This is a genomic window from Cupriavidus phytohabitans, assembly GCF_017815025.1.
Taxonomy (GTDB): Bacteria; Pseudomonadota; Gammaproteobacteria; order Burkholderiales; family Burkholderiaceae; genus Cupriavidus.
This window is the reverse complement of record NZ_JAGIQB010000004.1, coordinates 1-56323: the sequence shown is the minus strand read 5'-3', so window position 1 is coordinate 56323 and position 56323 is coordinate 1. Positions and strand designations below refer to the sequence as shown.

Below are 56323 nucleotides of genomic sequence, written 5' to 3'. Positions count from 1 at the left end.
GTTCGTCGGGCTCGCGGGCGGCTCTTTCTCGGTCGGCACACCCTACGTGGCGCGCTGGTTCCCGCGCTCGCGCCAGGGCCTGGCGATGGGCATCTTCGGCGCCGGCAACTCGGGCGCGGCGCTGACCAAGTTCGTCGCGCCGGCGATGATCCTGGCGGCCGGCACCTGGACCATCGTCCCGCGCGTGTATTCGGTGGCGATGCTCGTCACCGCGCTGCTGTTCTGGGTGTTCTCGCGCAGCAACCCGGCGCACGTGGTCAAGTCCGGCGTGGGCTGGCGCGAGCAGCTGGCGGTCATGCGCGACCCGCGCGTGTGGCGCTATTCGCAGTACTACTCGGTGGTGTTCGGCGGCTATGTCGGCCTGTCGCTCTGGATGACCAAGTACTACATCGGCGAGTACGGCTTCGACATCAGGACCGCCGCCTTCCTGGCCGCCTGCTTCTCCCTGCCCGGCGGCGTGCTGCGCGCCATCGGCGGCTGGATCTCCGACCGCTACGGCGCACACCGCACCACCTGGTGGGTGATGTGGCTGAGCTGGGTCGGCTTCTTCCTGCTGAGCTATCCGCAGACCGACTTCATCGTCCAGACCACCAGCGGCCCGCAAGGCTTCCGCATCGCGCTGACGCCCACGGTATTCACCATCCTGCTGTTCGTGGTCGGCATCGCCTTCGCCATCGGCAAGGCCTCGGTATTCAAGTTCATCTCCAACGATTTCACGCACAACATCGGCGCGGTTTCCGGCGTGGTCGGCCTGGCCGGCGGCCTGGGCGGCTTCATCCTGCCGATCCTGTTCGGCATGCTGGCCGACCTGACCGGCGTGCGCAGCAGCTGCTTCATGCTGATGTACGGCACGGTATGCGTGAGCCTGGTGTGGATGCACTACAGCCAGCGCGCTGAACGCCAGCGCAAGGCACAGGCCGTCGGCCTGACACAGGCAGCAGCCTGATTGCTCACCTCCAACCGCGCCTCCGCGCTTTCACCACCAAGGCACACCTATCATGACCTCATCCGTACTCACCCGCTGGGAGCCCGAGAACGTGGCGTTCTGGCAAAGCGAGGGCGAGCGCATCGCCTATCGCAACCTGTGGATCTCGATCCCCGCGCTGATGCTGGCGTTCGTGGTCTGGATGCTGTGGAGCGTGGTCGCCGTCAACCTCGACCGCGCCGGCTTCCAGTTCACCAAGAACCAGCTGTTCTGGCTGACCGCGCTGCCGGCGCTATCCGGCGCCACACTGCGCATCTTCTATTCCTTCCTGGTGCCGGTGTTCGGCGGGCGCCGCTTCACCGCGATCTCCACCGCGCTGCTGCTGATCCCCGCGCTGGGCATGGGCTTCGCGCTGCGCGACCCGTCCACGGGCTATCCCACGCTGCTGGTGCTGGCGCTGCTGTGCGGGCTGGGCGGCGCCAACTTCAGCTCGTCGATGGCCAATATCAGCTTCTTCTTCCCCAAGGCGAAGAAGGGACTGGCCACCGGGCTGAATGCCGGCATCGGCAACCTGGGCGTGTCGGTGGTGCAGTTCGTCACGCCGCTGGTGGTGTCGCTGGTGGTGTTCGGCGCGCTCGGCGGCGAGCCGCAGCAATACCAGGCCAACGGCACCACGCAGAACCTGTGGCTGCAGAACGCCGGCTTTATCTGGGTGCCGTTCATCGTGGTGTCGGCACTGGCCGCGTGGTTCGGCATGCATGACATCGCCGATGCAAAGGCGTCGTTCGCCGAGCAGGCCGTGATCTTCAAGCGCAAGCACAACTGGCTGATGTGCTGGCTGTACGTGGGCACCTTCGGCTCGTTCATCGGCTTCTCGGCCGGGCTGGCGCTGCTGACCAAGTCGCAGTTCCCAGGCGTGAACCCCACCGCCTATGCCTTCCTGGGGCCGCTGGTGGGTGCCCTGACGCGTCCGGTGGGCGGCTGGATCTCCGACAAGCTCGGCGGTGCGCGCGTCACGCTTTGGACCTTCGTCGGCATGATCGCGGCGGTGTTCGCCGTGCTGGCAGCGCTGCCGCATGACGGCGCCGGCGGCAACTTCACCTACTTCCTCGCGGCCTTCATCGCATTGTTCGCGCTGACCGGCATCGGCAACGGTTCGACCTTCCGCATGATCCCGGTGATCTTCCTGACCGAGCGCCAGCGCGCCGCCAGGGGCAAGGGCGACATCGCGCAACGCCAGGCGCTGCAGGATGCCGCCAAGGAATCCGCCGCGGTGCTGGGCTTCTCCGGGGCAATCGGCGCGTACGGCGGATTCTTCATCCCCAAGAGCTTCGGCACCTCGCTGGAGCTGACCGGCGCACCGGATACCGCGCTGTACTGCTTCATCGCCTTCTATGTCAGCTGCGTGCTGGTGACGTGGTGGTACTACGCGCGCCGCAACGCGCCGATGCCCTGCTGACCCCCTTGCCGGCCGGACTAGTTCTTCGGAACTAGTCCCGCGCCCGGCACCTCCCCCGATCGCCATGCGGCGGCAGTTCCACCAGCGAATTGGCTGCCGCCCCGCTCCCCCATAAGCTCAAGGTGTCCCTGCAAACGCTCCCGCATCCTCCGGAGCGCCGCAGAAAAGCCTCGCGGAGAACAAGCAAATGAGTCATTTCCTGGATCGACTGAAGTTCATGTCGCGCGTCAAGTCCACCTATGCGGACGGCCACGGCGCGGTGGTGAACGAAGACCGCAAGTGGGAAGACGGCTACCGCAGCCGCTGGCAGCACGACAAGATCGTGCGCTCCACCCACGGCGTGAACTGCACCGGCTCCTGCTCCTGGAAGGTCTACGTGAAGAACGGCCTGATCACCTGGGAAACGCAGCAGACCGACTACCCGCGCACGCGCCCGGACCTGCCCAACCACGAGCCCCGCGGCTGTCCGCGCGGCGCGTCGTACAGCTGGTACGTCTACTCCGCGCAGCGCGTCAAGTACCCGATGATCCGCGGCCGCCTGATGGAGATGTGGCGCGAGGCCCGCAAGACCATGGACCCGGTCGCCGCCTGGGAATCGATCAGCCAGGACCCGAAGAAGGCGGCGCGCTACAAGAGCGTGCGCGGCCAGGGCGGCTTCGTGCGCGCCGACTGGAACACCGCCACCGAGATGATCGCCGCGGCCAACGCCTTCACCGTGAAGAAGTTCGGCCCGGACCGCGTGGTCGGCTTCTCGCCGATCCCGGCCATGTCGATGGTCTCGTACGCCGCCGGCGCGCGCTACCTGAGCCTGCTCGGCGGCGCCTGCCTGTCGTTCTACGACTGGTACTGCGACCTGCCGCCGGCCAGCCCGCAGATCTGGGGCGAACAGACCGACGTGCCCGAATCGGCCGACTGGTACAACTCGACCTACCTGATGGTGTGGGGCTCCAACGTGCCGCAGACGCGCACGCCTGACGCGCACTTCTACACCGAAGTCCGCTACAAGGGCACCAAGACCGTCGCCGTCTCCTCCGACTTCGGCGAGATGGTCAAGTTCGGCGATATCTGGCTGGCGCCGAAGCAAGGCACCGATGCCGCGCTGGCGATGGCCATGGGCCATGTGGTGCTGAAGGAATTCCACGCCAGCGGCAAGTCCGCCTACTTCCGCGACTACATCAGACAGTACACCGACATGCCGATGCTGGTGCTGCTGCGCCAGAACCAGGACAACGGCGATACGCTGGTGCCCGACCACTTCCTGCGCGCCTCGAACCTGGCCGACAACCTCGGCGAAGCCAACCATCCCGAGTGGAAGACGCTGCAAATCGACGAGGCCACCGGCGAGATCGTCGCACCCAACGGCTCGATCGGCTTCCGCTGGGGCGAGGCCGCGCACAACGGCGGCGAGAAGGTGGGCCGCTGGAACCTGGAAATGAAGGACGGCGGCAGCGGCCGCGCGGTCGAGCCGCGCCTGTCGCTGCTCAGCCACCACGATGAGGTGGTGGAAGTCGGCTTCCCCTATTTCGGCGGCGAACACGACGAACTGCTGCGCCGCCGCGTGCCGGCGCGCCGCATCACGCTGGCCGACGGCAGCACCGCGCTGGTGGCGACCGTGTACGACCTGCAGATGGCCAACTACGGTGTCGACCAGGGCCTGGGCGGCCCCAATGTGGCGACCTCGTATGAAGACGACGTGCCCTACACTCCCGCCTGGCAGGAAAAGCACACCTCCGTGCCGGCCCGCCTGGTGATCCAGGTGGCGCGCGAGTTCGCCGACAACGCCGACCGCACGCAAGGCAAGAGCATGGTGATCGTCGGTGCCGCGCTGAACCATTGGTACCACAACGACATGATCTACCGCGGCATCGTCAACCTGCTGATGATGTGCGGCTGCATCGGCAAGAGCGGCGGCGGCTGGGCCCATTATGTCGGACAGGAAAAGCTGCGCCCGCAATTCGGCTGGGCCCCGCTGGCCTTCGGCCTGGACTGGTCGCGCCCGCCGCGCCAGATGAACGGCACCTCGTTCTTCTACAACCACACCAGCCAGTGGCGCCACGAGAAGCTGGCCGTCGACGAGATCCTGTCGCCGACCGCCGACCGCAAGCGTTATGACGGCCTGTCGCTGCTGGACCTGAACGCCAGGTCCGAGCGCATGGGCTGGCTGCCGTCGGCGCCGCAGCTCGGCACCAATCCGCTTGACGTGGTCGACGCCGCCGAACGAGCGGGCAAGGATCCGGTGGCCTATACCGTCGAACAACTGAAGTCGGGCGCACTGCAGTTTGCCTGCGATGATCCGGACAATCCTGCCAACTTCCCGCGCAACATGTTCGTGTGGCGCTCCAACATCCTGGGCAGCTCTGGCAAGGGACATGAGTATTTCCTGAAGTACCTGCTCGGCACCCAGAACGCCGTGTTCGGCGACGAAAACGATGCGATCACGCCGAGCGAAGTCACCGTGCGCCCGGCCGCCGAAGGCAAGCTCGACCTGCTGACCGTGCTGGACTTCCGCATGAGCACCACCTGCCTGTATGGCGACATCGTGCTGCCGACGGCGACCTGGTACGAGAAGGACGACCTCAACACGTCCGACATGCACCCCTTCATCCACCCGCTGTCCGAAGCCGTGCAGCCGCTGTGGGAAAGCAAGACCGACTGGGAGATCTACAAGGCCATCGCGAAGAAGTTCAGCGAGATCGCCGGCCCGTACCTGGGCACGCGCAAGGACCTCGTCTGCACGCCGCTGCTGCACGATACCCCGGGCGAACTGGGCCAGCCGTTCGAGCCGAAGGACTGGAAGGCCGGCGAGTGCGACCTGATCCCGGGCAAGACCGCGCCGTCGATGACGGTGGTCGAGCGCAACTACGCGGACATCTACAAGAAATTCACCTCGATCGGCCCGCTGCTCGACAAGCTCGGCAATGGCGGCAAGGGCATCAACTGGAATACCCAGCATGAGGTGAAGGAAATCGGCGATCTGAGCCACACGGTGACGGAGCCCGGCGTGAGCCACGGCCGGCCGAAGCTCGAAACGGCAATCGACGCCGCCGAGATGATCCTGACCTTCGCGCCCGAAACCAACGGCCACGTTGCCGTCAAGGCGTGGGAAGCGCTGTCGAAGATCACCGGCCGCGACCACACCCACCTGGCGGAGGGGCGCGAGCACGACAAGATCCGCTTCCGCGACGTGCAGGCGCAGCCGCGCAAGATCATCTCCGCGCCGACGTGGTCGGGGCTGGAGTCGGAAGAGGTTAGCTACAACGCCGGCTACACCAACGTGCACGAGCTGATCCCCTGGCGCACGCTGACCGGCCGCCAGCAGTTCTACCAGGACCACCGCTGGATGCTGGACTTCGGCGAAGGCGCCTGCGTGTACAAGCCGGCCATCGACACCAAGACCGTGGCGCCGATGCTGGGCAAGAAGCCCAACGGCAACCCGGAACTGGTGCTGAACTGGATCACGCCGCACCAGAAGTGGGGCATCCACTCCACCTACTCCGACAACCTGCGCATGCTGACGCTGTCGCGCGGCGGCCCGCACGTATGGATCTCGGAAGCCGAGGCCAAGGCCAACGGTATCCGCGACAACGACTGGGTCGAGGTATTCAACGTCAACGGCACGCTGACGGCTCGCGTGGTGGTGTCGCAGCGCGTACCGAAGGGCATGTGCCTGATGTACCACGCCCAGGAAAAGATCGTGAACGTGCCCGGGGCCGAAACCAGCGGCATGCGCGGTGGCATCCATAACTCGGTCACGCGCGCCGTGACCAAGCCCACGCACATGATCGGCGGCTACGCGCAGCTGGCCTATGGCTTCAACTACTACGGCACCGTGGGCAGCAACCGCGATGAATTCGTGATCCTGCGCAAGATGAAGAAGGTCGACTGGCTCGAAGGGCCGCTCGTGGAATCGAACAAGGAAGGAGCAACGCAATGAAGATCCGCGCCCAGGTGGCCATGGTGCTGAACCTCGACAAGTGCATCGGCTGCCATACCTGCTCCGTGACCTGCAAGAACGTCTGGACCAGCCGCGACGGCGTCGAGTACGCGTGGTTCAACAACGTCGAGACCAAGCCCGGCATCGGCTATCCCAAGGAATGGGAGAACCAGGACAAGTGGCAGGGCGGCTGGAAGCGCAATGCCGACGGCACGCTGGAGCCGCGCCAGGGCGGCAAGCTGAAGATCCTGGCGAACCTGTTCGCCAACCCCAACCTGCCGCAGATCGACGAGTACTACGAGCCCTTCACCTACGACTACGAGCACCTGCAGAAGGCGCCGCTGTCGCAGACCCCGCCGACCGCGCGCCCGGTCTCGGTGCTGACCGGCCGCAAGATGGAAAAGATCGAGTGGGGCCCGAACTGGGAAGACGACCTCGGCGGCGAGTTCAGCTCGCGCGGCCGCGACAAGCTCTTCGATGACGTGCAGAAGGAGATGTACTCGACCTTCGAGAACACCTTCATGATGTACCTGCCGCGCCTGTGCGAGCACTGCCTGAACCCGGCCTGCGTGGCCTCGTGCCCCTCCGGCTCGATCTACAAGCGCGAGGACGACGGCATCGTGCTGGTCGACCAGGACAAGTGCCGCGGCTGGCGCATGTGCATCTCGGGCTGCCCGTACAAGAAGATCTATTTCAACTGGCAGAGCGGCAAGGCCGAGAAATGCCTGTTCTGCTATCCGCGCATCGAGGCCGGCCAGCCTACGGTCTGCTCCGAGACCTGCGTCGGCCGCATCCGCTACCTCGGCGTGATGCTGTACGACGCCGACCGCATCGAGCAGGCCGCGTCGGTGGCCGACGAGCGCGACCTGTACCAGTCGCAGCTCGACGTGTTCCTCGACCCGCACGACCCGGCGGTGCAGGCCGAGGCGCTGCGCCAGGGCATCCCGCAAGGCTGGCTCGATGCCGCGCGCAAGTCGCCGGTCTACAAGATGGCGTGCGAGTGGAAGGTCGCCTTCCCGCTGCACCCGGAGTACCGCACGCTGCCGATGGTCTGGTACATCCCGCCGCTGTCGCCGATCCAGTCTGCGGCCGAAGCGGGCCACATGGGCATGAACGGCATCATCCCCGACGTCAAGAGCCTGCGCATCCCGGTCAAGTACCTGGCCAACCTGCTGACCGCGGGCGACGTGATGCCGGTGCTGTCGGCACTGGACCGCATGCTGGCGATGCGCGCCTACAAGCGCTCGCAGGTGGTGGACGGCGTGCAGGACCTGGACGTGCTCAGGCAAGTGGGCCTGACGCCCGCGCAGGTCGAGGACATGTACAAGACCATGGCCATCGCCAACTACGAGGACCGTTTCGTGATCCCGTCCTCGCACAAGGAAATGGTCGAGGACAGCTTCAATGACAAGGCCAGCTGCGGCTTCACCTTCGGCAACGGCTGCTCGGGCGGCACCTCGGATGGCGCGCTGTTCGGCAAGAAGCCGCAGGGCAGCGTGCATTTTGTCGACATGCCCAAATCGCGCAAGAAGGCCGTGATGAGCTGAGCGCTCGCGAACGAACCGGAGAAGAACATGTCCCTCTATCCCATCCTCAGCGCGCTGCTCGGCTATCCCGAGCAGGACCTGCTTGACGCGCTGCCCGAGATCGACGCCCTCCTGGCCGAATGGCCGCAGGCGCGCGACATGCTGGCGCCGGTGACCGGCATGCTGCGCGGCGAGACGCTGATCACGCTGCAGGAAAACTATGTCGCCACCTTCGACCGCAACCCATCGCACTCGCTGCACCTGTTCGAGCATGTACACGGCGAAAGCCGCGACCGCGGGCAGGCCATGGTCGACCTGATCGACGAATACCGGCGCGACGGCTTCGAGCCGGCGGCGTCGGAGCTGCCGGACTACGTGCCGCTGTTCCTGGAGTTCCTCGGCGCGCTGAGCGCCGATGGCAAGGACGAACGCGCCGAGTACCTGCTGGGCGAGGCAATCCACGTGCTGGCCGCGATCGGCGACCGGCTCGCGCGCAACCAGAGCCCGTACGCCGGCGTGTTCGCCGTGCTGCGCACGCTGACCGACGTGCAGCCGCAACCGCAGCAGGAGCCGCCGGTGCGGGACATGGACGAGGCGCTGGAGACCTTCGGTCCGGGCGCCGATGGCGTGGAGCCGCTGCTGGCGCCGCAGGCCGGGCCGCAGGCGGTGAAGTTCTATCCGCGCGGCACGGCGCCGGTTCCCGCGCATTGCTGAAACACCCGGCAAGGCAACCCGAACACCAGACATTGGGCTAACACCATGGCAACGCTTCATCAATTCCTCTACGGCATCTACCCCTACATCGCTGCCGCCATCTTCCTGTTCGGCAGCCTGGCCCGCTTCGAGCGCGAGCAGTACACCTGGAAGACCGACAGCTCGCAGGTGCTCTACCGCGGCAACCTGCGCATGGGCAACATCCTGTTCCACGTCGGCATCCTGGGCCTGTCCTTCGGCCACCTGGTCGGCCTGCTGACTCCGGTGGCGGTATGGGACGCGCTGGGTGTCTCGCACGGCTTCAAGCAAGGCGTGGCGATGGCCGCCGGCGGCGTGATGGGCACCATGTGCCTGGCCGGCCTGCTGATCCTGCTGCACCGCCGCCTGACCAATGCCCGCGTGTCCGCCGTGACCCGCACCGGCGACAAGGTGCTGCTGCTGTGGTTGCTGGTAACGCTGCTGCTGGGCCTGTCCACCATCTTCGAATCGGCCAGCCACATGGACGGCCACATGATGGTGCAGCTGATGACGTGGGCCCAGCACCTCGTCACGCTGCGCGGCGATGCCGCCAGCTATATCGCCGACGCGCCGCTGCTGTTCAAGGCGCACCTGTTCATGGGCATCACGCTGTTCGCGATCTTCCCGTTCACGCGGCTGGTGCATGTGTGGAGCGGCTTTGCGTCGGTCGGCTACGTCGGCCGCGCCTGGCAGCTGGTACGCGGCCGCTGACCCACGCCGACCCAAGGAGAACCGACATGCCTGTCACCGTCAACGGCGTGGAACTGCGCGACGCCGATATCGAACGCGAGCTGGACCATCATCACGACGCGGCCAATCCCGCGAAGATGGCGACGATCTCGGCCATCCTGCGCCTGCTGGTGCGCGAAGAGGCCGGCCGCATCGGCCTGAGCGTGCCCGGCCACGACGACGATGCGCTCGCCATGGCGTTGCTGGAACGCGAGGCCGGCATCCCGGAGCCGGACGAAGCCAGCTGCCGCCGCCATTACGACAGCCGTCCGGAGCGCTTCCGCGACGGCGAATGGGTCGAGGCCGACCACATCCTGTTCCAGGTGACGCCGCGCGTGCCGCTGGACGCGCTGCGCGAGATCGCGGCACAAACCCTGGCGCTGGTGCGCGGCGATCCGTCGAGCTTCGCGCAACATGCCCGCGCGTTGTCGAACTGCCCGAGCGGCAACAACGGCGGCCGCCTGGGCCGCGTGTTCCGCGGCGAGACCGCGCCGGAGTTCGAGCGCGCGCTCTTTGCCGCGCAGCATGACGGCGTGCTGCCGCAGCTGGTCGAGACCCGTTTCGGGCTGCATATCGTGCGCGTCCTGGAGCGCTGCACCGGCACCCGCCTGCCCTTCGATGCCGTGCGCGGCGACATCGCCTGCGCGCTGGCCACGGCGGCGCGCGACCGCGCCTGGAAGCAGTACGCCAGCCTGCTGATCGGCCGCGCCCGCATCGAAGGCATCGAACTGGAAGGCGCCGACAGCCCGCTGGTGCAGTAGCGCCGACATCTGACCAACGGAAACCGCCATGCATCAGATCGAACATCTACTGAAGGGCTTCGAGCGGTTCCAGCAACGCTATTTCGACGACGCGCCAAGCCTGTTCGACGCACTGCGTACCGGGCAGCAACCGCCCACGCTGCTGATCGGCTGCTGCGATTCGCGCGTGGACCCGGCCCTGCTGCTGGGTTGCGACCCGGGCGACCTCTTCACCGTACGCAATATCGGCAACCTGGTGCCGCCCTGCACCGGGCGTCATGAGGGCAGCCTGCACGGCGTGTCCGCCGCGATCCAGTTTGCCGTCGAGCAGCTGCGCGTCGACCGCATCATCGTGATGGGCCATGGCGGCTGCGGCGGCATCCGCGCGTTGCTCGCACAGCCTGCCGATGCCGGCGACCATCCGCCGGACGAAGGCGACGAAGCCGACTACCTCGGCGCCTGGGTGCGCATCGCCGCGCCAGCCCGCCGGCAGGTGGAACAAACGCTTGCCGACGCCAGCCCGGCGCAGCGCCAGCGCGCCTGCGAACAGGCGGCGATCCTGGTCTCGCTGCGCAACCTGCAGACCTTCCCGTTCGTGCGGCGCGCACTGGAGGCGGGAAGGCTGACGCTGCACGGCTGGTACTTCGACTTGCAGGCCGGTGCGCTGCTGGCCTACTCGCAACGCGCCGATGCCTTCCTGCCGCTGGTATGCCCTTTGCCCATTACCGCCGCACAAACCGAACCCGTCACAACATGAATCCCTATATCTTCGGCATCACCGGCACCTCCGGCAGCGGCAAGACCACGCTGATTACCGCACTGCTGCCGTGGCTTCGTGCGCAAGGCCTGACCGTCAACGTGATCAAGCACAGCCACCATCCACTGGAACTCGAGCCCCCCGGCAAGGACAGCGCGCGCTTTCGCGCGGCCGGCGCGACGGAGGTGATGGTGGCCTCGCCCTATCGCTACGCCATCGTGCGCGAGCTGGGCGGCGAAGCGGAGCCAACGCTTGCCGAACAGGTGGCGCGGCTGCGCCCGGCGGACCTCACGCTGGTCGAAGGCTTCCGCCGAGAAGATATTCCGCGCATCGAAGTGTATCGGCCGGCGCATGGGCGTGCGCCCTATTATCCCTGCGACCCGTCGATCGTCGCGGTGGCTACCGATGCGCGGCTCGACACCTTGCTGCCATGCCTGCCGCTGGACGATGCCGCGCAGGTGGGGCGGTTCATTCTCGCCATGCGCGGCCGCAACCATCTGGATCCGCTTGACCGTGGCGCATTCCCCGAAGTGGTGGAGATGGTCGCCGCCTGACGGCCCCAGTGGCATGTGCGCGATGCTGCGTCCGGGCATCACCGGAACCTCCACGCTTGTGCCCGCCCCGCCACCCGCCTCGACAATTTCCGCACGCCGCCTATCTTAAGGGTGTCAGTACCGTCGCCGTCGGTGGTGCCGCCTTGCCTTGCACGTACGGGGCAGGCGGCGGTCGCCGATTTGCCCGGACACAAGCAATAAGCGAATGAACGACGACTCGCCCCCGCGGCAGAACTACGAGGATGCCTTGCTCGGCATCGTGGGGGAGATGTCTACCGCTATGCGGCCGCAGACGGAATCCGGCGCGGCGGCCGCGCCCTCGCTGGACAGTGCGCTCGAGGCCGAACTGGGTTTTGATAGCCTGACGCGTGCCGAGCTACTCACCCGCATCGAGCAACGTTTCGGCGTCAGCCTGCCGGAGCAGGTACTGGCCCAGGCCGACACGCCGCGCGCGCTGCTGCGCGCCGTGCTCGCCGCCAGGGACCTGCCACCCGGCGCCGAGGATGCGCCCGCGCGGCTGGCACGCCCGGCACCGGCGGATGCCGCGGCGCAGGCGCCCGAGGGTGCCGCCACGGTCACGGACGTGCTGCGCTGGCACCTGCACCGCCACCCTGACCGTACCCATATCATCCTGCACGGCGACGGCGAAGATGCGTCGATCACCTTTGCACAACTGCACCGGCGCGCCTGCGCCGTGGCCGCCGGCCTGGCCGCGCGCGGCGTGCGCGCCGGTACCACCGTGGCGCTGATGCTGCCAACCAGCCCGGAGTATTTCTACTGCTTCACCGGCATCCTGCTGGCAGGCGGTATACCCGTGCCGCTCTACCCGCCGGCGCGGCTGGCGCAGATCGGTGACCACTTGCAGCGCCACGCCGGCATCCTGGCCAACGCACAGGCGCCGATCCTTATTGCGGTGGCCGAAGCCCGACCGCTTGCCACCCTGCTCAAGGCCAGCACCGGAACGCTGCAAAGCGTGCTGACGCCGCAAGAGGTCGAGGACACCGCCGCGGCGCCGGTCCATGCGATGCTGCGCGCGCACGACATTGCGCTGCTGCAATACACCTCAGGCAGCACTGGCTCGCCCAAGGGCGTGGTGCTGACGCATGCCAACCTGCTAGCCAATCTGCGCGCCATGGGCACGGCGTTGTCGGTCGACTCGCGCGACGTCTTTGTCAGCTGGCTGCCGCTGTATCACGACATGGGGCTGATCGGCGCCTGGCTGGGCAGCCTGTATTACGCCTTCCCGCTGGTGGTAATGTCGCCGCTCACGTTCCTGGCACGGCCCGAGCGTTGGCTTTGGGCGATCCACAAATACCGCGGCACGCTGTCGGGCGGTCCCAACTTCGCGTATGAACTGTGCCTGCACCGGCTGGCCCAGGCGGACCTGTCGGGGCTGGACCTGTCGAGCTGGCGTTTCGCCTTCAACGGTGCCGAGCCCGTCAGCCTGCAGACCATGCGCAAGTTCACGGCGCGCTTCGCCCGGCATGGACTGCGCGCACAAGCGGCAGCGCCGGTCTACGGGCTGGCGGAAGCATCGGTTGGCCTGACGTTCCCGACGCCCGGACAGAGCCTGACCGCCGACCGCATCGATCGCGCCGCCTTTGTACGCACATCGCGGGCCGTTCCCGCCGGTGCGGACGTGGACCGCGCAGCGGGCGAACGGGACGCCTTGGAGATCCCCTCCTGCGGCCGGCCGCTGCCCGGCCACGATATCCGCATCGTCGATGCCAGCGGCTGCGAGCTGCCCGAGCGGCAGGAGGGCCTGCTGCAGTTCCGCGGGCCGTCGGCCACCAGCGGCTATTTCCGCAACCCGGCACAGACGCGCCAGCTCTTCGACCGCGGCTGGCTCAACACCGGCGACTACGCCTATATCGCCGACGGCGAGCTCTTCATCACCGGGCGCGCCAAGGAAACCATCGTGCGCGGCGGCCGCAATCTCTATCCCTATGAAGTGGAGCAGGCCATCGGCGCAATTCCCGGCATCCGCAAGGGCTGCGTCGCGGTGTTCGGCAGCCCCGATCCGGACAGCGGCACCGAGCACATCGTGGTGATGGCGGAAACCGCTGCAACGGACGAACCGGCGCGGAGCGCGCTGCAACGGCAGGCGCTGAAGACCGCGCTCGATGTACTGGGCATGCCGCCGGACCATGTTGTGCTGGTACCGCCGCACACCATCCTGAAGACGTCGAGCGGCAAGATCCGGCGCGCCGCTTGCCGCGAGCGGTTCGAGCATGGCGGCACCGGCCTGGGCGAAGCCGCGCCATGGCTGCAGATAGCGCGCTTCGGCTGGCAGGCACTGCTGCCGCAGCTGCGGCGCGGCCGGCATGCCGCGGCCGGTCTGTCCTATGCGTTGTACACCTGGCTCTTGTTCGCCGCGATGGCGCCGGTGACGTGCCTGGCATCGGTGGCGATGCACAAGCCTGCCATGGGCTGGGCGCTCAGCCACCACGCCGCCCGGCTGCTGCTGCGGCTGGCCGCGGTGCCATGGCTCGTGCAGGGGCTGGAGCACCTGCCGCGCAATCGCGCCTGCGTGCTGGTATCGAACCATGCCAGCTACCTGGACGGCATCGTGCTGATCGCCGCACTGCCCGGGCCGGTATGCGTGGTGGCCAAGCGCGAGCTGCAAGGACAAGGCATCCCGGGCGCCTACCTGTCCAGCATCGGGGCCGACTTCATCGACCGCTTCGACAATGTGCGCGAATCCGAGGCCATCGAGAGACTGGTCACGGCATTGCGCGCCGGCCGGTCTGCCCTGCTGTTCCCGGAAGGCACCTTCGGCCGCGAGCCGGGGTTGCAACGTTTCCGCTCGGGCGCCTTCGTCGCCGCCGCCCGTTCCGGCACACCGGTGGTTCCCATCGCTCTGCGTGGCACCCGCTCGGTGCTGCGCGACGGCCAGTGGCTGCCGCGCCGGGGCCCGATCAGCGTCGTCATCGGCCGGCCCCTGCCGCCTGACGGGCAGGACTGGCCGGCGGCAATGCGGCTGCGCAACGCGGCCCGCGCCGAGATCCTGCACTACTGCGGCGAACCCGATGCACTGCGCGTGAAGGCCCAGCCTGCGCGGCCCCACCTCGCGCGCCAACTGCCATGATCCCTGCTCGCCGGACCGCGCGCCAGCCTCCGGCCGTCACACCTTGAGGCAATGGACACCTTTGCCACCGCCCCGATGTGGGCCGGATTTTTCGTCCTGGTGCTGGGCACGCTGCTCGTGGACATCTTTGTCCTTGGCGGGCGGCATGCGCACCGGGTCTCCTCGCGCGAGGCGCTGGGATGGACCCTGACCTGGATGACCCTGGCCGCGCTGTTCGGCCTCGCGCTCTGGTGGGTGGTGGCCGAAGATGCCGGCCACGACGCCGCCTATCGCAAGGTGCTGGAGTTCTACACCGGCTACCTGATCGAGCTGTCGCTGTCGGTCGACAACATGTTCGTGTTCGCGATGATCTTCAGCTATTTCGCCGTGCCGCCTGAGCTGCAGCGCCGGGTGCTGCTGCTCGGGGTGCTCGGCGCGATCCTGATGCGCGCCGCCATGATCCTGGTGGGCGTATGGCTGATCAGCCAGTTTGCCTGGATCCTCTACGTGTTCGGCGTGTTTCTCGTCATCACCGGCATCAAGATGCTGTTCATGTCCAGGCACGCGCCCGACCTCTCGCGCAATCCCATCGTGCGCTTCCTGTGCGCGCATATGCGGATCACCTCGGAGTATCACGGCGAACGCTTCTTCGTGCGCATCGACGGCCTGCGTCATGCCACCCCGATGTTCGTGGTGGTGCTGATGGTCGAGGCCACCGACCTGGTATTCGCGGTCGACAGCATCCCGGCGATCTTCGCCGTGACCACCGATCCGTTCATCGTCTTCACTTCGAACATCTTCGCGATCATGGGCCTGCGGGCCCTGTATTTCCTGCTCGCCAACCTGGCGGCGCATTTCCAGTACCTGAAGTACGGCCTCGCCATCGTGCTCGCCTTCATCGGCGCCAAGATGCTGGTCGAGCCGTGGTTCCACGTACCGGTGCACTGGTCCCTGGGCGCGGTCGCGATGACGCTGTTCGTCTCCGTCCTGCTCAGCCAGGCCAGGACCAGGCGAGCCGCCGCAGCAGGCGATCAGCCGGGCCGCAGCGGCGCACCGCGCGGACGCGGGGCCGGGAACCGGCGCACATGAGGAGCAAGCCATGAATAAAATCCTGCTGGCGACCGACGGGTCGTCCTATAGCGACGCGGCCGCGCGCTACCTGGCGCAAAGCCCGCTGCTTACCCGCGACTTCGTCGTGCACGTAGTGCATTGCGAGCCGGATGTGCCCGGCGACATCAAGTCCTTCATCGACCGCGCCACGCTCGACGACTGGCATCGCGAACAGAACGAGAAGGCGATGGGCTCGGTGGCCACCATCCTCGGCGAAGCAGGGATCGCGTTCGAGCGCCATGGCTTCACGGGCTTCGCGCCGGCCCGCATCGTCGAGTATGCGAGCCAGATCGGCGCCAGCCTGATCGTGATGGGCTCGCATGGCCGGGGCGGCTTCCTCGATGCCATCATCGGGTCGGTGGCAAGACGAGTCCTGGCCCATGCGCACTGCCCTGTGCTGTTGATCAAGGATTAGCAGCGCAATCGCACTACGCTAGGCTCCCTGCCATCAGGGCGGCGCGCGGCTCCGCGAGATCGCGCCGCCCCGGGAACGCGCGCGCCTGCCGCGCAGGCAAACCACGCCTTCTGCCAGGAAAAAAAACCGTTGCGTGACATCCAGCACGGTTTGATGCCAGTCAAGCCCCTTCTCGCAGAGTGTCCGCATCATCACTGCAAGCGCCTGGTGCCAGTTCGCGCCCCACAAGCACCGCGACAACAGCTTTCCACAACCCGCTGAACCACGGCACCATGAAAGCAAGAAAATGGCTTTACCCCGCATTCGCGGCACTGCCGCTCTCGCTCTGGCTGGGACTTCCCCAGGCAGCCACCAACACGGCCAAGGCCGCGCCGAAGCCTGAAGCAAAAGCCGAACAGAAGGCGGCGATCCCCACGCTCACCGCGGCCGAGTTCGACCACGCCAGGCAGATCTACTTCGAGCGCTGTGCCGGCTGCCACGGCGTGCTGCGCAAGGGCGCTACCGGCAAGCCGCTGACACCCGACATCACCCGCGCGCGCGGCTCCGAATACCTGAAGACCTTCATCAAGTACGGCAGCCCGGCCGGCATGCCGAACTGGGGCACTTCCGGCGATCTCTCCGACAAGGAAGTCGACCTGATGGCCCGTTACATCCAGCTCGATCCGCCGACGCCGCCGGAATTTTCGCTGGCCGACATCGAGAAGAGCCGCAAGGACATCCTGCCCGTCGCGCAACGGCCGACGAAGAAGATGAACCAGTACAACCTGGACAACCTCTTCTCGGTCACGCTGCGCGACGCCGGCGAGGTCGCGCTGGTCGACGGCGACAGCAAGCAGATCATCAACATCGTCAAGACCGGCTACGCGGTGCATATCTCGCGCATGTCGGCGTCGGGCCGCTACCTTTACGTGATCGGGCGCGATGCGCGGCTGGACCTGATCGACCTGTGGCTGCCCAAGCCCGACATCGTCGCCGAGGTCAAGATCGGCATGGAAGCGCGCTCGGTCGAGACCTCCAAGTACAAGGGATATGAAGACAAGTACGCGGTGGCGGGCTCGTACTGGCCGCCGCAGTACGTGATCATGGAAGGCGACACGCTCAAGCCGCTGAAGGTGGTGTCCACGCGCGGCATGACCGTCGACAACGAGTACCACCCCGAGCCGCGCGTCGCCTCGATCGTCGCCAGCCACTTCCACCCCGAGTTCGTGATCAACGCCAAGGAGACCGGCAAGATCCTGATGGTCAACTACTCGGACTTGTCCAACCTGAAGACCACCACCATCGATTCGGCCAAGTTCCTGCATGACGGCGGCTTCGATTCCACCGGGCGCTACTTCCTGGTCGCGGCGAATGCTTCCGACAAGATCGCCGTGGTCGATACCAAGGAAGACAAGCTCGCCGCGCTGATCGAGGTGGGCAAGACCCCGCACCCGGGGCGCGGCGCCAACTTCACGCATCCGAAGTTCGGCCCGGTCTGGGCCACCAGCCACCTTGGCGATGAGACCATCAGCCTGATCGGCACCGATCCCGCCGGCCATGCGGCGCAGGCGTGGAAGGTAGTGCAGACGCTCAAGGGCCAGGGCGGTGGCTCGCTGTTCATCAAGACGCATCCCAAGTCCTCGAACCTGTGGGTCGATACGCCGCTGAATCCCGATGCCAAGCTGAACCAGTCGGTGGCGGTGTTTGATACGCGCAACCTGGAAGACGGCTTCAAGGTGCTGCCGGTCGCCGATTGGGCCGGGCTGAAGGGAGCCGGCGCCAAGCGGGTGGTGCAGGCCGAGTACAACAAGGCCGGCGACGAGGTCTGGTTCTCGGTCTGGGGCACCAAGGACGGCGAGTCCGCACTGGTGGTGGTCGATGACAAGACCCGCACGCTCAAGACCGTGATCAGGGACAAGCGCCTGATCACGCCAACCGGCAAGTTCAACGCCTACAACACGCAGCACGACGTTTACTAAAAACCCGCGGCACCGCACCGCTCTCTCGGTGCGGTGTCCGCTTCCATTCCCCCAACGGAGAAATTACGATGAAGCTCCCTACCCACCTGCGTGCGCGCCTGCCCGCGCTCCTGGCAGCCGCCGGCTGTGTCCTTTCGTTCGGCGCTGCCGTCCCCGGCGTAGCCCATGCCAGCCAGCAGCTTGCTTCCAGCAAAGCTTGCCTGTCCTGCCACGGCGTCGACAAGAAGCTGATCGGACCGGCCTTCAAGGACGTGAAGGCGAAGTACACGGGCAAGAAGGACGGGCAGGCGCATATGGTCCAGTCGATCCTGAAGGGCAGCAACGGCCAGTGGGGCGCGATGCCGATGCCGGCCAACGCCGTCAGCGAAGCCGAGGCCAATACGCTGGCCAAATGGATCCTGTCACTCTGATGACCCGGGCGTGGCGTGGCGCCACGGTGAACATGCTGGCCGCGGCGCTGCTGTCCGCGCCGGCCATGGCGCCGGCGCAGCCCACGCCCACGCACGCCCGGCAGGCGCAACTGGCGCACTGGCTGCGCGATGATTGCGGCGCCTGCCACGGCATGACGCTGCGCGGCGGCCTGGGTCCGCCGCTGACGCGCGAGGCGCTGGCGGGCAAGCCGCCGGAGAGCCTTGTCGCCACCGTGCTGTACGGGCGGCCCGGCACCGCCATGCCGCCCTGGCACCCCTTCATGACGCAGGATGAAGCCCAATGGCTGATCGAACGACTCCGGGCCGGCGACCCGCCGGCCGTCATGCCAGTCAACGCGGCACCGGCACGCTGATGCGCCGCCTTGCCGCCGCGCTCGCCTGCGCCGCCGCGCTGTTGGCCGGCTGTGCCGGGGCGGTGCGCGGCACCGGCGATCTCGGCGTGGTGGTGGAACGTGCCGCCGGCCGGCTGCAGATCGTGGAAACCACCGGCATGACGCGGCTGGCCACGGTCGACGGGCTGGGCGACCTGTCGCACGCCAGCGTGGTGTTCTCGCGCGATGCGCGCTACGCCTACGTCTTCGGCCGCGATGGCGGGCTCACGCGCGTGGACCTGCTGGACGCGCGCATCACGCACCGCATCCTGCAGGCCGGCAACAGCATCGGCGGCGCGATCTCGCAGGATGGCCGCGTGGTGGCCGCGCAGAATTACGCGCCGGGCGGGATCCGGCTGTTCGATGCCCGGACGCTTGAGCCGCTGGCGGACCTGCCGGCCATCGGCCAGGACGGGCGCCGCGCCAAGGTGGTGGGCCTGGCCGACCTGCCGGGCCGGCGCTTTGCCGCAAGCCTGTTCGAGTCCGGCGAGATCTGGATCATCGATGCCGCCGATCCGCGCCATCCGCAAGTGACGCGCCTGCCGGCCGGGCGCGAGCCGTACGACGGCCTGGTCACGCCCGACGGACGCTGGTACCTGGCCGGCCTGTTCGGCGAGGACGGGCTGGCGCTGGTCGACCTGTGGCAGGCGCCGCCGCAGGCGCGCCGTATCCTCTCCGGCTACGGCCGCGGCGGCCAGCCGCTGCCGGTCTACAAGATGCCGCACCTGCGCGGCTGGGCGATGGCGCAGGGCCAGGCATGGCTGCCGGCCATCGGCCGGCACGAAGTACTGGTCGCCGACCCGGCGCGCGGCTGGCAGCAGACCGCGCGCGTGGCGCTGGCCGGCCAGCCGGTCTTTGTCATGGCACGCCCGGACGGCCGGCAGGTCTGGGTCAACTTCGCTTTCCCGCACAACGACACCGTGCAGGTCATCGACACCGCCACGCGCGAGGTGGTACGCACGCTGCGACCTTGCCGCGGCGTGCTGCATATGGAATTCACGCCCAAGGGGGAGGCGCTGTGGCTGTCCTGCCGAGACGACAACCGCGTCGAGGTCTTTGACACCGGCAGCCTCGCGCGCATCGCCACGCTGCCGGCCGATAACCCCAGCGGCATCTTCTTCACCGCGCGGGCGCAGCGCTTCGGCATGTAAGGGGACGCCATGCTCGACGAACGCACCCTGTACAACACGCTGCAGCATGACTTCCCGCTGCAGCCCCGCCCCTACCAGGCGCTCGCGCAAGGACTCGGCCTGTGCGAGCACACGCTGCTGTCGCTGCTGGCGCGCGACCTGGGCGCGGGCCGGATCAGCCGCGTCGGCGCCGTGTTCGCGCCCAACGTGATCGGCGTCAGCACGCTGGCCGCGCTGAGCGTGCCGACGGCGCAGCTGGACCGCATGGCCGCGCGCATCAGCACCTGCGCCTCGGTCAGCCACAACTACGCGCGCAGCGGCCACGCATACAACCTGTGGTTCGTCGCGGGCGCGCGCGAGCGCAGCACGCTGGACGGCACACTGGCCGCCATTGCCGACATGGCCGGGCAAGTGCCGCTGGACCTGCCGATGGCGCGCGAATACCACATCGACCTGGGTTTTGCGCTCGGTACCGGCGACCGCCGCCGGCGCCGGATCGCCGCACCCGTGCCGCCGGTCGCGCTGGACGCGGATGACTGGCGCCTGGTGGCGGCGCTGGAGGCGGGCCTGCCGCTGACGCCGCGCCCGTTCCAGGAACTGGCGTTGCGCACGCGGCTGCCGATGCCGCGCGTCCTGGAGCGGATTGCGCAGTGGTCGGCACAGGGCGTCATCCGCCGGCTGGGCGTGGTGCTGCGCCATGGCCGCTTCGGCTACGGGCACAACGCCATGTGCGTGTGGAACGTGCCGGACGCCCGGGTCGACGCGATCGGCCTGCGCCTGGCGCGCCAGCCGCGCGTGACGCTGTGCTACCGGCGCGAGCGGCGTCTGCCGGCCTGGCCCTTCAACCTGTTCGCGATGATCCATGCCCGCGACGCGCGCGACCTGCAGCCGGCGCTCGACCACATCCGCGCCACCGTCGGGCTGGACCAGACGCCCGGCGCGGTGCTGGTCGGCACACGTTGCTACAAGCAGCGCGGCACGCGCTACGCCACGCAGGAGGCGGCATGAACATGGCAGCCGATGCCTGCGGCGGCGCGCTTGCCGACACCGGCGGCACCATCGATGCCACCGACCGCCGCATCATCAACGCACTGCAACGCGGCCTGCCGCTGGTGCCGCGGCCGTATGCCGAGGCTGCCGCCTCGCTCGGCATCGCGGAGGGCGACCTGCTGGCGCGGCTGCGCCGGCTGCTCGACCACGGTGTGCTGACACGATTCGGCCCGCTCTATCAAATCGAACGTGCGGGCGGCCGCTTTGTGCTGTGCGCCTGCCACGCGCCGGAACAGCGTCTCGACGCGGTGGCCGGCGCGATCAACGCCTTCCCGGAAGTCGCGCACCACTACCAGCGCAACCACCACCTGAACCTGTGGTTCGTGCTGGCGGTCGCGCGGGCCGACGAGGTGGCCCCGGCGCTCGCCCGCATCGCCGCCGCGGCGGGCGTCGAGATCCTGCCGTTTCCCAAGGAGCGCGAGTTCTTCGTCAACCTATATCTTCCCGCATGATGTCCGCCGACGCCCACGATGTCATCGATCTTGCCCTGATCCGCGCCACGCAGGCGGGCCTGCCGCTGGAGCCAGCGCCGTTCGCGGCAGTGGCCGCCATGCTGGGACTCGACGAGGCCGAAGTCATCGCCCGGCTGGCGGCGATGCAGGCGCGCGGCATGCTGCGCCGCATCGGCGCGGTGCCCAACCACTACCGGCTGGGCTGGCGCGCCAACGGCATGACGGTGTGGGACGTGGATGATCGCTGCGTCGATGCGCTCGGCGAACGCATCGGTGCGCTGCCCTTCGTCAGCCACTGCTATCTGCGCCCGCGCCGGCTGCCGCACTGGCCCTACAACCTCTTCGCGATGGTCCACGCGCGTACGCGCGCCGACGCGGCGCCGCAGATCGGCCGCATCGCGGCGCTGCTGGGCGGCGCCTGCCGCTCGCATGACGTGCTGTGGTCCACCCGCATCCTGAAGAAAACCGGCCTGCGCCTGCCGCCGGCCGGACCTGCCCCACAGGAGCCACGCTGATGTTCCGCCTGTCCCGCTTCATGGAAGCCCTGCGCGACGCCGGGCCAGTGCCGCCTGCCCGCAAGGCCGCCGGTCCGGTCGTGATCTGGAACCTGATCCGCCGCTGCAACCTCAACTGCCGGCATTGCTATGCCACCTCGGCCGATACCGATTTCAAGGGCGAGCTGGATACCGCCGAGGCGCTGCGCGTGCTGGCGCAATTGCGCGATGCGCGCGTGCCCGCGCTGATCCTGTCCGGTGGCGAGCCGCTGCTGCGGCCTGACCTGTATGACATCGCCGCCCATGCGCGCGTGCTTGGCTTCCACCTGTCGCTGTCGTCGAACGGCACGCTGCTCGATGCCGGCCATGCCGCGCGGCTGGCCGCCGCGGGCTTCGACTATGTCGGCGTCAGCCTGGACGGGCTGCCCGCCACGCACGACCGCTTCCGCCGCAGCAACGGCGCCTTCGCGCAGGCGCTGGCGGGCCTGCGCGCCGCGCGCGCCGCCGGCCTGCGCGTCGGCGTGCGCATGACGCTGACCGAAGCCAACGCCGCGCAGCTGCCCGACGTGGTGGCGCTGGCCGAAGGCGAAGGCATCGACAAGTTTTACCTGTCCCACTTCAACTACGCCGGCCGCGCGCGCAGCCATCGCGCCGAGGATGCACGGCATGCGCGCACGCGCGCCGCGCTGGACTGGCTGTTCGACCATGTCTGGGAGCGCACGCGCGCGGGCCATGCCGGCGACTTCGTCACCGGCAACAACGATGCCGACGGGGTCTACCTGCTGTACTGGATCGCTCAGCGCTTCCCGGACCGCGTCGCCGATATGCGCCGGCGGCTGGAACAATGGGGCGGCAACGCGACTGGCGTGGGCGTGGCCAATATCGACAACCTCGGCAACGTGCATCCCGATACGATGTGGTGGCACGTCACGCTGGGCAACGTGCGCGAACGGCCCTTCGGCGAGATCTGGGCGAGCCGCGCCGATCCCCTGATGGCGGGACTGGCCAGCCGGCCGCGTCCGTTGCAGGGGCGCTGCGCGGACTGCGCGCAGCGTGCCATCTGCAACGGCAATACCCGAGTGCGCGCGCTCGCACTGACCGGCAACGCGTGGGCGGAAGATCCGGGCTGCTACCTCAGCGACACCGAAATCGCCAACGCGCCCGGCACGGAGGTGGCGGCATGACGCGCATCGCCCGATGGCTCCTGTCCCTGGCGCTGGCCTGCGGCATGCAATCCGTATCCGCGCTCGATCCTGCCGCACTCTATGGCCAGCACTGCGCCGCCTGCCACGGCGCCGACCGCCTCGGCGGCATGGGCCCCGCGCTGCTGCCGGAAAGCCTGGAGCGGCTGCGTGCCAGCGAACTCGACACCGTGCTGCGCGACGGCCGCGCCGCGACGCAGATGCCGCCCTTCGGCGCCACGCTGGCGGCGCCGGAACTACAGGCGCTGGCGCGCTGGCTGCGTACGGCACCTGCCGCCGCGCCGCAATGGAGCGCCGAGGCGATCCGTGCCAGCCACGTGGTCACGCATGCGCCTGGCACGCTGCCGGCGCGTCCCGTGTTCAGCGCCGATCCGCTGAACCTGTTCGTGGTGGTCGAGGCAGGCAGCCATCACATGACCGTGCTCGACGGCGACCGGCTGGCACCGATCCATCGCTTTGCCACGCGCTTTGCGCTGCACGGCGGCCCCAAGTTCAGCCGCGATGGCCGCTATGTCTACATGGCCAGCCGCGACGGCTGGGTCAGCAAGTACGACCTGTGGAACCTGGCCTATGTCGCCGAGATCCGCGTCGGCATCAACACACGCAACGTTGCCGTCAGCGACGACGGGCGCTGGGTGCTGGCCGGCAATACACTGCCGCGCACGCTGGTGCTGCTGCGCGCCGACGACCTGTCGCTGGCGCGGGTGCTCGACGTCAGGGGCCGCAGCGGCGACGCCTCGCGGGTATCGGCGGTCTACGACGCGGCGCCGCGCCACAGCTTTATCGCGGCGCTGAAGGACATTGCAGAGGTCTGGGAAATCCCGTATGCCGATGCCGCCGGCAAGCCACTCCCGTCGCCGGCACCGCGTACGATCGTGCTGGACGACGTGCTCGACGACTTCTTCTTCGACCAGTCTTACCGGCACATCCTCGGCGCGTCGCGCAGCGGCGGCGGCCAGGTGATCGACCTCGACCAGGGCCGCAAGGTGGCCGCGCTGGCGCTCGGCGGCATGCCTCACCTCGGCAGCGGCATCACGTGGCAACGGGACGGCCATGAAGTGATGGCGTCGCCCGACCTCGGGCAAGGCCGCATTTCGGTGATCGACATGCAGGACTGGCACACCGTCGCCACCATCCCGACCAACGGCGCGGGCTTCTTCCTGCGCAGCCACGAGAACAGCCGCTATGCCTGGGCCGACGCGATGATGAGCCCGCGGCGCGACACGCTGCAGGTGATCGACAAGCAGACCCTGCAGGTCGCCGGCAGCGTCACACCCAGTCCGGGCCGCACCGCCGCGCACGTGGAGTTCACGCGCGACGGGCGCCATGCGCTGGTCAGCCTGATGGAGCGCGACGGCGCGATCGTGGTCTATGACGCCGCCACGCTGCAGGAAGTGAAGCGCATCCCGATGGACAAGCCCATCGGCAAGTACAACGTCTACAACAAGACCACGCGTTCGGCCGGCACCAGTCATTGACGCCATGCCGCGCGCACGCAGGAGTCCCTCGCATGAACTCTCCCCTCAAGCCCGGCAAGGTCTGGCTGGTCGGCGTCGGCCCCGGCAGCCCCGACCTGGTCACCGTGCGTGCGGTACGCGCGCTCGCATCCGCCGACGTATGGCTGGTCGATGACCTGGTCGCGCCGGAGATGTCCTGCTATGCCCGGCCCGGCACGCATGTCGAGTGGGTCGGCAAGCGTGGCGGCCGCTGCTCGGTCACCCAGGCGCGCATCCAGCAGCTGACACTGCAGCACGCGCTGGCCGGGCGCACCGTCGCGCGCGTCAAGGGCGGCGATCCGCTGCTGTTCGGCCGCGGCGGCGAAGAGGCCGCCTTCCTGCGCGCGCACGGCGTGCCGGTGGAAGCGGTCAACGGCATCAGCAGCGGCATGGCGGCGGCGCAAGCCCTCGGCGTCGCGCTGACCCACCGCGCCCACTGCCACGGCGTGACCTTCGTCACCGGGCACACCAGCGAACACGGCTCGCCCGACTGGGAGGCACTAGTGCGCGGCGGCACCACGCTGGTCATCTACATGGGCATGAGCCGGCTCGCCGCGATCCGCGACGGGCTGCTGGCGGCCGGCATGCGCGCCGACATGCCGGCGGCGGTGGTGATGCATGCCGGCGGCGCGGAGGAGCGTTCGTGGACTGGCACGGTGCAGGCGCTGGCTGATGCGCTAGCTGCCGGGCTGGCCAGCCCGGCGGTGGTGCTGGTGGGAGGCGTGATGGCGGAGGCGATGCCGCAGGAGATGGCGCTCTCATCCGCCGCGCCGCTGGAGTAGCATGGTGCCGCGCGACCGGCCCGGGCCGCGCCATACCGACAGGCACGACCATGCTCACCAAGGCTCTCACCGCATTCCTCCTGATGGCGCTTTGCGTATCGATTCACGCGATCGGCATCCTGGCGGCCTTTCACTGGCTCAAGTGGCGGATCCCGCCGGGGCCGCGCTACTTCTGGCGCGCCACGCGCGCGCTGATCAGCCTGGCGGCTTGCACGATCCTGCTGCACCTGCTGCAGATCGTGGCCTGGGGCCTGTTCTACTACTGGCGCGCGGGGCTGCCCGACCTGCATACGGCGCTCTACTTCAGCGCAGTGACCTACACCACCACCGGCTATGGCGACGTGGTGCTGCCGCAGCCATGGCGCCTGGTCGGCGGCGTGGAAGCGCTGACCGGCATCCTGATGTGCGGCCTGTCGACCGGTTTGTACTTTGCTTTCTTCTCCAGGGTGGTGACCAACGCGCTGCACCATCGGGAAAGCGAAGGCCCCGCGCAAGGCGGGGCCGGGGCTTGATGCTCGAGGCCGGGGCGGGGCGAGCCGTCCCGCCCCGCGCGCCAGCCGCTTAGCGCGCCGCCGAAGCAGTCAGCCAGCCTTCTTCGGCGCTCGCGGCCGCGACCTGCCTGGCGATCGAATCACCCAGGCGCGTAGCATCCGCATTGACCGAGTCATGCGTGAGTTCCGTGGCGCCGCGCACACCGGCCCCGCCGGCAGCCGCCATCGCTACATGTCCGGCCGCGGCGCCGATGCCGGCGGTTTCCGCCACGCCCGGGATATGGCCGCTGTCGGCATCGGCGACGAAGCTCTGCAGCGGGACCGGGGCGCCGTTGGCGGGCTTGTACGAGATGCGCACGTCGGCGCCGACTTCGCTCTTGCCGGCGCCCAGGCCGATCAGCAGGCGGCGCCGGCCGCTGCCTTCGTCGATCTTGCGGAAATCGCCCTCGACGATCAGTGCGCTGGCACCAGCCGGCGCCGGCGCATCGGAACGCACGGCATTCAGGCCCATGCCGCGCAGCTGGCGCACGACCTCGTTGGCGACCTGCTCGCGCGCTTCAGCCGCGGTCTGGCCCTGGGCGTCGGCCGACGAGCCGCCGGTGGCCATCATCCTGACCTTCTGCACCAGGCCGCCGTCGAGCTTCACCTGCCCGGCATCGGCCTCGAACGCGTGGACGTAGATCACGTCGGCGTGCACGGCCTGCATCAGGCCCATCTGGTTGATGCCGGTAACACCTGCGTTGGCGCAGCCGGCGCCGAGCATGGCAGTGGCGGCGAATGCGGCGATGGTCAGGCGCTTGGTTTGCTTGGCGATGGTCTGGAGAGCGTTGCGCATATCAGTTCCTTTGGGTTGGCGATTCGTGCCGTCAGTGGTCTGGAAGAGCTGTCACCGACTTTGTTGCATCAGGGAATCGCAAACCATCGGGAGCGTCTTGCCGCGCTGCCTGGTTCGGTGTTGCCGTGTGGCATCGCGGTGACGGGAGTATGGGAAAAACCCGCGCGCGGCGCCATGTGGGAATTATTTCGCGCCATGTCACGGCGCGGCGGGCCGGGCAGCAAGGGGGGGCGCTACGCCGGTGACTGCAGCGGCAGCGCCACCACCGCTTCAAGCCCGCCGCCATCGCGCGGGCGGAACTGCAGCGAGCCGCCGTGCAGCCGCGCGATGCGCTCGACGATGGCCAACCCAAGCCCTGTGCCGCCCGCGTGGCCGCGCGCATTGGCGCCGCGGCTAAAGGGCGCCTTGAGCTGCTCCAGCTCATGCGCGGCGATGCCGGTGCCGCGATCGCCGACCGCCACGTAGGCGCACGCGGCATCGCGCCAGGTGCGCACGCTGAAGCCTGACTTGCCGTAGACGACAGCATTCTGCATCAGGTTCATCAGCAGCCGCATCAGGCTGACAGGGCGATAGGGAACCGGCGGCAATTCGGCCAGCGACAGCTCGAACTCATGCCCCAGTCCGGCGAAGTCGGCGGCGAGCTGCGACACCAGCGCGTTGACGTCGCCGGGCTGCGGCTGCTCTTTTTCGCCGCTGCCGGCGTAGTCCATGAACTGCTGCAGGATGGTCTCGATGTGGTCCAGGTAGCCCTCGGCCGAGGCCACGAACGCGTCGTCGGCGCCGCGCGGGATGGACATGGCCATGGCCAGGCGCAGCTTGGTCAGTGGCGTGCGGATGTCGTGCGAGACACCCGCCAGCATCAGTGCCCGCGTCTGCTCGGCCTGCTGCAACGCCTGCGTCATCTGGTTGAAGGCGCCGCTGACCTGGGCAATCTCGGTCGGGCCGTCGGTCGGCAGTGGTGGCGGTGTCGATCCGGCGCGAATGTCCTGCGCGGCACGCGCCAGGTCCTGCAGCGGCCGGTTCAGGTGGCGCTGGATCAGGTAGCCGGTCAGTGCCGCGAGCAGCGCCAGCGCGGTCGACAGCGCCAGCGCCGTGGCGATGCCGCCGGCGCGCACGTCCTCGCTGATCGGCAGGCCGATCCAGCGGGGTTGGCCGCCCACATGCATGCGAATCCAGAGTTGCTCGGCCTCGCCGGCCTGCCATCGCACCGGCATGTCGGCGGGCAGGTGGCGCCGCAGCGCCTCCATGAAGACATCGCGTTGCCAGGTGCGCAACAGGTGCTGCAGGTCGGCCGCGGGTTTCGCGGCGGCATGCTCGGGCTCTTGCGCCTGCGCACCCATGCGCGTGGCCGCGACACCGCTGGGGTCAAGCGGTATTGCCGCCACCACGCGGTCGAGCGTGCGCACGTAATCGGCAAAGACAATGGCGGCGCGCTCGATGCGCGGGCGCTGCACGTAATGCAGCAGCACCGTCAGCGAGCACGCCTGGGTGACGGCCACCAGCGCCACCAGCAGCAGGATATTGCGCGCCAGCAGCGAGCGCGGCAGCAGGCGCCTGAACATGGGCGACGAACGCGTCACGATTCCACACCGGCGACCAGCATGTAGCCAACGCCCCACACGGTCTTGATAAAGCGCGGCTTGGACGGATCGTCTTCGACGATCTGGCGCAGCCGCAGGATCTGCACGTCGATGCTGCGGTCGAGCGCGTCATGGTCGCGCCCGCGCGCCCGCGCCAGCAGGTTCTCGCGGCTGACCGCACGGTTCGGCGACGATCCCAGCGCGTGCAGCAGCAGCATCTGCGCCGAATGCACTTCGACCGGCTCGCCGCCGCGCAGCAGCGTCTGCTTGCCGACATCGAAGGTGAAGTCGCCGAAGCGCAGCCTCTGCGTGGTCACGGTGGGGTCGCCGGCCGACATCTTCTGCCGGCGCAGCAGCGCGCGGATGCGCGCCACCAGTTCGTCCGGCACGAAGGGCTTGGCGAGGTAGTCGTCGGCACCCGTTTCCAGGCCGGCGACACGGTCCATCGGGTCGCCCCTGGCCGTCAGCATCAGGATCGGCAGCGTGTGGCCCTCGGCCCGCAGGCGCTTGCAGATGGTGAGGCCGTCCTCGGGCTCCATCATCAGGTCGAGCACCAGCAGGTCGTGCGGCTCGCGCTGCAGGTACTTGTCGAGCTGCTTGCCGTCGGCCACCGCGCGCACGCGGAAGCCGTGCCCGGTCAGGAAGCGTTGCAGCATGTTGCGCAGCTCGGCTTCATCGTCGAGCACGACAATCCTGTTCACCTGTTCCATCACGGGTCTCCGGCGATGCCGGCGTGCCGGCGGCTTGCTGTCCCAACTTTCAGCGCCAGGCTTCAGCGCATGACATCAGCGCATGACATCAGCGCATGACATCAGCGCATGACATCAGCGCATGACATCAGCGCGACATCATCCTCTGCTTCATGAACGCCTCGATCTGCGGCAGCGTCACGTAGCCCAGCCGCTGCGTATCGATCTGGTCGAAGTGGCTCGCGACCATCGGCATGCCGGCCTGCGCCTGCTCGCGGGTCAACTTGCCGTCCCGCGTGGTGTTCGCGCCGGCGAAACGCTCCTGCAGCTGCTGCAACGCACGCTCGGCCCGTACTCCACCGGCGCCTGCCGCTGCGGGCAGCTCGGCACTTTGTGCCCAGGCGCCTGCAGAAACAATACACAACATAAGCACTGCAATCATCTTCTTCATGGTGGACTCCGTGGGACGGCCGGCGCCGCCGGCGATAGTCAGGGCAGTTGGCAAGGGGAAATCGATGGGGGAAGCACGTCGATGCGCTCAGACCACGTGGGCGGGCACCCACACACCGCCGGCCCAGTGGCCGGGGATCATGACGGCCGGGCGGCCGACGTAGACCGCGCGCGGTGCGAAATAGGCGGTGCGCGGCACCGGTGCGGCGACCACGACACGGACCGGCGGCGGCGGGGCAAGCACGACCTTAGCGGGCGGCAGCACGTACACCGTGGCGGGCGCCGGGGCCGGCACGTAGACCGGCGCCGGGGGCGGCGGCGTGACCACCACCGGCGGCGTGCCGACCGCCACCACCGTACCCGCCGTACCCGCCGTGCCGACGGCAGCCACAGTGCTTACCGTTCCGACCGTGGCGACTGTCGTGCCGCCGGTCGCTACCGCCGCGCCGTGGACCACCGTAGTGCCGCCGCCGGTGGTCACGACCCCAGGCGCCACGCTGGTGGCGCTGCCCGAGTGCGTGACGGTACCGCCCTGCGCACCGGTCACGGTACCCGAGCGGTAGCAGGTCGAGCCGGCGCAGCTGGTCGAAGCGGCGTGCCCGTAGCTATTGCCATTTGCGCCAGTGACGGTGCCGGACGATGAGTACTGCCCCATGCCTTCGCGGGTCAGGCTGCCAGAGGTGGTGGCAGTCTGGCCATTGGGGCCGGTCAGGTCGCCGCTGTGCGAGCAGGTGCCGCCTGCGCAACTGGTGCTGCCGTCGTGCTGCACCGAGCGGCCGTCGGGACCGATGGCGGTGCCGCTGTTGCTGAACTGGCCCGGCGCGCTGCGTGTGACGGTGCCGGTGTTGGTGGCCAGGCCGCCACGCGGGCCTTCGATGCCGCCGGCGTGCGAGCAGCTGCCGCCACCACAGGCGCCGATATGCCCGGTGTTGAACGTGCCGCGCGGCGTGCAGGCCGTGCCGTGCCCGCCAAATGCGGCAAAGGCGGGCGTGCTCGACAGGATCACCAGCGCACCGCCGGCAATGCCGAGCAGGCGGGGCAGGCGCAGCTTGCGAGTCGGGCGCAGGGAGCTTTCGGTATGGGCGGGGCGTTTCGTCATGGCAGGTCCTTCTGGTTCGGTTCATGCCGCGCACCGTGTCGCGGCGACGGTCGGACTATAGGCAAGCGACCACGGCTTTTCGCGGTGGAAAAGATGTCGCGGTGTTACACCGCCCGCGGCCCGCCACGCATGACATACGGCGAAATAATTGCTGCATGGCGCCGCAAGGGTCCAGCCACTACCTTTGCCTCACCGACGCAGCAAGCAGCCAACCCCGCAAGCCAAGCGTCCCACTTCACCGCACTGGACCCGACATGCACAACCTCGGAAAATTCACGCTCTACGTCACGGCGTTTATCGTGGCGGTATCGCTGGTCGAAGCCTTCGTTCTGGCACGCAAGGCGAACCGCCAGGGCAAGGCCTACCCCTGGCATGAAGTCGCCCTGTCGCTGGCCGACCTGGCAGGCCGCAAGCTGCTGGCGCTGCTGCCGCTGTCGCTGGCCACGCCGGTGTTCGCGTTTGCCTGGCAGCACCGCATCTTCACGGTCGAGATCAACAGTGCGCTGGCCGTGCTGCTGCTCTTTCTCGGACAAGAGTTCTGCTACTACTGGTACCACCGCGCCTCGCACCGCATCCGCTTCTTCTGGGCCACGCACGCGGTACACCACTCACCGAACGAGCTGACGCTGGGCACCGCCTATCGCCTGGGCTGGACCGGCAAGATCACCGGCACCGCCATCTTCTTCGCGCCGCTGGTTTTCCTGGGCGTTCGTCCCGACGTGGTGCTGGCCACGGTGAGCCTGAACCTGCTGTACCAGTTCTGGCTGCATACCACCTGGATCCCCAAGCTGGGCTGGCTCGAATACGTGTTCAATACCCCGTCGGCACACCGCGTGCACCATGCTTCGAACATCGACTACCTCGATGCCAACTTCGGCGGCGTGCTGATCATCTTCGACCGCCTGTTCGGTACCTATGTGGAAGAGCGTGAAGAAGAGCCCTGCCGCTTCGGACTGGTCCACCCGACCACCACGCACAACCCGCTCGTCAACCAGTTCGAGCACTGGGTCAGCCTGTTCGGCGACATGGCCAGGGCCGGCAGCGTGACCAAGGCAATCGGCTACCTGGTGATGCCCCCGGGCTGGACGCCGGACGGCAGCGGCGACACCACCGAAAGCCTGCGCCAGCAGGCCCAGGCGGAGCGGGCGGTGGCGGTGAACGCAAGCTGAACGGAATCCACGGAAGAAAAGCGCAGCGCGGCCTTGCCGCGCTGCGCTTCGTTGTTGTTTGCGAGGCGTCCCGCCGAAGCTCGCCGCAACGCAGCGTCGGCCTAGCCTTCTGCCAGCAGCGCGCGCAGCTGTGCCTTGGCCACCTTCTCCAGCGTCGAGCGCGGCAGACTGTCCACCAGCCGGATTTCGCGCGGCTGCTTGAAGTCGGCGAGCTGCGCCGCGCACACCTGTGCGATGCGCGCCGGCAGGCCGCCTTCGGGAGCCGGCGCGGCGATGACGAACGCAACCGGCACCTCGTCCAGCATCGGATGCTTGCGGCCGACCACCGCCACCTCGGCGACGCCCGGCACGGCCGCGATCACGCGCTCGATCTCGGACGCGGCGACGTTCTCGCCGCCCACCTTTAGCATGTCCTTGGCGCGGTCGGCAAAGTAGAGGGCGCCGTCGTGTCCCAATCGCACGCGGTCTCCGGTGATAAACAGCCCGTCATCGCGGAAGGCTGCGGCGGTGGCCTCGGGGTCGTTGGCGTATTCCAGGAACAGAGAGACGCCGCGCCGGCCGCGCACGTACAGGTCGCCGGTCTCGCCGGGCGCGACCGGCCTGCCGTCGGCATCGAGCACATGGATCTCGTAGCCCGGCGCGGGCCGCCCCATCGATAGTGGCGGATTGGGACGGTGCACCGAGCCGATGGTGCCGTGCGTGATGGTCTCGGTCATGCCCCACCAGCCGATGGTCTTGACGCGGAAATGCGCGTCGGTCGGCGGCGAGCTCACGCCGCTGCCCCACAGCCGGTAGCTGTGCCGCGGCGGCACCGGATGCGCCAGCAGCGCGCGCACGCAGAACGGCACCATCGAGGTCCAGGTGCAGCGATGCCGCAGCGACACCGGCCAGAATCGCGAAGCCGAGAAGCGCGGCAGCAGCACCGCCGTGCCGCCGACCCATAGCGAGGCCAGCACCGAGTAGACCTGCGCGTTGGTATGGAACAGCGGCAGGTGGACCAGGTGGACGTCGTCCGGGCGCAGGTCTTCGTGCTGCGCGCACAGCCGCGCGCCCCACAGCGCATTGGCATGGGTCCACAGCACCGCCTTGGGCCGCGAGGTGGTGCCCGAAGTGTACTGGATGCCGAACGGCGCCATCGGGTCGTGCGGGCGCTCGGCCAGGGTGGCCGGGTCCGCTTCGACCTGGTCGAAGCGCAGGAAGCCGTCGCCGGGCGCGACAGCCGGCGCGCCGTTGTCGGTGGCGGTGACCGCGATCCACGCCAGCGCCGGCCCGGCGTCCCGCACCTGCGCGGCGAAGCGCGGCTGCGTGATGCCGGCCACCGCGCCGCTGTGGCGGGCGAAGTAGGCCAGCTCGTCGGCGCTCGAGCGGGTATTGGTGGTGACCGGCACCGCGCCGGCGTAGGCGCAGCCCAGCCACGCGATCACCGATTCCGGACAGTTGTCCAGGTGCACCAGCACGCGCTCGCGCGGCTGCACGCCGCGTGCTTGCAGGCCGGCGGCAAAGCGGCGCACGGCCTGGCCGAAGGCGGCATGGGTCCAGGTGCGGCCCTCGCCTTCGAACGGCTCCCACACCAGGAACGGGTGGGCGCCGCGCAGCGCGGCCTGTTCGTCGACCAGGGTGCGGATATCGGCATTCTCAAACGGCGTGAGCGCGGTGAGCGGCATGGGATTCTGGGTCATGAGGGGGCGGCTTCCGGTTGCGGCGGCGCGGGATGCGCAGGGGCCAGTATCGCGAAGCTGCGCCGCCGCACGACTCGTCGGAAGCGACGATATGGGCCGCCGGCGCCGCATGGGCGGAATCCACGGCGCCCGCGCTGGTCGAACTGCTCAGCATCGTCCCGATACCAGACACCCTGTCCTCAACCCGCCATGCAACGCGTGCTCCTCATCCTCGGCTGCCTGCTGATCGCCGCCGCAGCAGCCTGGCCCTGGCTGTCTAAGCTGCCGTTCGAGCGCCTTGGCCGCCTGCCCGGCGACATCCATATCGTCCGCGACGGCTTCAGCTTCTACCTCCCGATCACGACCTGCATCCTGGTGTCGGTGGTGGTCTCGATCGTGATCTGGCTGCTGCGGCGCTGACCCCGCGCCACCGGAATCAGGCCGACCGAGCGTCGGTGCGGAACACCGCCATCGCGCGCTGCATCTGCTGCGCCTGCGCCTGCAGCGACTGCGCCGCGGCGGCCGCCTCCTCCACCAGCGCCGCGTTCTGCTGCGTGACCTGATCCATCTGCGCCACCGCCTGGTTGACCTGCGCGATGCCGCTGCTCTGCTCGCGCGAGGCATGGCTGATTTCGTCCATCATCGCCGTCACGCGCCGGATCGCGGCCACGGTGCTGTCCATGCTGGCGGTGGCATCCACCGCCAGCGACGTGCCAGAGGCCACCCGCTGCGCGGACTGCGAGATCAGCGTGCCGATTTCCCTGGCCGAGTTGCCGGCGCGCTGCGCCAGCCCGCGCACCTCGGGACGCCACCACGGCGAAGCCGCGGCCGGCCTCGCCCGCGCGGGCTGCCTCCACCGCCGCGTTCAGTGCCAGGATATTGGTCTGGAAGGCAATGGCATCGATCACCGCGATGATGTCGACAATGCGGCGCGAATCGGCCTCGATGTCCTGCATGGTCTGCTGCATGCGCCCTACCGCGGCGCCGCCGGCCAGCGCAATGTCCGACGCTTCGCGCGCGAGCTCGCTGGCCTGTGCGGCACTGCCGGCGTTCTGCTGCACAGTGGCGGTGAGCTGCTCCATGCTGGCCGCGGTCTGCTCCAGCGACGAGGCCTGCTCCTCGGTGCGCTGCGACAGGTCGATATTGCCCTGCGCGATCTCGCCGGCGGCAGCCAGCACGTTGTGCGCGCCGGCCTTGGTATCGCCGATCAGCCCGCGCCAGCTGTCCACCAGCGACAGCAGGTGGCGCTTGACTTCGCTGAACTCGTCGCGGCCGTGCACCGCCATGCGCAGGCTCAGGTCGCCGGCATTGATGCGGTCGACCATGTTCCCCACGGTGCGCACGTCGCCGCGCATGCCGCGGCTGAAGCCGCCGAACAAATAGAAGGCAAGGGCCAGCGCGACCACGCCCAGCGCCGCCAGCAGCGCGAACTGGCGCCGCTGCGCGGCGATGCGTTGCGCCAGCATGGCGCCGGCGATCGCCGAAAACTCGTTGTTGGCGGCCAGCACGCCGTTGATCGCCGCGCTGGCTTCATCGAAATAGGTCTTGGCGTCGATGCCAATGCCGCTGGCGCCGAGCATCCGCACCTTGAGCGTGCGGTAGAAGTTGTCCATCGCCGCCAGCTGCTGCATGGCCGCGTCGACCTGCGGCTGGTATGCCGGCGCATGCCTGCCCACGCGCGCGACATCGCGCCGGACGGCTTCCAGGCCTTCCTGGATCTGCTCGGCGAGCGCACCCAGGTTGGCCTGCTGCGCGGCATCGGCATAGCCGCCCTGCGCGATGATGCCAGCGCCGCGCCCGCGCGCCAGCGCGCTGTGCTCGGCCAGGCGCGGCATCGGGCCAACCATCAGGCTGATCAGGTAGTACGCGCCGGCTTCGCCGTCGAGGGCGAGCTCTGAGCGCTCGGCCACGTCGGCGATGAACAGCTGTGTCTGCCTGACCAGCGCGCTGTGACGCTCGAACAGCGGGCCGGGCGTGGTGTTCAGGCCGAGGCCCCGGAGGTGCTGCCAGTCCTGCTCCAGCTTGCGCGCCGCTGGCTCGAGCGCAAAGCCGGGATTGGCGATGGTGGCGCGCAGCAGTTCGGCGAGGTTGGCCGCGGCCTTGCCGTCGGCCGCGTCGAAGGTCGGCCGGAAGCCGGCGTTGCCGGCCAGTACGGTGTTCGCGGCACCGCGCCGGACCTGCGTCTCGCGCATGAAGTCGAGCGCGTGGCCGACGATGGCCAGGCCGCGCCGTTCGCTGTCGGTGGTGCGGATCGACTGCGCCGAGCCATGCAGCACGACGTACATTGCCCCGCACAGCGGCACGAGGAACAGCACTGCGATCAGGGTCAGTTTCTGGTTGATGTTCAGGCGCGCCATCAGGCGCTCGGCGGGGCGGAAAAAGGCGGTCATCGGCTCGGCTGGACTGGCAGGAAAGGGCTGGCAAGGGATTGGCTTTCCCCCCGGCTATCGGTTGCGTTTTCCAGGCCTGAAGCAAGAATTCCGATCATTTTGACGATGCGCAAACGGGGTGCAGAAAATGCCCCGCATCAGGGCAAAATGCACGCGCCGGGGGCAGGAAATCGTGCTTGCACGCGCAGCGACGGCGATGCCGCCGGAGCGCTTCGCGCAGTCGCCGCGAGCGTCGCCTATCGCTTTCCGGCCGTGGATTTGCCGGCCGCGGCCTGTGCCTGCCTGCGCCGCGCGCGCGGGGGCTGCACGCCAGCCATGGCAGGCACAGCCTCGCGCATCGCATCGATGAACAACCTGAGCCTGGCGGGGTAGAAGCTGGCGTAGGGATAGACCAGGTAGACCGGCAGCGGCTCGGCCTGCCACTCGGGCAACAGGTGCAGCAGATCGCCGCGCGCGATGTCGTCGGCGAAGATCCACGCCGAGCCCACGCCGACGCCCAGCCCTTGCAACGCGGCAGCGCGCAACGCGTACAGGCTGTCGGTACTCAGCCGCGGCCGGAACCGGAGTTCGCGGCAGTCGCCGCTGGCCGCGTGCGACAGCGTCATCGCCTGGCGGTAGAAGGTGTGCAGCGCCAGCCAGGGCAGCGCCTCCAGTTCCTCGGGCTGGCGCGGCAGCCGCCGGCCTTCGAACAGCGCCGGCGCGGCAACCGCCAGGCGCGGCACTTCGGCCAGCCTGACAGCAACCATTCCAGGCTCGCGTACCTCCCCGACATGCACGGCGCAATCGATGGCCTCGGCGATGAAGTCCGGGGTGCGGTCATGCAGCAGCCACTCCACCGCGACCTGGCCGTACTGGCGCATGTAGGCTGCCAGCGGCGGCACCATCAGGTCCTGGCCGAAGGCATGCGGCACCACCACGCGCAGCGTGCCTTCGGGCGCGTAGCCGGCGCCGCGCAGGTCAGCCTCAAGCGTCGCCCAGTCGCCGACCAGCGCCTTGGCGCGCTCGTAGCAGCGCTCGCCGTCTTCGGTCAGCTTCATCGCATGCGTGGAGCGCTGCAGCAGGCGCACGCCCAGTTGCCGCTCCAGCGCCTGCAGGCGGCGGCTGACCGTGGGCTGCGTGGTCCGCAGTTGCGCGGCGGCCTGCGACAGGCTGCCCCCCTCCACGATGCGCACGAAGGTCTGCAGCAGTTCGATGCGGTCGGCGCCGGCGCTGGCCGGAGCAGGTTCCAGGCTGTCGGCCCGTGCCTTGGGCACTGCGATGGTTCGCGGTCTGGTCATGCGCGCCTCGTATAGCCGTTGTTCACCGCACACCTCTACCAGAAAAGGCGGGGGCGGGACAACATCTGCATCCATCGCATCCATCGCATCCATCGCACAGATTGCATCGATTGCACCGATTGCGGATCTGCCTTTTTCAACGAAATCACCTGATTCAGGGATACCGACCATGTCCTGCCTTTCCACCTCGCCCGCCACTGCGGCCGCGACGCCATCGCCGGCCCCGGCGCCGGCACTGCCGGCGCGCCTGGTATTGATGCTTGCCACTGCCGCCGGCCTCGCCGTCGCCTCGCTGTACTACAGCCAGCCCATGCTCGGCATCATGGGGCCGGACCTGCACACCTCCGGCACGGCTGTTGGCGCCATCCCGACGCTGACGCAGCTTGGCTATGCGCTGGGCATCCTGCTGCTGGCACCGCTCGGCGACCGCTTCGACCGCCGCCGCATCATCCTGGCCAAGTCGGCGGCACTGGCGGCCGCCCTGCTGCTGGCCGGGCTGGCGCCCGGCATCGGCATGGTGCTGGCGGCGAGCCTGGCCATCGGCCTGTCCGCCACGATGGCGCAGGACATCGTGCCCGCCGCGGCGGCGCTGGCGCCCGACGCGCAGCGTGGCAAGGTGGTGGGCACGGTCATGACCGGGCTGCTGCTCGGCATCCTGCTGTCGCGCGTGGTCAGCGGCTTTATCGCCGCGCATTTCGGCTGGCGCGCGATGCTGATCGCCGCCGCCGGCAGCATCGCCGCGATGGCGCTGGTGGCGCAGCGCAGCCTGCCGCGATTCGCCCCGACCGCGGTGATGCCCTACCGCGCGCTGCTCGGCTCGTTGCTGACGCTGTGGCGCCGGCATGGCGACCTGCGCCGCGCCGCGCTGGCGCAGGCGTTGCTGTCGGTCGGCTTCAGCGCGTTCTGGTCGACGCTGGCGGTAATGCTGCATGGCGCCCCGTTCCACCTTGGCAGCGAAGCCGCCGGCGCGTTCGGGCTGGCCGGTGCGGCAGGCGCGCTGGGCGCCCCGATCGCCGGCCGCATCGCCGACCACCGCGGCCCGCAGGCGGTGACCCGGCTCGGCGCCGCGCTCGCCGCGCTGTCCTTTGCCGCCATGCTGCTGGCGCCATGGCTGTCGCCGCAGGCGCAACTCGGGCTGCTGGTGGCCGCCGCCGTCGGCTTCGACCTGGGCGTGCAGGTGACGCTGGTCGCGCACCAGACCATCGTCTATGGCATCGACCCGGGCGCGCGCAGCCGGCTGAACGCGGTGCTGTTCGTCTGCATGTTTGCCGGCATGGCGGCAGGTGCGGCGCTCGGCAGCCTGGCTCTGGCGCATGCCGGCTGGACGGGCGTGGCAGCGCTCGCCACGGCCACGTCCCTGGCCGCGCTGGCGGTGCGGATGCTGCCGTCAGGAAACGGGGGGCGCTGATCCCCCGAACGGGGGTTATTTCCGGGTTTTATCGCCTTTTTGCCACTTCTGTCAGCTTTTGGCGTGCGTACGCTACAATGCGCGGCGTCGGCCGACGGGGCTGACCCGATCGAGGAGAAAACAAGAAATGAAATCCGGAAAGGTGGTATTGGCACTGGCGCTGGCCAGCCTGCTGGCGGGGTGTGAATCGATGGACGGGGCCATGTCAGGCATCAGCGGCGCGCTGGACAGCACGGGCGACGTGCTCAGCGGAGACTTCCGCATGCTGGCGGATCCGAAGCAGGCATCACTGGGCGATATCTGGACAGACTGGAAGAAGAACGAGATCACGGCCAAGAAGAAGTGGGACCAGCAGGCGATCCTGGTGTCGGGCACGGTTACCCGCATCACCCGGGTCGACGGGCTGGCCGGCGTGTCGAGCGACAAGATCGCGGTCTACTTCAAGGATTCGGTCAACCCGAGCTGCACCGGCAAGGCGCTGATGCGGGACGCGCTGATGGTCAACCAGAAGAAGATCAGCAACCTGTCGACCGGCGACAAGATCAATGTCACCGGCCTGCTGGCCACGAGCGACTCGGAATGGGCGCAGAACAGCAACACCGAGTGCTATTTCGCCTTCAGCAAGTCGAAGATCGAACCGGCACCGGCCACCACCGCGAGCGCCGCAGCGCCGGCCAGGGCGGCGGCGAGCAGCAAGACGGCCAAGACCTCGTCGACGAAGCCTGCCACCAAGAAGTAGCAAGCAAGGCTTCCAGCGGGCGGTGACGGAGGGCTGCTCCGCTCATCGCCCGGCCTGCGCCCTGGCATGCAGCCGCCACGGCACGATCATGCCGTGGGTGCCAGCGCCTCCCCTTCCTCGCCGTCCTCCTCTTCCGCCGGCGGCGCGAGCGGCAGCTCGATCGTCAGCGTGGTCTGGCCCGGCACCGATTGCAGTTGCAGCCGCCCGCTGATCGCTGCCGCACGCACCTGCATATTGCGCAGCCCGCGCCCGCCGCGCGTGGCGCCGGTGTCGAAGCCGCGCCCGTCATCGGCCAGCCTGATGCGGATCACCTGCGCCACCGGGTCGGCATGCGCGGCCAGCGTGATCGCGCTGGCGTTGGCGTGCTGCAGCACGTTGGTGATGCCCTCGAGCAGCAGGTACTGCAGCTCCTGCACCTTGCGCGCGGTGAAGTGGGGCAGCACCGGCAGCCGCTCGACCTGCCAGTGGATGGCGATGCCGGCCTCTTCGATGCGCGGCCCCAGCCGGTAGCGCAGGTTGCCCAGCACCGCCGCGAGGTCGCCGCCGGTGTCCTGCATGGCATCGATGGAGAGCTTGAGCGAGTCCAGCGCATGCCGCACCTGCCCGGCGATTTGCGCGCGGCTGGGCTGGCCCGACTCCAGCATCGACAGCGTGGTGACCAGCTGGCTGCCGAGGCCGTCGTGCATGTCGCGCAGGATGCGGCTGCGCTCGCGCAGCGCGGTCTGCTCGGCGGCGATCTTCTGCGCGCGTGCGAATACCGCGCGCAACTCGGCCTCGCGCTGCGCCACGCGTTCGCTCAGCACCTGGTTGGCGCGCTGCAGGCTGCGCACCGCGCTGGTATAGCGCTCCACCAGCATCCACGCCATCACCACGCTGAACGGCACCGAGACGTAGCGGGTCATCGAGCGCACCCAGTAGTAGTCGCCGGTCAGCCACACGCGCAGCCAGTCGCCCAGGAACAGCACCGCCGACACGCCCACGGTGGCGGCCAGCAGCCTGGCCTCGCGGCTCGGATGCCGCAGCGCGGCCCACACCAGCGCAACCGACACCGTCAGGATGATGCCGACCTTGGCCAGCCAGCTCAGTGGGAACACCAGTGGATGGCTCGACAGCGCGGCCAGCGGCGCCAGCACCGGCAGCGCCAGCCACAGGTAGGCGTTGAGCGTGCGGTGCAGCCAGCGCCAGGGCACGCGGATCACCAGCAGGCAGAATTTGGCGATGGCGCCGAGGAAGACCTCGCGCGCGGCGGCGACGATATAGCCCCGCAGCTCCGGCGGCAGTGCCAGGTCATCGACGAAATAGTCGAGCAGCCGAATGCTCCAGGCGATCTCGGCCAGGCCGTACAGGCCGAACAGCGGATCGCGCTGGCGCCACCAGATCAGCAGCGCGATGGTGCCGAGCACGGCGCTGAGGACGGCAACGATGAAGGGCCCGGCCACGCGCGCCATGAACGCGTCCTGGTAGCGCGCGCGCACCGCCTTGGCCGGCCCCACCGTGACCGGCAGCAGGCCGGCTCGTGAAAACGCGCGCGCCGCCACCGTGATGCGCAGCGTATTGCCGTGCTCGCGCACCAGCTCCGGCGGCAACGGCACATAGTACGGGCGCTTGGCCAGCGCGGATGACGGCGCGGTCAGGCTGCCGCCAGACGCGACCAATATGCCGTTCAGGCGCACCTCGTAGCTGCCGCCCGCCCACGGCACGAACAGCCCTGCCGCTGCCGCCGCCGGCCAGCCGCGGTCGAAGCGCAGGTCGTAGACCGCCGTGCCGGACTTGCCCGGCAGCGCACGGTCCCAGTAGTCCGGCAGCGTCAGCGGCTGCGCCGGCAGCACGCTGCCGTCGCGCAGCGTGGCGCTGCGCACGGCCCGCGCCAGCTCCACCAGCCCGTCGCTTGCGGCCGGCGCGGCGCCGCGGGCCGGCGACGCCAGCCACGACAGCGGCAGCAGTACGGCAAGCAACGCAAGCACGGCAAGCACGGTCCGGGTGAGTCGCAGCCAGGTTGGCGGCATGGCGCGGGACGCTACAGGGACTTGAGCAGGCCGAGCTTGGCGGCCTCGAACACGGCTTCGCCGCGCGAGCGCACCGCCAGCTTGCCGTAGATGTTCTTGATATGCGATTGCACGGTATGCACGCTCAGCCCGACATAGCGCGCGGTCTCGGCATAGGTGTAGCCGCGCGAGATCAGGTCGAGGATCTCGCTCTCGCGCGCGGACAGCGCCACGCTGCGCTGGGCGGCGTTATCGCGGCCTGCGGCCTCGGCGGGCTCGCCGCGCAGGCGGTTGACCACCTGGCGCGCGATCAGCGGGCTCATCGGCGAGCCGCCGGCGCGCAGTTCGCCGATCGAAGCGGCGATGCGGTCGGTGGTCTCGTCCTTGAGCAGGTAGCCGATGGCGCCGGCTTCGATGCTGGCCAGCACGTGCTGGTCGTCGCCGAACACCGTGACCACCATGCATTCACACGCGGGATAACGTTCGCGCGCCTGGCGTATCACGGCAATGCCGCTGCCGTCCGGCAGGCCCAGGTCGCACAGCAGCACGTCGGGCTGGTGCAACGCCAGCCAGGCAAGCGCGTCGGCGACGCTGCCGGCGCGGCCGGTCACGGTGCTGAAGGGCGCATGCATCTCGACGGCCTGCACCAGGCGGCTCTGCGCCGCCGGGTCATCCTCGACGATCAGGACTCTGGTTGTGCTTGTCATGCCAGTGTGGTTGCGGGGCCTGGCCGTTGCGCCGGCGCGACGGGTTGCCGGCGGATTCTGACATATCCCCCGGAGTCGCGGGCGTGGCACGGGCCGGTTTTCAGGGTAAACACAAGCGCCGCCGCGGCGTGCCTGCACCAGCCCTATCCATGGCACAGCCGCCGTCGCTTGCCCATCCCATGTTGCAGGGAGGCGCCGCCGCGCACGCGCTCCTATCATCGCCGCAAAATAGCCGCAAATGAGCCGCAAATGAGCCGCAAGAGCGGCGCAAACGGACGCGGCAGACATCGGGAAATACGGGGAAGGAACCGTGGACAAGCAAAAAGCCGGCACACCGGCAACACGGGGAGCCGCCAGGGCACATGCCATGGGCGGCAGGGAAGGCGGGGGGAACCCGCGGGCACCATCCCGGCAGCCGCCACGACGCGGCGGCTTGCCGGGATGGCCGCTTGCGGGCTGGCACTGATGCTGCCAGCGTTGCTCGCTGGCTGTCTAGCCACGGCGCCTAACGCCGCCGGCGTGGCCGCCACCGACCTGGACGCGGGCCGCAAGGGCCCGGTCTCCGGCGTCGGCCTGGAAGGCCACGACATCGTCTCGATGTCCGACCTGATGATGCGCGACATCCTGGCCCAGGCACGTTTCGCACCGGGACCGGACGGCAAGCGCCCGCGCATCGCGCTGGACAGCGCCTACTTCGTCAACGACAGCGCCCAGCCGATGGACCGGCAACTGATCGTCGACCGGCTGCGCATCAACCTCAACCGCGCCGCGCAGGCGCGCATCCAGTTCATCAGCGCGGAGGCCGGCATGGTTGAGCGCGAACGCCAGCTCAAGCGCAGCGGCGCGACCGATGCCGGCACGCTGGGCCTGACGCGCGCGCGGCTCGGGGCGGACTACCGGCTGACCGGGCGCATCGGCTCGCTGGACAGCCGCAGCGCCGCCACCGGCATGGTGCAGCGCTACATGCAGATCTCGTTCGAGCTGGTGGAAGTCGAGACCGGCGAAGTGGTCTGGAGCGGCATCTATGAATTCCAGCGCGCGGCCGCCGATGACGTCGTCTATCGCTGAAGCGGCTCGGCGCCGCCGCAGTGCCGCCGTCTTGCTGGCCGCGACCGTGCTCGCGCTGGCCGGCTGCGCCGCCACGCCTGCCGCCTATACCGGCTGCATGCCATGGCATCAGCAGCAGGAACACCCGGCGTTGGCGGTGTCGTTCCTGTCGCCAGAACTCGCGGACATGGTCGGCGTGCGGCAGGTCGGCACCGCGCGCACCGGCAGCGGGCTGAGCGCCGTGCACGCCGCCTTCCACAACTGCACCGATACCGACGTGGTACTGCTGGTGCGAACGCGCTTCGGCAACGCGGTACAGCCGGGGCCGGCCGAGCCGCCCAGTGCCTGGCGCACGCTGGTGCTGGCGCCGCGCACGCAGGCCGACTACGGCGAAAGCGCCATTGCTGCCGCGTCCATCGCCGCCGCGCTGGAGATCCTCGACGCGCAGCGCGCGCAGCAGCCGCCACTGGCGGCAAGGCGCGCCCGGCGCTGCCCAAGGCGCGCCACGGCGAGTGCTCGCTCGCCTGGAGCCGCGAGTATCCCGCCTTCGATGCCGAGCACGGCCGCGTGGCGAATCCGTCGCCCTGGCCCGCGGAACCTGTGGAGTCAGGCCGCGAACACGCCAACGCCGCGCTGCGCAATGCGTTGCTGGCGCTGCCTTTCGTACGCTAGTCCGCGCGCCGCGCTGGTTGTGGCCATCGAAGCATTTGTCCCGCTTCCGCACCCTGCATCCCTTACAAGGTCTGCAAGGCTTGCATGGCCCGCGGCGTCACCTGCGCCGCAGGCGCGCGGCTGCCGCACGGTACGAATCTTGCCGTTTCCTGATTACCCGTCAGCGCGGACCTGCGGGCACCTTTGTGCCTGTCCGTATATGGCGTCATTCACATATCAGGAAACCAGCATGAGCTACTACTACGACGAACGCGAACGCCGCCAGGCGTGGGACGACGACGACTGGCAACCGGAATCCGAACGCGACCGCTGGCAAACGCAGCGCCGTCGCCAGCAGCTGACGCCGGGCCAGACCAGCTACGGTGGCCCGGCGCGCCAGGCCGGCGGCTACAGTGACGAGTACGGCGCCCGCCGGTATCCGGAACGGCCGACGCAAGGTGAGTACGGCGGCGGCGGCGATTACCGCAGTGATTACCGCAGCGGTTACGGCAGCGGTTACCGCAGTGGCTACGGCAGCCGCGGCCAGCAGCGCTACCGCGGTGGCCAGGACTATCGAGGCCAACAGGACTATGAGGGCTCTCAGGGCTCTCAGCGCTACCAGGGCGATGAAGGACGCCAGTATGAGCGCGACCAGGACGAAGAGCGCTATCGCCGCCGCGCCGGCAGCAGCCTGCGCTACGGCCTGAACGGTGGCTATGGCTGGAAACGCGCCGGCGAATGGCGCGATCCGCAAGCCTGGCAGCGCGATGACGACTACGCCGAAGGCCAGTGGCGCGAAAGCGTCGAACGCGCGCGCGACCCATATGAGTCGGCGCGCGCGCGCAACCGCGACGCCTACTTCCGCGACCTGCGCAGCGACACCCGCTACTGGACCGAGGACCGCGACGAGCGCGAGGACGAGCAGCGGTACGGCCAGCGCTACAGCCGCGAGGCGGCACGGCAGCGTGGCTGGGAAACCGATGACCGGGAAGACTATCGCGACGATGGCCGCGAAGACCGCGGCGTGCTCTACAACCTCGGCCGCCGCATCGGCGAAGCGGTCGGCGACCTGTTCGGCACCGACCAGCGCGAGCACGAGCGCAAGGCTGGCCCGCGTGGCTACCAGCGCAGCGATGACCGCATCCGCGACCAGATCTGCGAGCGGCTCAGCTATGCGCGCGGCGTCGACGTCAGCGATGTCAGCGTCGACGTCAAGGAAGGCGTGGTGTCGCTGACAGGTTCTGTGCGCGAGCGCGGCCAGAAGTACTACATTGAGGACCTGGCCGACGGCACCTACGGCGTGAAGGAAGTCAACAACGACATCCGGGTGCGGCGCGAGGACCACGGCACCAGCGCCGGCAGCACAGGCACGTCCGAGGCGACCGGCAGCACGTGGCGCGCGTGAGGTGCGGCAGCAGCGCGCCGGCGTAGCGCCGGCGCGCGCCGCAGATGCCCCGGCCGGCACTTGTGCCGGCCGGCCTCGTTCCCACGCGCAAGGTGCCCATGCCCGCCATCAAGATCGCCACGTTCAACATCAACGGCATCCGCAGCCGGATCGGCGCGCTGCGCCACTGGCTGGAGCGCGAGGCGCCCGACGTGGCCTGCCTGCAGGAACTGAAGACCGCCGACGAGAGCTTTCCCGCGCGCGAACTGCGCGAGGCCGGCTACGGCGCCATCTGGCACGGCCAGAAGTCATGGAACGGTGTTGCCATCCTGGCGCGCGGCGCCGAGCCGGTGGAAGTGCGCCGGGGCCTGCCCGGCGATCCCGACGACAGCCACAGCCGCTACCTGGAGGCAGCCGTGCACGGGATCCTGGTTGGCTGCCTGTACCTGCCCAACGGCAATCCGCAGCCCGGGCCCAGGTTCGACTACAAGCTGGCCTGGTTCGCGCGGCTGATCGACCATGCGCAGACGCTGTTCGACAGCGGCCACCCGGTGGTGCTGGCGGGCGACTACAACGTGGTCCCCACCGACGTAGACATCTACAACCCGCGCTCGTGGCGCAAGGACGCGCTGCTGCAGCCGGAAAGCCGCGAGGCCTACGCACGCCTGCTGGCGCAAGGCTGGACCGATGCGTTACGCACGCACTATGGCGAGGAACGCATCTACACCTTCTGGGACTACTTCCGCCAGCACTGGCAGACCAACTCCGGGCTGCGCATCGACCACCTGCTGCTGAGCGCGGACCTGGCCCCGCGGCTGCGCGATGCGGGCGTCGACACCTGGGTCCGCGGCGAGGATCACCCCAGCGACCATGCACCGGCGTGGGTGGTGCTGAATCGGCCCGCCGCCCGGCGCAAGCGCCCGGCATAGGCCAGCTTAGGATTCAGGCCGCCGCGCCCATCTCGGCCGCAAGGCGCTCCCGGGCGAAGCCCAGGAAGGCGCGCACGCCCTCGGGCAACGTGCGGCCAGCCAGCGTCTGCAGTTCGACCGCACGGCTGCGCATGCCGCGCTCGCGGATGGCCGCGGCATGCAGTTCGCCGCGGCGCAGGCGGTCGCCTACGGTCACCGCGCCCGAGATCGACAGCCCGCCGCCGTGCAGCACGAAGCTGGTCAGCGTCTCGAAGTGGTTGGTCACCAGCACCGGCTCGAACACGATGCCGCGCTCGCCGCAGGCAATGTCGAACAGCTGGCGCACGGTGTTGTCGCCTTCCGGCAGCGCCAGCGGGTACGGCTGCATCTGCGCCAGCGTGATGCTGCGAAAGCGCGCCAGCGGGTGGTCGGGCGGCATGATGGCGATGACCGGCGCGGGCTGGCGATGCTCGATGCGGATGCCTTGCTCGGCCGCGCGGCTGTAGGTGATGCCGATGTCCGCGTCGCCATGCAGCACGATGCCGGTCACCTCCGCCGGCGCCGCCACGCGCACATGGAATTGCAGCCCCGGATAGCGCTGGCGGAACTCGGCAATGATGCGCGGCAGGAACTCGATGGCAAACCCGGCGGAACTGGCCACGCGCACCCGGCCACGGCGCAGTCCCTGCAGCGCGGCGATCTCCGCCACCACGCGGTCCGCTTCCAGGGCGCCGCGCAGCGCATAGGCGGCGAGCAGTTCGCCGGCCGCGCTGGCGACCATGCCGCGCGGGCGCCGGTCGAACAGCGGCACGCCCAGCAGCGCCTCCAGTGCCGCCACCTGACGGCTCACTGCCGACACGGTCACGCTCAGGCGCTGCGCCGCCTCGGTCAGCGAGCCGCTGCGCACTACCTCCAGGAAGTAGCGCAGCGAAGTGTCCTGCAGGCGGTGCGACAGCATGGGGCGGCTCCCTGGATTGCGGCGGTGCAGCGCTCCGCTGCTTTGCGTTTTACGCAAGGATATTTGAAAAAATCATCGATTGCGTAAAGCCCCGCCGCGCCCGTATGCTTTTTCCCGACACCACAGGAGACACCGGGAGAACCCATGGCGAATATGCCTTCCACCGCGCCTTCCACAACGCCTTCCACCGCGCTTTCCACCGACCCGATCACCGAACTCGATGCCGTCGCCCTGTCGCGCGCCATCCATGCCCGCGCGGTCTCCTGCGTGGAGGTGCTGGAGGCCTTCCTCGGCCAGGTCGACCGCCACAACCCGCGCGTCAATGCCATCGTCGCGCCGGCCGACCGCGATGCGGTGCGCGCCCAGGCGCAAGCGCTCGACGCCGAACTGGCGCGCGGCCACAGCCGCGGCCCGCTGCACGGCTTTCCGCAAGCGCCCAAGGACATCAGCCCGGCGGCGGGCATGGTCACCACCAAGGGCTCGCCGATCTTTGCCGGGCAGGTCAGCCAGAGCGATGCGGCAATCTTCGAGCGCATGCGCGCCGCGGGCTCGGTCTTTATCGGCCGCACCAACTCCCCTGAGTTCGGCCTGGGCGGCCATACCTACAACCCCGTCTACGGCACCACCCGCAATGCCTTCGACCCGGCGCGCTCGGCTGGCGGCAGCTCCGGCGGCGCCGCGGTGGCCGTGGCGCTGCACATGCTGCCGGTGGCGGATGGATCGGACATGATGGGCTCGCTGCGCACGCCCGCGGCGTTCAACCAGGTGTACGGGCTGCGCACCTCGGTCGGCTGCGTGCCGCACGGCCCCGCCGACGAGGTCTTCTTCCAGCAGTTCAGCGTGGCCGGGCCGATGGCGCGCAACGTGCCCGACCTGGCGCTGCTGCTGTCGGTGCAGGCCGGCTTCGATGCGCGCATGCCGCTGACGCGCCGCGCCGAAGCGCCCGGCTCCTTCACGCTGCCGCCCGCGCGCGACTGGAAAGGTGTGCGCGTGGGCTGGCTTGGCGACCTGGGCGGCCACTTGCCGACCGAGCCCGGCGTGCTCGAAACCTGCGAGCAGGCGCTGGACCACTTCCGCGCGCTCGGCTGCGACGTCGACGCCGCACTGCCGGATTTCGAGCTGGAGCGCCTGTGGCATGCGTGGATCGACCTGCGCAGCTTCTCGGTGGCAGGCGCGAATGCCGCGCTGTACCGCGACCCGGCCACGCGCGCATTGCTCAAGCCCGAGGCAGCCTGGGAAATCGAGCGCGGCCTGGCGCTTCCCGGCACGCGCGTCTATGAAGCCCTGTGCGAGCGCAGCGCGTGGTACCAGGCGCTGCGCGTGCTGTTCGAGCGCTTCGACTACCTCGTGCTGCCGGCCGCTCAGGTGTTCCCGTTCGACGCCGGATGGGACTGGCCGCGCACTGTCGGCGGCCGCGACATGGACACCTACCACCGCTGGATGCAGGCCGTGGTGCCGGCCACCATGGCCGGGCTGCCGGCGCTGGCCGCGCCCGCCGGCTTCGGCCCGCAGGGGCTGCAGGGGCTGCCCGCGGGCATCCAGATCATCGGGCCGGCGCAGGCCGACGCGGCGGTGCTGCAGCTGGGCCATGCCTACGACCAGGCCGGCGGCTTCTCGCGCGTGCGCAGCCCGTGGCTGGACCAGGCCACCTGATACGGCACTCACGAGCAACCACAACGACACCACGCGGCCCGATCCGGTTCGGGCCGGCGCCCCACGCTTCGCTTTTCCATAACTGCCGGCAGGAGTGATCCCGATGACCGCAATGCCCCCGAAGCTGTTCCTCGCCTGTGCCGCATTCAGCGCGGCAATGGCCACGGCGCCTGCCATGGCGCAAGCGCCGGCCTGGCCCGAGCGCCCGCTGCGGCTGGTGGTGCCGTTCGCCGCCGGCGGCGCCACCGACCTCCTGGGCCGGCTGCTCGCCGTCGGCCTCGGCGAAAAGCTGGGCCAGCCGGTGGTGGTCGAGAACAAGCCCGGCGCCAGCACGGTGGTCGGCGCCAACCAGGTCGCCAAGGCCGCGCCCGACGGCTACACCCTGCTGCTGGCGGCCAGCACCACGCTGACGCTGAACCCGGCGATCCGGCAGCACCTGGGTTACGACCCGATCAAGAGCTTCACGCCGCTGGGCCTGGTCGCCGACATGAGCCTTGTGCTGGTTGCCAATCCCGATGCGCAGGTCAACTCGCTGAAAGACCTGGTGACGCAGGCCAAAGCCCATCCCGACAAGTTCTCCTATGGCTCGTTCGGCACGGGTTCGTCAGTGCATTTCGGCGGCGAGATGCTCAAGTCCGCCACTGGCATCCGCATGGTCCACGTGCCCTTCAATGGCAGCGCGCCGAGCCTGACCGCGCTCACCGGCGGGCAGGTGCAGGTGGCGGTCGATACCGTGGTGGCCAGCCTGCCGCTGATCAAGGGCGGCAAGATCTGGCCGGTGGCGGTGCTGTCGCCGCAGCGGCTGCCGGCGCTGCCGCAGGTGCCAACGGTGGCGGAAAGCGGCTACCCCGGCTTCCAGATGGGCACCTGGTTCGCACTGCTGGCGCCGGCGGGACTGCCCGCTCCGGTGCAGCAGAAGCTGGAGAAGGCGCTGGCCGAAGTCGCCAATGCGCCCGCCACGCGCGCGCGCATGGTCGAGCTGGCGCTGACGCCGGCCTACGGCAATGGCGCCGCGGTCCGGGCGCGGGTCGAGAAGGAGCTGCCGGAGATGCGCGCGGTGGCAGCGCGCGCGGATATCCGCGCGGAATGACGGCGGCAGGCGCCTGCCTGCCGTTGCAGCGCGCGGCTTATGCGACGTGCGCGGCAAATCCTGCCAGGCCGGGTGCCACGTCTTCGCGCAGCGTCAGCGCCGGAATCCGATAGTCGCCGGCGTTCTGCGGCCGGAACGCAATCGGCGCCGTGGTCGCCAGCGTATCGAGGCGCTGCCCCAGTTCTTCGCGGATCGCGGCAAAGCGCCCGTCATCGACCCGGCTGGTCCGGTACACCACGTACGGCGGCAGCACGTCGAAGCCGGGGTAGTAGAGGATGCCGTGCTGGATCGGGAACAGGACGTCGTCGATCGGCCCGTTGATGCCGCGCGCGCTGTAGTGCGATGCCCAGCCGCCTGTGGTGACGACCAGCATGGCGCGCTTGCCGGCGAGCATGCCCTCTCCGTAGCGGTCGCCCCAGCGTTCGTCCGAGTACTCGCCCACGCCGTAGGCGAAGCCATAGGCGTAGACACGCTCGATCCAGCCTTTCAGGATCGCCGGCATCGAGAACCACCACAGCGGGAATTGCAGGATCACCGTATCGGCCCAGCGCAGCTTGTCCTGCTCGCGCGCAATGTCGTCGCTTTGCAGGCCGTTCTCGAACGCATGCTTTGAATCGAGCGACGGATGGAACGGCGCGTCGCCGCGGCGCGCCTTGCTGTCGGCGGCATCGAGCTGGGCTTTCCATTGCATCGCGTACAGGTCGGACACCTGGACCTGGTGGCCGGCATCGCTCAGCCGCTGCACCGCGTAATCGCGGATGGCGCCGTTGAGCGAAGTGGGTTCGGGGTGGGCGTAGACAATCAGAACGTTCATGACAGCGGCTTCCTTGCGTAAGCATTGATCAGGGAGAAGCCAGCTTAGGCCGCCGCACGGTATATTGGAAATGAATATCCAATATCACAGGTATTGTCATGACTAATCTCAGGCGGCTCGACCTCAACCTGCTGGTCACACTGGACGTGCTGCTGTCCGAGCACAACGTGACCCGCGCCGCGCAACGCCTGCACTTCTCGCAGCCATCAGTGAGCGTCCATCTGGCCAAGCTGCGCGACTACTTCGGCGATCCGTTGCTGCTGCCCGGACCGCGCGGCATGCGGCCGACGGCCAAGGCCGAGTCCCTGCGCGAGCCGCTGCGCGAAGCGCTGTCCGCGCTGGAGCACGCGGTGTCGCCCGACAGCCCGTTCGATCCCGCCGCGTCCACGCATACCTGGCGCGTGGCGGCAACCGACTATGGCGAATCAACCATCGTGCTGCCGGCCATGCAGGCGCTGCGCCGCGCTGCGCCAGGCGCGCGGCTGGCGGTGCTGGAGATGGTGCCGTCGCGCATCGCCCGCCAGTGCGAGCAGGGCGAGCTGGACCTGGCTTTCCACACGACCGAAGGCTCACCGCCCGCGTTGCATCGGCGCGCACTGTTCACCGAGCGCTATGTGCTGGCAGGCCGCGCCGGGCATCCGCGGCTGAAGCGGCGGCCGACGCTGGCGCAGTTCTGCGCGCTGGAGCATGTGATGGTGTCGCCCGACGGCGGCGGCTTCTCCGGCGTCACCGACGAGGCGCTGACGCTGGCCGGCATGCAGCGCCGCGTAGTGCTGTCGGTGCCACACTTCCTCTTTGTCACCGCCGTGCTGGCGAGCACCGACCTGGTGGCGATGGTGCCGGAGCGGCTGGTGCGCGATGCGCCGGCACTGCGCGTGGTTGAGCCGCCCGTTGAAGTGCCAGGCTACGAGATGTCGATGTTGTGGCATGAGCGCGTGCATCGCGACCCGGCACATCGCTGGCTACGGGAGCAGATCGTGGCGTCACTGTGACAGGCGTAACTTGACGACGCGACGCGACGACGCATTTTTGCATACAAAACTGGAATACAATCAACGCTTTCAACGTAGCGGCCGGGTGCTTTCCCCGCCGCCTCAGTCTTGGAGGAGACCATGACTTACAGTGCAACCGGCCTGACGTCCCGCCACACGGCCGCGCTGGCCCCGATCGAGGACTACCTGCAGGGCCACGCGACCGGCAACCCCGAGGTGATGCGCCGCGCCTTCCATGCCGACGCCCGCATCGTCTCGTTCCGCGACGGCAAGCTGCATTCGCTGACGGTGGAAGACTTTGTCGCCGCGCGCTGCCCCGGCCATCCGCCGGCCGACGAAGCGCAGCGCCGGCGCTTCATCACCCAGTTCGACGTGGTCGGCAATGCCGGCGAGGCCAAGGTCGTGCTGGAGCATCCGGACGTGGTCTTTACCGACTACATGACGCTGCTGCAGATCGACGGCGCGTGGAAGATCGTCAACAAGACCTTCAGCGCGGCGCCGCGCCCGCAGCAGTAACGCACGCGACGGCTGCCCGCGCGGCTCAGCCGGGCAGCACCGCGGTGGCTTCGATCTCGAACAGCATGTTGTCGAGCGCCAGCCGCGGCACCGGGATCAGCGTGCAGGCCGGCGCCGGCCGGTCGCCCCACATCTCGCGCAGCGCGGCGCCGAAGGTGCGCAGGCGGTCGTGCGAGTGGTCGACCACCAGCACCGTGAGCTTGGCGACATCGCCCACGTCGGCGCCCGCGGCCTGCAGCGCAATGCGCAGGTTCTGCATGGCCCGCGCCACCTGCCGCGGGAAATCCGCCGCCAGGCAGCCGGCGGCATCCTCGCCGCCCTGCCCGGCCACAAAGACGATGCGGGCGGGACCTTCCACCACCGCCACGTGCGAATAGCCGTTGGGACGCGGGTCATACAGCGCGGGGGGATTGATCAGGTTCAGCGAAGCATTGGAGCGGGCAAGCGTCAGCATGGTCATCAACTCTGTGTTGAGCGAAGGCGAACAATGGAGCCGCAAGTATCAAACCTCAAGTTAGGTTAAGGTCAAGCGCGGCCATGGTGGTAGCATGGGCATTCCCGCCGCCGCCCGCTACCAGCCATGCCCAAGACTTCCAAACCTGTTCCCCCCGCGCCTGCCACGGCAGATGCGCCGCGCCGGCGCCGGCCAGGACCTGCCGAAGAACTGCTGTCGGTCGGTCAGGTGGCCGAACGCACCGGCATCGCGGTTTCGGCGCTGCATTTTTATGAATCGCGTGGATTGATCGCCAGCACGCGCAGCGGCGGCAACCAGCGCCGCTATGCGCGCGCCGTGCTGCGGCGGCTGGCGGTGATCCGCGTGGCGCAGCGCATGGGGCTGCCGCTGGCGGTGATCGCGGCGGCGATGCAGAAGCTGCCCGACGGGCGCGCGCCGACGGTGGCGGACTGGCGGCGGCTGTCGGCCAGCTGGCGCGATGACCTGGATGAGCGCATCCGCACGCTGACGCTGCTGCGCGACCAGCTCGATGGCTGCATCGGGTGCGGCTGTTTGTCGCTGAAGGCGTGCCCGCTGCGCAATCCGCAGGATGCGCTGGCCGGAGCAGGGCCGGGGCCGCATTTCCCCGGCGAGCAGGGACAGGCGAACGCCTTGTAAGCCAACGCCTTAGCGGAAGGTCTGCAGGTAGCCGAGCAGGTCTTCGATCTGCTTGTCGTTGCCCAGGCCCCAGAACCGCATCTTGGTGCCCGGCACGACCTTGGCCGGAGCACGCAGGAAAGCGCTCAACGTGTCGCGCGACCACACCACCCTGGATTTGCGCATCGCTTCCGAATACTGGAAGTCCGTGGTGGTGCCCGCCTCGCGCCCGAAGATCCCGTTCAACTGCGGCCCGAACGCGCCGCGCGCATTGCGGCCGACGTAGTGGCACGACGCGCAGCGCGTGGCAAACAGTGCCTTGCCCGCCTGCAGGTCAGGCTCGGCGTGCGCAACCGCAGGCATTGCGGCAAGGATGGACAAGGCCAGGGCGGGAACGGCGGGCAAGATGGTACGACGCATGGGCAACACGGGGCAATGAACTGCGAGGCTGCATGATACAGGCCCGCGGCTGCGTGGACCGGTTACACCACGTCACACTTGCAACACTTCGAGCGCCCAATATTACGGACCCTGCCCCTACAGTGAGCCCATGTCCAACGCCCCTTGGGAGGCAGCCATGAAACGAATCCTAGCAATGGCAGTAGCAGGCGGTGCATTGCTGGCGGCGAGCGCCGCGGCCCATGCCGGCGTCAGCGTCGGTATCAATATCGGGGCGCCCGCCGTCGTGGTGGCCGAGCCCGCGCCGGTCTACCGCCCGGCCCCCGTCTACGCGCCGGCGCCGGTTGCGTATGCCCCTGCCCCCGTCGCCTATGCCCCGGCGCGCCCGGTGGTGGTCGCCCCGGTGCCGGTGCGCTATCGCCCCGACTATCGGGCTGACTACCACCCCGGCTATCACCGCGCAGAATACCGTGAGGCTCGCCGCGAATGGCGCGAGCGCGAATGGGCCCGTCGCCATGACGGGCACCACGATCACCGCGGTCCGGGCCGCCACTGGGACTGACGCGCCGCTGCCGGCCGGGCCCGCCAGCCCGGCCGCTGCGCAAAAGACCCTTCCAGCAAAGATCCGCAAGTCAGGCTACCCTGTCGGCCAACATCCCGTTTGAGCCTGCCAGCAAATCGCCATGACCCAACCCCTCAGAATCGACTTCGTCTCCGACATCGCCTGCCCCTGGTGCGCCATTGGCCTGTCTTCGCTCCAGCTGGCGCTGCAGCGGCTGGGCGACCACGTCGACGCCGAGATCGTGCTGCATCCCTTCGAGCTGAACCCCGACATGGGGCCGGAAGGCCAGGCCATCGTCGACTACCTCGGCAAGAAGTATGGCCGCACGCCCGCGCAGATCGCCGAAACCCAGGCCATGATCCGCGAGCGCGGCGCCGGCGTGGGCTTCAGCTTCGGCGAGCGCGCCTTTGTCTACAACACTTTCGACGCCCACCGGCTGCTGTACTGGGCCGGCCTGGAAGGAAAGCAAGTCCCGCTGAAGCTGGCGCTGCTGCGCGCCTACCATACCGATGGCAAGGATCCGGGCAACCATGCCGTGCTGCTTGAGGCAGCGGCGTCGGTTGGCCTGGATGCGGTCGCTGCGCGCCAGGTGCTGGAGAGCGGCCAGTACGCCGACGACGTGCGCGACGAAGAGCGCCAGTACCAGCAGATGGGCATCCAGTCGGTGCCGTCGGTGATCTTCAACAACCGCTACCTGGTAACGGGCGGGCAGCCGGTCGAGGCTTTCGAACAGGCGATCCGGGAAATTGTGGCCGAGGCGCAGCAGGCGGGTACGCCGCGCTAAGGCACGGCGCGCAGGCCGGTAGCTTGCAGGCTAAGTATTGCGCTTGAGGCCGCGGCGTTCGTCGACCGCGTCGCTGAGCATTTCCAGCATGGCCAGGGAATCATCCCAGCCGATGCAGGCATCGGTAATACTCTGCCCGTATGTCAAGGTGGACGGGCTATGCTGCCCTGGCGTGAACTTCTGCGCGCCGGCCACCAGATTGCTTTCGACCATGACCCCGAAGACGGACCGGCTGCCGGTACGAATCTGCTGTGCCACATCTCTCGCCACATCGATCTGCCGCTCATGCTGCTTGCTGCTGTTGGCGTGACTGAAATCCACCATCAGCGCGTCGCCCAGCCCTGCCGCCTGCAGCTCCCTGCACGCCGCCGCCACGGAATCCGCATCGTAGTTGGGGACCTTGCCGCCGCGGAGGATGACGTGGCAGTCCGGATTGCCCTTGGTGTGCACCGTCGCGACCTGGCCGTTCTTGTGCACGCCCAGGAAGTGGTGCGGACGCGATGCGGCCTGGATCGCGTCGATCGCAATCCTGATGTTGCCGTCGGTGCCATTCTTGAAGCCGATCGGCGCTGAACTCCCCGAAGCCAGCTCGCGATGCACCTGGCTTTCCGTGGTGCGGGCGCCGATCGCGCCCCAGCAGATCAGGTCGCCTATGTACTGTGGCGAGATCACGTCCAGCAGCTCGCCGGCCGCAGGCAAGCCGAGTCGGTTGATGTCGACCAGCAGGCTGCGCGCAATGCGCAGGCCCTCGTCGATACGATAGCTCTCATCCAGGTATGGGTCATTGATCAGCCCTTTCCAGCCGACCGTGGTCCGGGGCTTCTCGAAATACACGCGCATCACGATCTCAAGCGTCCCGGCATGGCGCTGCCGCTGCGCCAGCAACAGCCGCGCATATTCAAGTGCCGCCTGCGGGTCGTGGATCGAGCAAGGCCCCATGATCACCAGCAGCCGGTCGTCCTGGCCATGCTGGATACGTGCGATGCGCTGGCGCGTCTGCGTGATCAGCGACTCGACGGCCGTGTTCCGGATCGGGAAAAAGCGGATCAGGTGTTCAGGCGGCGGCAGCGGGATGATGTCTTCGACATGGGCGTCGTCAGTCACGCTGGTCCGGTCCGGCGGTGACTGCCATTCATCGGCGATGGTAGACGAAAGCTTGCGGGGTTCGTTCATGGCGAGGTCGACCAGGTTTTGCTAGCAAACGATGGTGCTACACCAATGGCGGGGGCGTCAAGGCAGCGGAAGGCCGGCTTGACTCTGATCCGTGTTAACGGGCACATTGGCCGCGCACTGGATGGCGGGCGGTCGCGTGCCTGACTACGCTACGCAGCGATGCATTGGCATATCCCTCCTCCGCAATCACCGATGATGCCGCCCTCAGCAACGCCTTGCGCTTCGCTTCCTGATCGCCGTCCGGACGACCCGGGGTTGAGACCTGCTCGCCGTCGCCATCACTGCGCATTGTCCCGACCTGCCCGTTGAGGGTTTCGCTATTGGATGCAGCCTGCGCAGCGCGCTGCCAAGCTTACCTTGGCGCGAAGCGCAGCCACGCTAATGGCTTTCACCTAACTCCATCGGGTATATCGCACGCATCCCCTACCTAAGTGCATGCGGTTATACACATCTTTGACCCACCGAAGCGATCCTGGCGCCCCGGAAAAGTGTTTACATTCAATGACTTGAA

52 protein-coding genes (1 of these 52 cut by a window edge) are annotated in these 56323 nt (G+C 68.7%); 37 read left to right on the top strand and 15 right to left on the bottom strand.

The genetic code is table 11. The features are described from left to right. The 23 genes from J8I34_RS03795 to J8I34_RS03685 all read left to right on the top strand — a co-directional run. Window positions 1–946, top strand: the 3' portion of a protein-coding gene (locus J8I34_RS03795; protein WP_209805369.1) for an MFS transporter. Its footprint begins 338 nt before the window's first position; 946 of the gene's 1284 nt are visible here — the last part of the coding sequence; its start codon lies off the left edge, out of view; its stop codon occupies window positions 944–946. 52 nt (window positions 947–998) lie between these two features. Then, window positions 999–2384 (top strand): NarK family nitrate/nitrite MFS transporter, encoded by a 1386-nt coding sequence (locus J8I34_RS03790; protein ID WP_029045373.1) that lies wholly within the window; start codon window positions 999–1001, stop codon window positions 2382–2384. A 187-nt stretch (window positions 2385–2571) separates the two neighbouring features. Beyond that, entirely contained in the window at window positions 2572–6318 is a 3747-nt protein-coding gene (locus J8I34_RS03785; RefSeq protein ID WP_209805368.1) for a nitrate reductase subunit alpha, read from the top strand. Next, complete coding sequence (narH, locus tag J8I34_RS03780; protein WP_209805367.1) at window positions 6315–7865, top strand: nitrate reductase subunit beta; 1551 nt, start codon at window positions 6315–6317, stop codon at window positions 7863–7865. The genes J8I34_RS03785 and narH overlap by 4 nt, the downstream gene beginning before the upstream one ends. Window positions 7866–7892: 27 nt before the next feature. Beyond that, window positions 7893–8558, top strand: coding sequence for a nitrate reductase molybdenum cofactor assembly chaperone (gene narJ / locus J8I34_RS03775; protein WP_029045370.1), 666 nt, complete (start codon window positions 7893–7895; stop codon window positions 8556–8558). 45 nt (window positions 8559–8603) lie between these two features. Further along, window positions 8604–9287, top strand: coding sequence for a respiratory nitrate reductase subunit gamma (narI, locus tag J8I34_RS03770; RefSeq protein ID WP_209805366.1), 684 nt, complete (start codon window positions 8604–8606; stop codon window positions 9285–9287). Window positions 9288–9313: 26 nt separating this feature from the next. After that, window positions 9314–10066: a peptidylprolyl isomerase gene (locus J8I34_RS03765; RefSeq protein ID WP_029045368.1), complete on the top strand. Its 753-nt coding sequence runs from the start codon at window positions 9314–9316 to the stop codon at window positions 10064–10066. Window positions 10067–10094: 28 nt separating this feature from the next. Next, window positions 10095–10802 (top strand): carbonic anhydrase, encoded by a 708-nt coding sequence (locus tag J8I34_RS03760; RefSeq protein WP_029045367.1) that lies wholly within the window; start codon window positions 10095–10097, stop codon window positions 10800–10802. Next, window positions 10799–11356 carry a molybdopterin-guanine dinucleotide biosynthesis protein B gene (mobB, locus tag J8I34_RS03755; protein ID WP_209771321.1) on the top strand — a complete coding sequence of 186 codons (558 nt, stop codon included), beginning with the start codon at window positions 10799–10801 and terminating at the stop codon, window positions 11354–11356. Before J8I34_RS03760 ends, mobB begins: the two co-directional genes overlap by 4 nt. A 205-nt stretch (window positions 11357–11561) precedes the next feature. Beyond that, on the top strand, window positions 11562–14444 hold the full coding sequence (locus tag J8I34_RS03750; RefSeq protein ID WP_209805365.1) for an AMP-binding protein: 2883 nt from the start codon (window positions 11562–11564) through the stop codon (window positions 14442–14444). Between the two features lie 51 nt (window positions 14445–14495). Next, window positions 14496–15512 (top strand): TerC family protein, encoded by a 1017-nt coding sequence (locus J8I34_RS03745; RefSeq protein ID WP_029045365.1) that lies wholly within the window; start codon window positions 14496–14498, stop codon window positions 15510–15512. A 10-nt stretch (window positions 15513–15522) separates the two neighbouring features. Then, a complete protein-coding gene (locus J8I34_RS03740; protein ID WP_029045364.1) occupies window positions 15523–15948 on the top strand; it encodes a universal stress protein in 426 nt (141 codons plus the stop codon). A 272-nt stretch (window positions 15949–16220) separates the two neighbouring features. Next, window positions 16221–17906, top strand: coding sequence for a nitrite reductase (locus tag J8I34_RS03735; protein ID WP_209805364.1), 1686 nt, complete (start codon window positions 16221–16223; stop codon window positions 17904–17906). A 68-nt stretch (window positions 17907–17974) separates the two neighbouring features. After that, the gene (locus tag J8I34_RS03730; protein WP_209771312.1) at window positions 17975–18316 is read left to right on the top strand and encodes a c-type cytochrome; all 342 of its coding nucleotides are present in this window, start codon (window positions 17975–17977) and stop codon (window positions 18314–18316) included. Continuing rightward, window positions 18298–18690 carry a c-type cytochrome gene (locus J8I34_RS03725; RefSeq protein ID WP_305826377.1) on the top strand — a complete coding sequence of 131 codons (393 nt, stop codon included), beginning with the start codon at window positions 18298–18300 and terminating at the stop codon, window positions 18688–18690. The genes J8I34_RS03730 and J8I34_RS03725 overlap by 19 nt, the downstream gene beginning before the upstream one ends. After that, complete coding sequence (locus J8I34_RS03720; RefSeq protein ID WP_209805438.1) at window positions 18690–19859, top strand: cytochrome D1 domain-containing protein; 1170 nt, start codon at window positions 18690–18692, stop codon at window positions 19857–19859. The genes J8I34_RS03725 and J8I34_RS03720 overlap by 1 nt, the downstream gene beginning before the upstream one ends. 9 nt (window positions 19860–19868) lie before the next feature. Next, on the top strand, window positions 19869–20846 hold the full coding sequence (gene ahbB / locus J8I34_RS03715) for a siroheme decarboxylase subunit beta (protein WP_209805363.1): 978 nt from the start codon (window positions 19869–19871) through the stop codon (window positions 20844–20846). A gap of 2 nt (window positions 20847–20848) precedes the next feature. Continuing rightward, a complete protein-coding gene (locus J8I34_RS03710; protein WP_232232314.1) occupies window positions 20849–21340 on the top strand; it encodes an Lrp/AsnC family transcriptional regulator in 492 nt (163 codons plus the stop codon). After that, window positions 21340–21855, top strand: a complete 516-nt coding sequence (ahbB, locus tag J8I34_RS03705; protein ID WP_209805437.1) for a siroheme decarboxylase subunit beta — start codon at window positions 21340–21342, stop codon at window positions 21853–21855. The genes J8I34_RS03710 and ahbB (J8I34_RS03705) overlap by 1 nt, the downstream gene beginning before the upstream one ends. Further along, a complete protein-coding gene (gene nirJ, locus J8I34_RS03700) occupies window positions 21855–23018 on the top strand; it encodes a heme d1 biosynthesis radical SAM protein NirJ (RefSeq protein ID WP_209805362.1) in 1164 nt (387 codons plus the stop codon). Before ahbB (J8I34_RS03705) ends, nirJ begins: the two co-directional genes overlap by 1 nt. After that, window positions 23015–24514, top strand: coding sequence for a nitrite reductase (locus J8I34_RS03695; RefSeq protein ID WP_209805361.1), 1500 nt, complete (start codon window positions 23015–23017; stop codon window positions 24512–24514). Before nirJ ends, J8I34_RS03695 begins: the two co-directional genes overlap by 4 nt. Window positions 24515–24546: 32 nt before the next feature. Continuing rightward, on the top strand, window positions 24547–25314 hold the full coding sequence (gene cobA, locus J8I34_RS03690) for a uroporphyrinogen-III C-methyltransferase (protein ID WP_209805360.1): 768 nt from the start codon (window positions 24547–24549) through the stop codon (window positions 25312–25314). A gap of 50 nt (window positions 25315–25364) precedes the next feature. Then, a complete protein-coding gene (locus J8I34_RS03685; RefSeq protein ID WP_209771279.1) occupies window positions 25365–25826 on the top strand; it encodes a potassium channel family protein in 462 nt (153 codons plus the stop codon). Between the two features lie 49 nt (window positions 25827–25875). Here J8I34_RS03685 and J8I34_RS03680 read toward each other — a convergent pair whose 3' ends face one another. The 5 genes from J8I34_RS03680 to J8I34_RS03660 form a co-directional block, all read right to left on the bottom strand. Further along, the gene (locus tag J8I34_RS03680; RefSeq protein WP_209805359.1) at window positions 25876–26640 is read right to left on the bottom strand and encodes a DUF4410 domain-containing protein; all 765 of its coding nucleotides are present in this window, start codon (window positions 26638–26640) and stop codon (window positions 25876–25878) included. Window positions 26641–26873: 233 nt separating this feature from the next. After that, a complete protein-coding gene (locus J8I34_RS03675; RefSeq protein ID WP_209771689.1) occupies window positions 26874–28202 on the bottom strand; it encodes an ATP-binding protein in 1329 nt (442 codons plus the stop codon). A gap of 14 nt (window positions 28203–28216) precedes the next feature. Next, complete coding sequence (locus J8I34_RS03670) at window positions 28217–28930, bottom strand: response regulator (RefSeq protein ID WP_029045351.1); 714 nt, start codon at window positions 28928–28930, stop codon at window positions 28217–28219. 127 nt (window positions 28931–29057) lie between these two features. Continuing rightward, window positions 29058–29360 carry an EF-hand domain-containing protein gene (locus tag J8I34_RS03665; RefSeq protein WP_209771273.1) on the bottom strand — a complete coding sequence of 101 codons (303 nt, stop codon included), beginning with the start codon at window positions 29358–29360 and terminating at the stop codon, window positions 29058–29060. 87 nt (window positions 29361–29447) lie between these two features. Then, window positions 29448–30458 (bottom strand): hypothetical protein, encoded by a 1011-nt coding sequence (locus J8I34_RS03660; RefSeq protein ID WP_209805358.1) that lies wholly within the window; start codon window positions 30456–30458, stop codon window positions 29448–29450. A 254-nt stretch (window positions 30459–30712) separates the two neighbouring features. Here J8I34_RS03660 and J8I34_RS03655 point away from each other — a divergent pair, with 254 nt between their 5' ends. Next, window positions 30713–31627, top strand: coding sequence for a sterol desaturase family protein (locus J8I34_RS03655; RefSeq protein WP_029045348.1), 915 nt, complete (start codon window positions 30713–30715; stop codon window positions 31625–31627). A 101-nt stretch (window positions 31628–31728) separates the two neighbouring features. Here J8I34_RS03655 and J8I34_RS03650 read toward each other — a convergent pair whose 3' ends face one another. Further along, window positions 31729–33306, bottom strand: a complete 1578-nt coding sequence (locus tag J8I34_RS03650; RefSeq protein WP_245175755.1) for an AMP-binding protein — start codon at window positions 33304–33306, stop codon at window positions 31729–31731. A gap of 189 nt (window positions 33307–33495) precedes the next feature. Between J8I34_RS03650 and J8I34_RS03645 the strand changes: the two genes are divergently transcribed. After that, entirely contained in the window at window positions 33496–33705 is a 210-nt protein-coding gene (locus J8I34_RS03645; protein ID WP_029045346.1) for a DUF2905 domain-containing protein, read from the top strand. Here the strand turns inward: J8I34_RS03645 and J8I34_RS35725 are convergent. Together J8I34_RS35725 and J8I34_RS03635 are read right to left on the bottom strand one after the other, a co-directional pair. Next, window positions 33633–35675 carry a methyl-accepting chemotaxis protein gene (locus J8I34_RS35725; protein WP_500784418.1) on the bottom strand — a complete coding sequence of 681 codons (2043 nt, stop codon included), beginning with the start codon at window positions 35673–35675 and terminating at the stop codon, window positions 33633–33635. The genes J8I34_RS03645 and J8I34_RS35725 overlap by 73 nt on opposite strands. A 236-nt stretch (window positions 35676–35911) precedes the next feature. Further along, window positions 35912–36952 (bottom strand): LysR family transcriptional regulator, encoded by a 1041-nt coding sequence (locus tag J8I34_RS03635; protein WP_209805357.1) that lies wholly within the window; start codon window positions 36950–36952, stop codon window positions 35912–35914. A 169-nt stretch (window positions 36953–37121) separates the two neighbouring features. Here J8I34_RS03635 and J8I34_RS03630 point away from each other — a divergent pair, with 169 nt between their 5' ends. Further along, window positions 37122–38360 carry an MFS transporter gene (locus tag J8I34_RS03630; RefSeq protein WP_035876799.1) on the top strand — a complete coding sequence of 413 codons (1239 nt, stop codon included), beginning with the start codon at window positions 37122–37124 and terminating at the stop codon, window positions 38358–38360. A gap of 127 nt (window positions 38361–38487) precedes the next feature. Then, window positions 38488–39099 carry an OB-fold protein gene (locus tag J8I34_RS03625; protein ID WP_209805356.1) on the top strand — a complete coding sequence of 204 codons (612 nt, stop codon included), beginning with the start codon at window positions 38488–38490 and terminating at the stop codon, window positions 39097–39099. A gap of 86 nt (window positions 39100–39185) precedes the next feature. On the opposite strand, the gene J8I34_RS03620 is transcribed toward J8I34_RS03625, so the two are convergent. Both J8I34_RS03620 and J8I34_RS03615 read right to left on the bottom strand, forming a co-directional pair. Continuing rightward, on the bottom strand, window positions 39186–41105 hold the full coding sequence (locus J8I34_RS03620) for a sensor histidine kinase (protein WP_245175754.1): 1920 nt from the start codon (window positions 41103–41105) through the stop codon (window positions 39186–39188). 11 nt (window positions 41106–41116) lie between these two features. Beyond that, window positions 41117–41791 (bottom strand): response regulator, encoded by a 675-nt coding sequence (locus J8I34_RS03615; protein WP_029045342.1) that lies wholly within the window; start codon window positions 41789–41791, stop codon window positions 41117–41119. Between the two features lie 441 nt (window positions 41792–42232). Between J8I34_RS03615 and J8I34_RS03610 the strand changes: the two genes are divergently transcribed. From J8I34_RS03610 to xth, 3 genes are all read left to right on the top strand, one after another. Beyond that, complete coding sequence (locus tag J8I34_RS03610; protein WP_209805355.1) at window positions 42233–42859, top strand: LpoB-related protein; 627 nt, start codon at window positions 42233–42235, stop codon at window positions 42857–42859. Window positions 42860–43739: 880 nt separating this feature from the next. Beyond that, the gene (locus J8I34_RS35450) at window positions 43740–44894 is read left to right on the top strand and encodes a BON domain-containing protein (protein WP_209805434.1); all 1155 of its coding nucleotides are present in this window, start codon (window positions 43740–43742) and stop codon (window positions 44892–44894) included. Between the two features lie 98 nt (window positions 44895–44992). Beyond that, window positions 44993–45802 (top strand): exodeoxyribonuclease III, encoded by an 810-nt coding sequence (gene xth, locus J8I34_RS03600; protein ID WP_209805354.1) that lies wholly within the window; start codon window positions 44993–44995, stop codon window positions 45800–45802. Between the two features lie 13 nt (window positions 45803–45815). Here xth and J8I34_RS03595 read toward each other — a convergent pair whose 3' ends face one another. Beyond that, complete coding sequence (locus tag J8I34_RS03595) at window positions 45816–46739, bottom strand: LysR substrate-binding domain-containing protein (protein WP_029045337.1); 924 nt, start codon at window positions 46737–46739, stop codon at window positions 45816–45818. A gap of 153 nt (window positions 46740–46892) precedes the next feature. On the opposite strand from J8I34_RS03595, the gene J8I34_RS03590 reads away from it, so the two are divergent. Continuing rightward, window positions 46893–48392 carry an amidase gene (locus J8I34_RS03590; RefSeq protein WP_209805433.1) on the top strand — a complete coding sequence of 500 codons (1500 nt, stop codon included), beginning with the start codon at window positions 46893–46895 and terminating at the stop codon, window positions 48390–48392. 103 nt (window positions 48393–48495) lie between these two features. Next, on the top strand, window positions 48496–49482 hold the full coding sequence (locus tag J8I34_RS03585) for a Bug family tripartite tricarboxylate transporter substrate binding protein (protein ID WP_209771247.1): 987 nt from the start codon (window positions 48496–48498) through the stop codon (window positions 49480–49482). Between the two features lie 37 nt (window positions 49483–49519). Here the strand turns inward: J8I34_RS03585 and J8I34_RS03580 are convergent, their stop codons facing one another. Then, window positions 49520–50296, bottom strand: a complete 777-nt coding sequence (locus tag J8I34_RS03580; protein ID WP_209771245.1) for an NAD(P)H-dependent oxidoreductase — start codon at window positions 50294–50296, stop codon at window positions 49520–49522. A gap of 98 nt (window positions 50297–50394) precedes the next feature. Here J8I34_RS03580 and J8I34_RS03575 point away from each other — a divergent pair, with 98 nt between their 5' ends. Further along, complete coding sequence (locus tag J8I34_RS03575; protein ID WP_209805353.1) at window positions 50395–51288, top strand: LysR family transcriptional regulator; 894 nt, start codon at window positions 50395–50397, stop codon at window positions 51286–51288. 120 nt (window positions 51289–51408) lie between these two features. Next, window positions 51409–51804 (top strand): nuclear transport factor 2 family protein, encoded by a 396-nt coding sequence (locus tag J8I34_RS03570; protein WP_209805352.1) that lies wholly within the window; start codon window positions 51409–51411, stop codon window positions 51802–51804. 25 nt (window positions 51805–51829) lie between these two features. Here the strand turns inward: J8I34_RS03570 and J8I34_RS03565 are convergent, their stop codons facing one another. After that, on the bottom strand, window positions 51830–52258 hold the full coding sequence (locus J8I34_RS03565) for a RidA family protein (RefSeq protein WP_209805351.1): 429 nt from the start codon (window positions 52256–52258) through the stop codon (window positions 51830–51832). Window positions 52259–52384: 126 nt separating this feature from the next. Here J8I34_RS03565 and soxR point away from each other — a divergent pair, with 126 nt between their 5' ends. Further along, window positions 52385–52915 carry a redox-sensitive transcriptional activator SoxR gene (gene soxR / locus J8I34_RS03560; protein WP_245175752.1) on the top strand — a complete coding sequence of 177 codons (531 nt, stop codon included), beginning with the start codon at window positions 52385–52387 and terminating at the stop codon, window positions 52913–52915. A gap of 9 nt (window positions 52916–52924) precedes the next feature. On the opposite strand, the gene J8I34_RS03555 is transcribed toward soxR, so the two are convergent. Continuing rightward, window positions 52925–53314: a c-type cytochrome gene (locus J8I34_RS03555; protein ID WP_209805350.1), complete on the bottom strand. Its 390-nt coding sequence runs from the start codon at window positions 53312–53314 to the stop codon at window positions 52925–52927. A gap of 157 nt (window positions 53315–53471) precedes the next feature. Between J8I34_RS03555 and J8I34_RS03550 the strand changes: the two genes are divergently transcribed. Both J8I34_RS03550 and J8I34_RS03545 read left to right on the top strand, forming a co-directional pair. Next, a complete protein-coding gene (locus tag J8I34_RS03550; RefSeq protein ID WP_209805349.1) occupies window positions 53472–53855 on the top strand; it encodes a hypothetical protein in 384 nt (127 codons plus the stop codon). Between the two features lie 121 nt (window positions 53856–53976). After that, window positions 53977–54639, top strand: a complete 663-nt coding sequence (locus J8I34_RS03545; RefSeq protein ID WP_209805348.1) for a DsbA family oxidoreductase — start codon at window positions 53977–53979, stop codon at window positions 54637–54639. Between the two features lie 30 nt (window positions 54640–54669). Here J8I34_RS03545 and J8I34_RS03540 read toward each other — a convergent pair whose 3' ends face one another. Then, complete coding sequence (locus J8I34_RS03540; RefSeq protein WP_029045327.1) at window positions 54670–55812, bottom strand: 3-deoxy-7-phosphoheptulonate synthase; 1143 nt, start codon at window positions 55810–55812, stop codon at window positions 54670–54672. Window positions 55813–56323: the final 511 nt, after the last annotated feature.

Bases quoted from the DNA above. Each gene is read 5' to 3' on its own strand.
- J8I34_RS03790 (WP_029045373.1), top strand. From the start codon at position 999: ATGACCTCATCCGTACTCACCCGCTGGGAGCCCGAGAACGTGGCGTTC.
- J8I34_RS03785 (WP_209805368.1), top strand. From the start codon at position 2,572: ATGAGTCATTTCCTGGATCGACTGAAGTTCATGTCGCGCGTCAAGTCC.
- narH (WP_209805367.1), top strand. From the start codon at position 6,315: ATGAAGATCCGCGCCCAGGTGGCCATGGTGCTGAACCTCGACAAGTGC.
- narJ (WP_029045370.1), top strand. From the start codon at position 7,893: ATGTCCCTCTATCCCATCCTCAGCGCGCTGCTCGGCTATCCCGAGCAG.
- narI (WP_209805366.1), top strand. From the start codon at position 8,604: ATGGCAACGCTTCATCAATTCCTCTACGGCATCTACCCCTACATCGCT.
- J8I34_RS03765 (WP_029045368.1), top strand. From the start codon at position 9,314: ATGCCTGTCACCGTCAACGGCGTGGAACTGCGCGACGCCGATATCGAA.
- J8I34_RS03760 (WP_029045367.1), top strand. From the start codon at position 10,095: ATGCATCAGATCGAACATCTACTGAAGGGCTTCGAGCGGTTCCAGCAA.
- mobB (WP_209771321.1), top strand. From the start codon at position 10,799: ATGAATCCCTATATCTTCGGCATCACCGGCACCTCCGGCAGCGGCAAG.
- J8I34_RS03750 (WP_209805365.1), top strand. From the start codon at position 11,562: ATGAACGACGACTCGCCCCCGCGGCAGAACTACGAGGATGCCTTGCTC.
- J8I34_RS03745 (WP_029045365.1), top strand. From the start codon at position 14,496: ATGGACACCTTTGCCACCGCCCCGATGTGGGCCGGATTTTTCGTCCTG.
- J8I34_RS03740 (WP_029045364.1), top strand. From the start codon at position 15,523: ATGAATAAAATCCTGCTGGCGACCGACGGGTCGTCCTATAGCGACGCG.
- J8I34_RS03735 (WP_209805364.1), top strand. From the start codon at position 16,221: ATGAAAGCAAGAAAATGGCTTTACCCCGCATTCGCGGCACTGCCGCTC.
- J8I34_RS03730 (WP_209771312.1), top strand. From the start codon at position 17,975: ATGAAGCTCCCTACCCACCTGCGTGCGCGCCTGCCCGCGCTCCTGGCA.
- J8I34_RS03725 (WP_305826377.1), top strand. From the start codon at position 18,298: ATGGATCCTGTCACTCTGATGACCCGGGCGTGGCGTGGCGCCACGGTG.
- J8I34_RS03720 (WP_209805438.1), top strand. From the start codon at position 18,690: ATGCGCCGCCTTGCCGCCGCGCTCGCCTGCGCCGCCGCGCTGTTGGCC.
- ahbB (WP_209805363.1), top strand. From the start codon at position 19,869: ATGCTCGACGAACGCACCCTGTACAACACGCTGCAGCATGACTTCCCG.
- J8I34_RS03710 (WP_232232314.1), top strand. From the start codon at position 20,849: ATGGCAGCCGATGCCTGCGGCGGCGCGCTTGCCGACACCGGCGGCACC.
- ahbB (WP_209805437.1), top strand. From the start codon at position 21,340: ATGTCCGCCGACGCCCACGATGTCATCGATCTTGCCCTGATCCGCGCC.
- nirJ (WP_209805362.1), top strand. From the start codon at position 21,855: ATGTTCCGCCTGTCCCGCTTCATGGAAGCCCTGCGCGACGCCGGGCCA.
- J8I34_RS03695 (WP_209805361.1), top strand. From the start codon at position 23,015: ATGACGCGCATCGCCCGATGGCTCCTGTCCCTGGCGCTGGCCTGCGGC.
- cobA (WP_209805360.1), top strand. From the start codon at position 24,547: ATGAACTCTCCCCTCAAGCCCGGCAAGGTCTGGCTGGTCGGCGTCGGC.
- J8I34_RS03685 (WP_209771279.1), top strand. From the start codon at position 25,365: ATGCTCACCAAGGCTCTCACCGCATTCCTCCTGATGGCGCTTTGCGTA.
- J8I34_RS03680 (WP_209805359.1), bottom strand. From the start codon at position 26,640: ATGCGCAACGCTCTCCAGACCATCGCCAAGCAAACCAAGCGCCTGACC.
- J8I34_RS03675 (WP_209771689.1), bottom strand. From the start codon at position 28,202: ATGTTCAGGCGCCTGCTGCCGCGCTCGCTGCTGGCGCGCAATATCCTG.
- J8I34_RS03670 (WP_029045351.1), bottom strand. From the start codon at position 28,930: ATGGAACAGGTGAACAGGATTGTCGTGCTCGACGATGAAGCCGAGCTG.
- J8I34_RS03665 (WP_209771273.1), bottom strand. From the start codon at position 29,360: ATGAAGAAGATGATTGCAGTGCTTATGTTGTGTATTGTTTCTGCAGGC.
- J8I34_RS03660 (WP_209805358.1), bottom strand. From the start codon at position 30,458: ATGACGAAACGCCCCGCCCATACCGAAAGCTCCCTGCGCCCGACTCGC.
- J8I34_RS03655 (WP_029045348.1), top strand. From the start codon at position 30,713: ATGCACAACCTCGGAAAATTCACGCTCTACGTCACGGCGTTTATCGTG.
- J8I34_RS03650 (WP_245175755.1), bottom strand. From the start codon at position 33,306: ATGACCCAGAATCCCATGCCGCTCACCGCGCTCACGCCGTTTGAGAAT.
- J8I34_RS03645 (WP_029045346.1), top strand. From the start codon at position 33,496: ATGCAACGCGTGCTCCTCATCCTCGGCTGCCTGCTGATCGCCGCCGCA.
- J8I34_RS35725 (WP_500784418.1), bottom strand. From the start codon at position 35,675: ATGACCGCCTTTTTCCGCCCCGCCGAGCGCCTGATGGCGCGCCTGAAC.
- J8I34_RS03635 (WP_209805357.1), bottom strand. From the start codon at position 36,952: ATGACCAGACCGCGAACCATCGCAGTGCCCAAGGCACGGGCCGACAGC.
- J8I34_RS03630 (WP_035876799.1), top strand. From the start codon at position 37,122: ATGTCCTGCCTTTCCACCTCGCCCGCCACTGCGGCCGCGACGCCATCG.
- J8I34_RS03625 (WP_209805356.1), top strand. From the start codon at position 38,488: ATGAAATCCGGAAAGGTGGTATTGGCACTGGCGCTGGCCAGCCTGCTG.
- J8I34_RS03620 (WP_245175754.1), bottom strand. From the start codon at position 41,105: ATGCCGCCAACCTGGCTGCGACTCACCCGGACCGTGCTTGCCGTGCTT.
- J8I34_RS03615 (WP_029045342.1), bottom strand. From the start codon at position 41,791: ATGACAAGCACAACCAGAGTCCTGATCGTCGAGGATGACCCGGCGGCG.
- J8I34_RS03610 (WP_209805355.1), top strand. From the start codon at position 42,233: ATGGCCGCTTGCGGGCTGGCACTGATGCTGCCAGCGTTGCTCGCTGGC.
- J8I34_RS35450 (WP_209805434.1), top strand. From the start codon at position 43,740: ATGAGCTACTACTACGACGAACGCGAACGCCGCCAGGCGTGGGACGAC.
- xth (WP_209805354.1), top strand. From the start codon at position 44,993: ATGCCCGCCATCAAGATCGCCACGTTCAACATCAACGGCATCCGCAGC.
- J8I34_RS03595 (WP_029045337.1), bottom strand. From the start codon at position 46,739: ATGCTGTCGCACCGCCTGCAGGACACTTCGCTGCGCTACTTCCTGGAG.
- J8I34_RS03590 (WP_209805433.1), top strand. From the start codon at position 46,893: ATGCCTTCCACCGCGCCTTCCACAACGCCTTCCACCGCGCTTTCCACC.
- J8I34_RS03585 (WP_209771247.1), top strand. From the start codon at position 48,496: ATGACCGCAATGCCCCCGAAGCTGTTCCTCGCCTGTGCCGCATTCAGC.
- J8I34_RS03580 (WP_209771245.1), bottom strand. From the start codon at position 50,296: ATGAACGTTCTGATTGTCTACGCCCACCCCGAACCCACTTCGCTCAAC.
- J8I34_RS03575 (WP_209805353.1), top strand. From the start codon at position 50,395: ATGACTAATCTCAGGCGGCTCGACCTCAACCTGCTGGTCACACTGGAC.
- J8I34_RS03570 (WP_209805352.1), top strand. From the start codon at position 51,409: ATGACTTACAGTGCAACCGGCCTGACGTCCCGCCACACGGCCGCGCTG.
- J8I34_RS03565 (WP_209805351.1), bottom strand. From the start codon at position 52,258: ATGCTGACGCTTGCCCGCTCCAATGCTTCGCTGAACCTGATCAATCCC.
- soxR (WP_245175752.1), top strand. From the start codon at position 52,385: ATGCCCAAGACTTCCAAACCTGTTCCCCCCGCGCCTGCCACGGCAGAT.
- J8I34_RS03555 (WP_209805350.1), bottom strand. From the start codon at position 53,314: ATGCGTCGTACCATCTTGCCCGCCGTTCCCGCCCTGGCCTTGTCCATC.
- J8I34_RS03550 (WP_209805349.1), top strand. From the start codon at position 53,472: ATGAAACGAATCCTAGCAATGGCAGTAGCAGGCGGTGCATTGCTGGCG.
- J8I34_RS03545 (WP_209805348.1), top strand. From the start codon at position 53,977: ATGACCCAACCCCTCAGAATCGACTTCGTCTCCGACATCGCCTGCCCC.
- J8I34_RS03540 (WP_029045327.1), bottom strand. From the start codon at position 55,812: ATGAACGAACCCCGCAAGCTTTCGTCTACCATCGCCGATGAATGGCAG.